This is a genomic window from Domibacillus indicus, from assembly GCF_000970685.1.
GTDB lineage: Bacteria > Bacillota > Bacilli > Bacillales > Domibacillaceae > Domibacillus > Domibacillus indicus.
Genome location: NZ_LAJB01000013.1, coordinates 1 through 50,952 on the forward strand (window position 1 = coordinate 1; position 50,952 = coordinate 50,952).

At 44.6% G+C, this 50,952-nt stretch carries 49 protein-coding genes and 1 riboswitch; of the genes, 31 read left to right on the forward strand and 18 right to left on the reverse strand.

Going from position 1 to position 50,952, the window contains the following annotated elements:
• Positions 1 to 10 precede the first annotated feature (10 nt).
• Positions 11 to 775: a YheC/YheD family protein gene (locus VP98_RS13895; protein WP_046176006.1), complete on the reverse strand. Its 765-nt coding sequence runs from the start codon at positions 773 to 775 to the stop codon at positions 11 to 13.
• 62 nt (positions 776 to 837) lie between these two features.
• The gene (locus VP98_RS13900) at positions 838 to 1,695 is read right to left on the reverse strand and encodes a YheC/YheD family protein (protein WP_046176007.1); all 858 of its coding nucleotides are present in this window, start codon (positions 1,693 to 1,695) and stop codon (positions 838 to 840) included.
• Positions 1,696 to 1,848: 153 nt separating this feature from the next.
• Here VP98_RS13900 and VP98_RS13905 point away from each other — a divergent pair, with 153 nt between their 5' ends.
• From VP98_RS13905 to VP98_RS13915, 3 genes are all read left to right on the forward strand, one after another.
• A complete protein-coding gene (locus tag VP98_RS13905; RefSeq protein WP_046176008.1) occupies positions 1,849 to 3,234 on the forward strand; it encodes a UDP-N-acetylmuramoyl-tripeptide--D-alanyl-D-alanine ligase in 1,386 nt (461 codons plus the stop codon).
• A gap of 148 nt (positions 3,235 to 3,382) precedes the next feature.
• Positions 3,383 to 4,288: a C40 family peptidase gene (locus tag VP98_RS13910; RefSeq protein WP_052712251.1), complete on the forward strand. Its 906-nt coding sequence runs from the start codon at positions 3,383 to 3,385 to the stop codon at positions 4,286 to 4,288.
• A gap of 156 nt (positions 4,289 to 4,444) precedes the next feature.
• Positions 4,445 to 5,668 (forward strand): ATP-grasp domain-containing protein, encoded by a 1,224-nt coding sequence (locus VP98_RS13915; protein WP_046176009.1) that lies wholly within the window; start codon positions 4,445 to 4,447, stop codon positions 5,666 to 5,668.
• 233 nt (positions 5,669 to 5,901) lie between these two features.
• On the opposite strand, the gene VP98_RS18600 is transcribed toward VP98_RS13915, so the two are convergent.
• Positions 5,902 to 8,073, reverse strand: a complete 2,172-nt coding sequence (locus VP98_RS18600; protein ID WP_082087939.1) for a YheC/YheD family protein — start codon at positions 8,071 to 8,073, stop codon at positions 5,902 to 5,904.
• Positions 8,074 to 8,248: 175 nt separating this feature from the next.
• On the opposite strand from VP98_RS18600, the gene VP98_RS13925 reads away from it, so the two are divergent.
• The 3 genes from VP98_RS13925 to VP98_RS13935 all read left to right on the forward strand — a co-directional run bounded on the left by VP98_RS13925 (position 8,249) and on the right by VP98_RS13935 (position 12,302).
• The gene (locus VP98_RS13925) at positions 8,249 to 8,677 is read left to right on the forward strand and encodes a CotY/CotZ family spore coat protein (RefSeq protein WP_046176010.1); all 429 of its coding nucleotides are present in this window, start codon (positions 8,249 to 8,251) and stop codon (positions 8,675 to 8,677) included.
• 189 nt (positions 8,678 to 8,866) lie between these two features.
• Positions 8,867 to 10,597: an ABC transporter ATP-binding protein gene (locus VP98_RS13930; RefSeq protein ID WP_046176011.1), complete on the forward strand. Its 1,731-nt coding sequence runs from the start codon at positions 8,867 to 8,869 to the stop codon at positions 10,595 to 10,597.
• On the forward strand, positions 10,578 to 12,302 hold the full coding sequence (locus VP98_RS13935) for an ABC transporter ATP-binding protein (RefSeq protein ID WP_046176012.1): 1,725 nt from the start codon (positions 10,578 to 10,580) through the stop codon (positions 12,300 to 12,302). The genes VP98_RS13930 and VP98_RS13935 overlap by 20 nt, the downstream gene beginning before the upstream one ends.
• 128 nt (positions 12,303 to 12,430) lie before the next feature.
• Here the strand turns inward: VP98_RS13935 and VP98_RS13940 are convergent, their stop codons facing one another.
• The 3 genes from VP98_RS13940 to VP98_RS13950 all read right to left on the reverse strand — a co-directional run bounded on the left by VP98_RS13940 (position 12,431) and on the right by VP98_RS13950 (position 14,855).
• Positions 12,431 to 12,847, reverse strand: a complete 417-nt coding sequence (locus VP98_RS13940; RefSeq protein ID WP_046176013.1) for a pyridoxamine 5'-phosphate oxidase family protein — start codon at positions 12,845 to 12,847, stop codon at positions 12,431 to 12,433.
• A 93-nt stretch (positions 12,848 to 12,940) separates the two neighbouring features.
• A complete protein-coding gene (locus VP98_RS13945) occupies positions 12,941 to 13,999 on the reverse strand; it encodes a 2,3-butanediol dehydrogenase (protein ID WP_046176014.1) in 1,059 nt (352 codons plus the stop codon).
• Positions 14,000 to 14,090: 91 nt separating this feature from the next.
• Positions 14,091 to 14,855, reverse strand: coding sequence for a TSUP family transporter (locus VP98_RS13950; protein WP_046176015.1), 765 nt, complete (start codon positions 14,853 to 14,855; stop codon positions 14,091 to 14,093).
• A gap of 103 nt (positions 14,856 to 14,958) precedes the next feature.
• Here VP98_RS13950 and VP98_RS13955 point away from each other — a divergent pair, with 103 nt between their 5' ends.
• From VP98_RS13955 to VP98_RS13975, 6 genes are all read left to right on the forward strand, one after another.
• On the forward strand, positions 14,959 to 15,732 hold the full coding sequence (locus VP98_RS13955; protein WP_046176050.1) for a TrmB family transcriptional regulator: 774 nt from the start codon (positions 14,959 to 14,961) through the stop codon (positions 15,730 to 15,732).
• Between the two features lie 17 nt (positions 15,733 to 15,749).
• Entirely contained in the window at positions 15,750 to 17,123 is a 1,374-nt protein-coding gene (rlmD, locus tag VP98_RS13960; protein ID WP_046176016.1) for a 23S rRNA (uracil(1939)-C(5))-methyltransferase RlmD, read from the forward strand.
• Between the two features lie 232 nt (positions 17,124 to 17,355).
• Positions 17,356 to 18,339, forward strand: a complete 984-nt coding sequence (locus VP98_RS13965; protein WP_046176051.1) for a tRNA dihydrouridine synthase — start codon at positions 17,356 to 17,358, stop codon at positions 18,337 to 18,339.
• A gap of 405 nt (positions 18,340 to 18,744) precedes the next feature.
• Positions 18,745 to 19,764 carry an STAS domain-containing protein gene (locus tag VP98_RS13970; protein WP_046176017.1) on the forward strand — a complete coding sequence of 340 codons (1,020 nt, stop codon included), beginning with the start codon at positions 18,745 to 18,747 and terminating at the stop codon, positions 19,762 to 19,764.
• 95 nt (positions 19,765 to 19,859) lie between these two features.
• Positions 19,860 to 20,015, forward strand: a complete 156-nt coding sequence (locus VP98_RS18960; RefSeq protein ID WP_156151399.1) for a hypothetical protein — start codon at positions 19,860 to 19,862, stop codon at positions 20,013 to 20,015.
• Positions 20,016 to 20,112: 97 nt separating this feature from the next.
• Positions 20,113 to 21,786 (forward strand): ribonuclease J, encoded by a 1,674-nt coding sequence (locus tag VP98_RS13975; RefSeq protein WP_046176018.1) that lies wholly within the window; start codon positions 20,113 to 20,115, stop codon positions 21,784 to 21,786.
• Positions 21,787 to 21,889: 103 nt separating this feature from the next.
• Here the strand turns inward: VP98_RS13975 and VP98_RS13980 are convergent, their stop codons facing one another.
• Positions 21,890 to 22,903 carry a C40 family peptidase gene (locus tag VP98_RS13980; protein WP_046176019.1) on the reverse strand — a complete coding sequence of 338 codons (1,014 nt, stop codon included), beginning with the start codon at positions 22,901 to 22,903 and terminating at the stop codon, positions 21,890 to 21,892.
• A gap of 248 nt (positions 22,904 to 23,151) precedes the next feature.
• Between VP98_RS13980 and VP98_RS13985 the strand changes: the two genes are divergently transcribed.
• The 3 genes from VP98_RS13985 to VP98_RS14000 all read left to right on the forward strand — a co-directional run bounded on the left by VP98_RS13985 (position 23,152) and on the right by VP98_RS14000 (position 25,212).
• Positions 23,152 to 23,550 (forward strand): hypothetical protein, encoded by a 399-nt coding sequence (locus tag VP98_RS13985; protein ID WP_046176020.1) that lies wholly within the window; start codon positions 23,152 to 23,154, stop codon positions 23,548 to 23,550.
• Positions 23,551 to 23,757: 207 nt separating this feature from the next.
• The gene (locus VP98_RS13995; protein WP_052712252.1) at positions 23,758 to 24,423 is read left to right on the forward strand and encodes a thermonuclease family protein; all 666 of its coding nucleotides are present in this window, start codon (positions 23,758 to 23,760) and stop codon (positions 24,421 to 24,423) included.
• 12 nt (positions 24,424 to 24,435) lie between these two features.
• Complete coding sequence (locus VP98_RS14000) at positions 24,436 to 25,212, forward strand: alpha/beta hydrolase (RefSeq protein WP_046176022.1); 777 nt, start codon at positions 24,436 to 24,438, stop codon at positions 25,210 to 25,212.
• A 36-nt stretch (positions 25,213 to 25,248) separates the two neighbouring features.
• Here the strand turns inward: VP98_RS14000 and VP98_RS14005 are convergent, their stop codons facing one another.
• Positions 25,249 to 25,629: a ferritin-like domain-containing protein gene (locus tag VP98_RS14005; RefSeq protein WP_046176023.1), complete on the reverse strand. Its 381-nt coding sequence runs from the start codon at positions 25,627 to 25,629 to the stop codon at positions 25,249 to 25,251.
• Positions 25,630 to 25,744: 115 nt separating this feature from the next.
• Between VP98_RS14005 and VP98_RS14010 the strand changes: the two genes are divergently transcribed.
• Positions 25,745 to 26,752, forward strand: a complete 1,008-nt coding sequence (locus VP98_RS14010; RefSeq protein ID WP_046176024.1) for a zinc-binding dehydrogenase — start codon at positions 25,745 to 25,747, stop codon at positions 26,750 to 26,752.
• Positions 26,753 to 26,802: 50 nt separating this feature from the next.
• Here VP98_RS14010 and VP98_RS14015 read toward each other — a convergent pair whose 3' ends face one another.
• Both VP98_RS14015 and VP98_RS14020 read right to left on the reverse strand, forming a co-directional pair.
• Positions 26,803 to 27,366 carry a DUF3267 domain-containing protein gene (locus tag VP98_RS14015; RefSeq protein ID WP_046176025.1) on the reverse strand — a complete coding sequence of 188 codons (564 nt, stop codon included), beginning with the start codon at positions 27,364 to 27,366 and terminating at the stop codon, positions 26,803 to 26,805.
• A 57-nt stretch (positions 27,367 to 27,423) separates the two neighbouring features.
• Positions 27,424 to 28,389 (reverse strand): DMT family transporter, encoded by a 966-nt coding sequence (locus VP98_RS14020; RefSeq protein WP_046176026.1) that lies wholly within the window; start codon positions 28,387 to 28,389, stop codon positions 27,424 to 27,426.
• A 130-nt stretch (positions 28,390 to 28,519) separates the two neighbouring features.
• On the opposite strand from VP98_RS14020, the gene VP98_RS14025 reads away from it, so the two are divergent.
• The 10 genes from VP98_RS14025 (at position 28,520) to VP98_RS14070 (ending at position 38,980) form a co-directional block, all read left to right on the forward strand.
• A complete protein-coding gene (locus tag VP98_RS14025) occupies positions 28,520 to 29,512 on the forward strand; it encodes a zinc-binding dehydrogenase (RefSeq protein WP_046176027.1) in 993 nt (330 codons plus the stop codon).
• Positions 29,513 to 29,558: 46 nt separating this feature from the next.
• A riboswitch (TPP riboswitch) is annotated at positions 29,559 to 29,664 on the forward strand.
• Positions 29,665 to 29,741: 77 nt separating this feature from the next.
• Positions 29,742 to 31,022, forward strand: a complete 1,281-nt coding sequence (locus VP98_RS14030; RefSeq protein ID WP_046176028.1) for an acetylornithine deacetylase — start codon at positions 29,742 to 29,744, stop codon at positions 31,020 to 31,022.
• A 4-nt stretch (positions 31,023 to 31,026) separates the two neighbouring features.
• A complete protein-coding gene (gene tenA / locus VP98_RS14035; RefSeq protein ID WP_046176029.1) occupies positions 31,027 to 31,701 on the forward strand; it encodes a thiaminase II in 675 nt (224 codons plus the stop codon).
• Positions 31,694 to 32,455: an ABC transporter ATP-binding protein gene (locus VP98_RS14040; protein WP_046176030.1), complete on the forward strand. Its 762-nt coding sequence runs from the start codon at positions 31,694 to 31,696 to the stop codon at positions 32,453 to 32,455. Before tenA ends, VP98_RS14040 begins: the two co-directional genes overlap by 8 nt.
• Positions 32,456 to 32,457: 2 nt before the next feature.
• The gene (locus VP98_RS14045) at positions 32,458 to 33,201 is read left to right on the forward strand and encodes an ABC transporter permease (RefSeq protein WP_046176053.1); all 744 of its coding nucleotides are present in this window, start codon (positions 32,458 to 32,460) and stop codon (positions 33,199 to 33,201) included.
• Positions 33,198 to 34,211 carry an ABC transporter substrate-binding protein gene (locus tag VP98_RS14050; protein WP_046176031.1) on the forward strand — a complete coding sequence of 338 codons (1,014 nt, stop codon included), beginning with the start codon at positions 33,198 to 33,200 and terminating at the stop codon, positions 34,209 to 34,211. Before VP98_RS14045 ends, VP98_RS14050 begins: the two co-directional genes overlap by 4 nt.
• Before the next feature lie 280 nt (positions 34,212 to 34,491).
• The gene (locus VP98_RS14055; protein WP_407919221.1) at positions 34,492 to 35,487 is read left to right on the forward strand and encodes an alpha/beta fold hydrolase; all 996 of its coding nucleotides are present in this window, start codon (positions 34,492 to 34,494) and stop codon (positions 35,485 to 35,487) included.
• 91 nt (positions 35,488 to 35,578) lie between these two features.
• Positions 35,579 to 36,472 carry an acyl-ACP desaturase gene (locus tag VP98_RS14060; protein WP_046176032.1) on the forward strand — a complete coding sequence of 298 codons (894 nt, stop codon included), beginning with the start codon at positions 35,579 to 35,581 and terminating at the stop codon, positions 36,470 to 36,472.
• 177 nt (positions 36,473 to 36,649) lie between these two features.
• Positions 36,650 to 37,579, forward strand: a complete 930-nt coding sequence (locus VP98_RS14065) for an AEC family transporter (RefSeq protein WP_046176033.1) — start codon at positions 36,650 to 36,652, stop codon at positions 37,577 to 37,579.
• Positions 37,580 to 37,648: 69 nt separating this feature from the next.
• Positions 37,649 to 38,980, forward strand: a complete 1,332-nt coding sequence (locus VP98_RS14070; protein ID WP_046176034.1) for a DUF2252 domain-containing protein — start codon at positions 37,649 to 37,651, stop codon at positions 38,978 to 38,980.
• Between the two features lie 199 nt (positions 38,981 to 39,179).
• On the opposite strand, the gene VP98_RS14080 is transcribed toward VP98_RS14070, so the two are convergent.
• The 4 genes from VP98_RS14080 to argJ form a co-directional block, all read right to left on the reverse strand.
• Positions 39,180 to 39,494, reverse strand: a complete 315-nt coding sequence (locus VP98_RS14080) for a DMT family transporter (RefSeq protein WP_046176036.1) — start codon at positions 39,492 to 39,494, stop codon at positions 39,180 to 39,182.
• Positions 39,491 to 39,826, reverse strand: a complete 336-nt coding sequence (locus VP98_RS14085) for a DMT family transporter (RefSeq protein WP_046176037.1) — start codon at positions 39,824 to 39,826, stop codon at positions 39,491 to 39,493. The genes VP98_RS14080 and VP98_RS14085 overlap by 4 nt, the downstream gene beginning before the upstream one ends.
• A gap of 8 nt (positions 39,827 to 39,834) precedes the next feature.
• Positions 39,835 to 40,356, reverse strand: a complete 522-nt coding sequence (locus VP98_RS14090) for a TetR/AcrR family transcriptional regulator (RefSeq protein WP_046176038.1) — start codon at positions 40,354 to 40,356, stop codon at positions 39,835 to 39,837.
• Between the two features lie 90 nt (positions 40,357 to 40,446).
• Positions 40,447 to 41,595: a bifunctional glutamate N-acetyltransferase/amino-acid acetyltransferase ArgJ gene (gene argJ, locus VP98_RS14095; RefSeq protein WP_046176039.1), complete on the reverse strand. Its 1,149-nt coding sequence runs from the start codon at positions 41,593 to 41,595 to the stop codon at positions 40,447 to 40,449.
• A gap of 168 nt (positions 41,596 to 41,763) precedes the next feature.
• Here argJ and VP98_RS14100 point away from each other — a divergent pair, with 168 nt between their 5' ends.
• Both VP98_RS14100 and VP98_RS14105 read left to right on the forward strand, forming a co-directional pair.
• Positions 41,764 to 42,222 carry an N-acetyltransferase gene (locus VP98_RS14100; protein WP_046176040.1) on the forward strand — a complete coding sequence of 153 codons (459 nt, stop codon included), beginning with the start codon at positions 41,764 to 41,766 and terminating at the stop codon, positions 42,220 to 42,222.
• A 123-nt stretch (positions 42,223 to 42,345) separates the two neighbouring features.
• The gene (locus tag VP98_RS14105) at positions 42,346 to 43,827 is read left to right on the forward strand and encodes an alpha-amylase (protein ID WP_046176041.1); all 1,482 of its coding nucleotides are present in this window, start codon (positions 42,346 to 42,348) and stop codon (positions 43,825 to 43,827) included.
• 62 nt (positions 43,828 to 43,889) lie between these two features.
• On the opposite strand, the gene VP98_RS14110 is transcribed toward VP98_RS14105, so the two are convergent.
• The 3 genes from VP98_RS14110 to VP98_RS14120 all read right to left on the reverse strand — a co-directional run bounded on the left by VP98_RS14110 (position 43,890) and on the right by VP98_RS14120 (position 47,526).
• Entirely contained in the window at positions 43,890 to 45,536 is a 1,647-nt protein-coding gene (locus VP98_RS14110; RefSeq protein WP_046176042.1) for a glutamine--tRNA ligase/YqeY domain fusion protein, read from the reverse strand.
• A 78-nt stretch (positions 45,537 to 45,614) separates the two neighbouring features.
• On the reverse strand, positions 45,615 to 47,045 hold the full coding sequence (gene putP, locus VP98_RS14115) for a sodium/proline symporter PutP (RefSeq protein ID WP_407919222.1): 1,431 nt from the start codon (positions 47,043 to 47,045) through the stop codon (positions 45,615 to 45,617).
• Positions 47,046 to 47,196: 151 nt separating this feature from the next.
• Positions 47,197 to 47,526, reverse strand: a complete 330-nt coding sequence (locus VP98_RS14120) for a DUF948 domain-containing protein (protein ID WP_046176044.1) — start codon at positions 47,524 to 47,526, stop codon at positions 47,197 to 47,199.
• A gap of 116 nt (positions 47,527 to 47,642) precedes the next feature.
• Between VP98_RS14120 and VP98_RS14125 the strand changes: the two genes are divergently transcribed.
• Positions 47,643 to 48,878, forward strand: coding sequence for a DUF2254 domain-containing protein (locus tag VP98_RS14125; RefSeq protein WP_052712253.1), 1,236 nt, complete (start codon positions 47,643 to 47,645; stop codon positions 48,876 to 48,878).
• Entirely contained in the window at positions 48,832 to 49,452 is a 621-nt protein-coding gene (locus VP98_RS14130) for a DNA-3-methyladenine glycosylase (protein WP_046176045.1), read from the forward strand. Before VP98_RS14125 ends, VP98_RS14130 begins: the two co-directional genes overlap by 47 nt.
• A gap of 26 nt (positions 49,453 to 49,478) precedes the next feature.
• On the opposite strand, the gene VP98_RS14135 is transcribed toward VP98_RS14130, so the two are convergent.
• Positions 49,479 to 49,679 carry a hypothetical protein gene (locus tag VP98_RS14135; protein ID WP_046176046.1) on the reverse strand — a complete coding sequence of 67 codons (201 nt, stop codon included), beginning with the start codon at positions 49,677 to 49,679 and terminating at the stop codon, positions 49,479 to 49,481.
• A 110-nt stretch (positions 49,680 to 49,789) separates the two neighbouring features.
• On the opposite strand from VP98_RS14135, the gene VP98_RS14140 reads away from it, so the two are divergent.
• Positions 49,790 to 50,935 (forward strand): DEAD/DEAH box helicase, encoded by a 1,146-nt coding sequence (locus VP98_RS14140; protein WP_046176047.1) that lies wholly within the window; start codon positions 49,790 to 49,792, stop codon positions 50,933 to 50,935.
• Positions 50,936 to 50,952: the final 17 nt, after the last annotated feature.

A 50,952-nucleotide genomic window follows, 5' to 3' on the forward strand; every position in this document is an offset into this window, starting at 1 on the left:
AGGCTTTGCTTTATAGGAATGAATCTTTCATTTTCTTTCGGTTTTCTATGATCCGCTTCCATACACGCGGGTCAGACTGCATAAAGCCTCCGATGCCCGGTGTAACATTTACTTCGAAAATAAAAGGCTTTAAGTGTTTATCCAGTCCAAGATCAACGCCGGCTTCCCGGGATGGATGCCGGGTCTTTACGATCCTGGCAGCTGCAATTGAAACCTCCTCCAGCTCGGCTATCAAGCCTTGCTGTCTTTCTTTTTCTATATGAAGATAATGGGATAGCAGCTGCTGGGCGGGCACGGCAAAAGCCCCGCGGCGTGTATTGGATATGCCGTTTTTTTCGCGGGCAATTGAACCGTAAATGCCTACTGCTGCTGTTTTGTCAATAAAGTGCTGAACATGGACCCGGATATTAACGGGCTCGCCGGAAACGGAAATACTGCCGATGCCCTCTTGAATAATATAGGGCCAGATACGCCCAAACCGTTCAAAAGGCTGAAGAAATTTATGAATTTCCGGCATATCCATTACATGGTCAATTTTTTTTCCTTGAAGTGTGTATCCTTTCAAAGAATAATGGCAGTCATCCCTTTTCTCCATTTTATATACGCCTCTTCCCTGCCCGGAGGTATCATGCTTAACAAACACAACCGGATGGCGGCTGGTGAAGTCGGAGAGCTTTTCTTTTGTGTAGGGAGCTGTTTCCGGAAGATGCTGCCGGACAAAGGGATCGCTTTGGAGAAGGTGGTATTGCGCAAGCTTTCCTAAAGCTTTGTTCACTTTTTCACTTCCTTTCATGCAGAGATTTTGAAGCTGGAAGCCTGCAGGCGTCAGCTGCAGAATTAACGTAAATGAAAAAATTTCAAAAAAGAAGAAAGAGTACGCGGCTGAAAAAAAGGTGATTCTTTTTTTGTTTCGCCGGCTGAAGCGGACGGATGCCTGGTCGATTCACCTATTTTTTTTCGGTTTTCGATAATTTGCTTCCACATCTGCTTGTCAATGCGTGCAAAATCTTCAATGCCTGGCGTAATATTCACTTCGAAAATATAAGGCTTCATATTTTCATCTAATCCAAGGTCAACACCGCATTCCCGGCACGGATAATGGCTGGCGATGATTTCAGCGGCGGCGGCTGAGACTTCCATCAGTTTATTCAATATAGCAGGCTGGTCTTCTTTTTTTACTTTGAGGAAAATAAAAAATAAGTTTCGCATTGGCATCGCGTAAGCTCCGCGGCAGATGTTTGTAATGCCGTTTTCCTCGTAGGCGATCGAACCATAAATGCCCCCTACAACCGGTTTGCCTTCTACATGCTGGACATGGACACGGATATTCACATGCTGCCCCCGTGCACTGATACTGTTGATGCCCTGCTGGACGATGTAAGGCTGCGTCCGGCCAAATCGTTCAAAAGGCTGCAGCAGCTTATGAATGCTGTGAATGTCGAGTGTCTGGTCTACTTCTTTGCCCTGAAGGGAATAGCCTTTTAGAGAGTACAAATCAGCGGAAGTTTTTGTGAGTTTATAAACGCCTCTTCCTTGTCCGGATGTATTATGTTTTATAAACACCACCGGATAGCGGCCTGCAAAGTCAATTAGACTTTCTTTTGTATAAGGAGCTGTATCAGGAAGATGTTTAGAAACAAGAGGGTGATTTTGAAGCAGAAGGTGCTGCTCAAGCTTTCCAAGATTGATTCTCATAGGGTTCACCTCCTTTTCTAGTTTACTGTTAGATTATGCTTTTTCAGCTTAATCGTGTGGGTTAACTGGCAAGCAGAACATAGAAGAGCTAGATTTTATGCACAAACAACCGCCCGCAGTGCTTCATATAATAAATGAGAAAGGAGGGGAACAATGGAACCAATTCTGTTAAGTGATATTCGTGCTGTACTAGAAGGAGAGCTAATTTCCGGTAAAGAAGATTGGTATGTGAAAAATGCCATCGTATACAATCGCCATGAATTGAACAAAACGCATACACTGATTTTTTTAAACAGAAAAGATTCTATTCACCGGGGCCATTTGGCGTCTGTGAAGCCCTGTACTGTTGTAACGGATAAACCGGTGGAGGAAGTGCGGCACCTGCTCGGCGAAACGGCAGTCATTCGTGTAAAAAGCGTTATTCAGTCTTATTGGACGTTTATCGACTATTACCGGTCGCTTTTTCATATTCCAGTTACAGCTGTTACCGGAACCTGCGGAAAAACAACAGTTAAAGAAATGATTAAGCATATATTAAGTGCTTCCTACAATGTACAGGCGTCAGAAAGCAGCAAAAACGAACCGAGAAGGTCTTTTCACTACCTGCTGGGGATTGACCGCCAGACCGATATGGCTGTGTTTGAAACGGGGCTTGGGAATATAGGGAATATTAAGCACCAATGTCTTATTTATCAGCCCACTATAGGCATTATCACAATGATAGGTGCTCATCATTTAGACGGCTGTAAAACATTGGAAGGGTATATTCAAGCGAAAGGGGAAATTATTGAAGGAATAAAAGAAGGCGGCACGCTTATTTTAAATGCCGATGATGAAAATACTAAAAAGCTGTCGTTAACTTCATTTAAGGGCTGTCTGATTTATTTTGGATTAACTCATCAGGCCGAATTTCAGGCAGCGGATATCTTCTATACAAAAAATGGCATGGCTTTTACTCTTAAGCACCATAAACAAAAGCATCCTGTTTTTATTCCAGGGTACGGAGAGCACCAGGTATACAATGCATTGGCGGCCATTGCTGCTGTTCATCAAATGGGAATGAGCATCACTGAAGCGTCAGAAAGATTGGCATCATTCCGAAATATGGAACGTCATCTTGAGGTGACAGGCGGAATAAACGGGAGTACCATCATTGACGATACATGGACGATCAATCCCGCTTCTGTAGAGGCAGCATTAAAAGTAGTAGATGAACTTGGAAAAAGCAAAAAAACCATTGTACTGCTGGGGGATATTAACCGTCTTGGCGATTACGAAAAGGAGTACCATCAAAAAGTAGGAAGCATGGTAGCCGAAAGAAAATACAACACACTGGTAACAATTGGGGAAAAAGCAAAGGAAATCAGCCGCCAGGCAAAAAAAGACGGATTTACAGGAGATATTTATCAATTTCAAACAGTAGAAGGTGTACTGGAAATGTTAAAAGAAAAAGTAGATAAACAGACACTGCTGCTTATTAAAGGGCCAATGAAAAGCCGTTCAATGATCGAATTGGCAAAGCAGTTAAAAGAGCTTTAGTGCCGGGCCTTTTGTTTCAATAAATAATAAAAAAAGAAAATAAATGAAATACATGGGAAACCCGGAAACAACTACTAAGGGTTTCCCATTCTTTTGGATGTTAGAATAGACATTGTTCATTGAAACAAAACATGTTCAGGAGGCACCAATGAAAAAACAAATTGTTACTACAGCTCTTGCATCGATAGTTGCTTTCTCAGGAATGACTGCCGCAGGCATTGACCAGCCGCAGGTACAAGCTGCTGCCGTTACTCAAAACAATCAGGCGGCTGTTGAAGCCAAAGCAAATCAATTGATCAGCACAGCAAAAGGATTAATGGGAAAAGCGACATACAGCACTGCCGTTTATAAAAAAACAGCACCTTATAAATTTTCATGCGCTACGTTCTTAAACTTTATTTTTGAAAAAGAAGGTGTCGATCTTGCCACATATAATGAAAATTATATGATGAAGCAGGGTACAGCCGTATCAAAAGCAAACTTGCAAAAAGGAGATCTTGTATTTTTCGACAGCAACCGAAACGACAGTGAACCTGCAGACCATGTTGGTATGTACATAGGGGATAACAAGATCATTCACATGGCTGATTCCAAACAAAACATTGTGATCTCGGATTTGGACAGCAAAGCGTATTACCGGGATAACTATTTAACGGCAAGACGCGTACTGCCTACATTAATGTCAGGCAGCCCGGCAACAAAAGGGGATAAAGTGGTTGCTTCTGCGTACAGCCTGATGAGCAGCTCGCAATCTTCTTCTTTAACAAATGCCGGCTTTGTGAATCGTGTGTTCCAGAATAACGGCATTCAGCTTGGAACAACTAGTTTAAAAGAACAAATGAAAAAAGGGACCTTTGTTTCAAAAAGCCAGCTGAAAAAAGGTGATATCGTCTTTTTTAATGGTACGCCAGGATCAAAAACTCCTTCTCTGGCAGCTGTTTATGCCGGTGACCATCGACTCGTTATGAAAACATCAGAAGGTGTTGTTTCCCGTGTTATATTCGTTGATTGGTACGAGCAGCACTATCTAACTGCAAGACGTGTAATCAAATAACGAAAACTGATGCCAATCATTTGAAAAGCAGCATTGTGCTGCTTTTTTTTTTGCTTTAAATAACGGAAGGCAGGTCGAATGACCATGCAAAATTCCAGTGATCTCATACCCTATATAGAAACCTGAATGCTGTTTAAAAATAGGGAGGCATGATTCGTGAAAACCATAGTGTTTATCGGGTTAAATAAATCAGGTTCCAGCAGAGAAGCGGTAAAAGCCGCTGAAAAACTGGGGTATTTCACAGTGGTTTTTACAAACAGAGAACGGCAGCTGGAACAGCGGGAGGAATACCCGGATGTGCATCAACTTGTTTTACTGGACATAGATGATATCGGTGTGTTAAAAACACATATCACTGCACTGCAACACAAAGGACATACGATTTCGGCCGTCACTAGTTTTGTTGACCAGTATGTTCATACAGCCTCGCAGCTTGCTGACGAATTTTATGATAACTGTTTATCAACCGATGCTATTTTTATTATGGAAAATAAGGAGGAAACAAGGGAGTTTCTTTCAAACGAGCCGTATACACCTGCTTTTTTGCTGGTAGACAAAAGCACCCCTGCTTCAGCCATTGCTTTCCCGGATAATCTAACATATCCGGTCATGGTAAAATGCCCTAAATCAACTGGCTCTAAAGATGTTATTTTTGCGGCAGATAAAGAAGAAGTAAGGAAAAGTACATCAAAATTAAAAGACAAGTACCCTGATGAAACGCTCATTATTGAGGAATATATTAGTGGCGAACAATATTTAGTAGAAGTGATTGTATACAAGGGGAAAATTATAACTGCTGCTATTATTGAGCAGGAAATTACAAGAGGGAAGCGGTTTATTGTAACAGGCTATGGCGTGCTGGCCGATGTTGCGCCGGAGATTGAAGAAAGCATTGGAGAAATTACTCAATCCATAGTTACTGCCCTGGATATCGAAAACGGTGCTTTTCATCTGGAATTAAGAAAGACGGAAAACGGGTGGAAGCTGATCGAAATTAACCCGAGAATTTCAGGCGGCGCCATGAATAAAATGATTGAAGCTGCATTCGGCTACAGTTTAGTAGAAGAGACGCTTAAGATGTTAACCGGGGAAGCTCCTTGTTTAGAAAAGAAAAAAAGCCGTTTTGTTTTTACACAGCATGTTATTGTCGGGCAAAAAGGAATATTGGAGAGAGTCACCGGGAAAAACAGGGCGTCAAAATCACCGGGAGTAGAAGAGGTATATGTAAAGCCAAGGAGGGGGACACTGCTTATTCCTCCATTATCAATGGGACACCGCTATGCGTACGTAATTGCAGCAGGGAATACTATGCAGGAGGCGAAGGAATTCGCCAAAACAGCAGCCCGGGAAATTCAATTTTATTTAAGAACAGAACAATAACAGCAAGCCCCCCTCTAGTGGCGGGCTTGTTGTTTTATGCTGCCGAAAAAGAGCCGTCAAGAAAATACTCCGTTTTTGAACTGAAATTGTTTTCTTCTTATGGGCTATAAATGAGCTGTTTTCTTCTGATTTCAACAGAATGAAAAACGACAAGCCCTCCTCAGGGGGCTTGTCGTTTTTAAAGAGTGCGGGGACAATAATTAAAAGATCATTTTGTTTTACATGGGAAGTTCCTATTTTACTCCGTAAGCCGTGTCTAAAAAAGCAACCGTGTCAAACATATTTGTTTTGCTTGCTCCTTTTACAAGAATGGTGTCCTTTTCTTGCAGAATTTCCCGCAGATAGTCATGCATTTCTTCTTTGTTCAAAAAGTGTTTAACGGCTTTCTCTGGAAAAGAAGCATTTATTGCCCCTGCTCCAATAGCGTCTGCTCTATAACCATACGTAATAATCAAATCGATATTTTGCCCGGCGAGGTATTCGCCGACTTTTTTGTACTGTGCATCCCGCAGATCGCCAAGCTCCCTCATCTGGCCCAGTATCGCAATTTTTCTGGCGGGTGCAATATTTTTCAAAACATCGATTGCCGCCATAACTGCCTGGGGATGAGAATGCACAGTGTCATCGATCAGTGTCATGTTATCCTTTAAATGATAAATAGTCATCCGGCGGGGCGGCTTCCGGAACAAAAGCCCGGATTTTATTTCAAGCGGCGAGAATCCTAAATAATCAGCAATCGCCACCGCATTTAATGCATTGTAGACATGATGCTCACCAAAAATCGGAATAAAGAATTGATGATTTTCCCCGCGAATAGTCATTTTAAAATTCATTCCGTTTGAAGTGTATGTTACATCATGCGCCTGGTAATCAGCGGGCCTGCGTATACCGGTAGTTATTATTTTTCCGCGAAACTGGCCGGTTTCCAGATAAGCGGAATTTTCGTCGTCCGCATTTAAAAAAAGGATGCCATCCTGCTTCATTCCGTGAATCAATTCCGACTTCGCATGGGCGATGCCGCGGATATCGCCATCAAAATTGCCGATATGTGCCATGCCGATATTTGTGACAACACTTATGTTTGGCTGAATAATTTCGCAGTGTTCGGTAATAACGCCGGGATACGCCATCCCATATTCAAGAACGACTGCTTCGTGAGCAGAGTCAATTTCCTCCGCATGCTTTTTCGTATGCTCGGTTGTATTCCAGTAATCTTTGGATTCAAACACATTCATTCTTGTTTTTAATATGGAGGACACAAATGCTTTTGTGGTTGTTTTGCCGGCACTCCCTGTTATCGCGATAATCGGAATTTTATTGATATCCAATTCTTTTTTCTTTCTTTGCTGAATTTCTTTTTTAATTTGATCCTGGTTTTTTGCCAGATAAAGGGCGTAGTGAATTGTATTTTTTACTACATCCATTTCCAAATAAAAAGCAGGCGGGCAGCCGGGACGCCAGTTTACTTCATAGATCCAGATCTTTTGATTCTGGTCGAAGCCAATATCAATTCCGAGTTCATCAATAACTTCCTGGTATTCACGCATTTGAAGTTCATCAAGATGGCGGGCCAGTGAAAGAGAAAAATGCTCAAGCCTCCGCTTAACGTTAAATGCCTCATCTTTGCTAAACTCCTGCTTTAAAAAAGGCTCTAAATAGTTTGTATAGCCGCCGTTGTTAATGTTAGTTACAATGGTTCCTTCAGGGGCGACACGCGGGTAAATCGCTGTAATAACCCATTTTCCTTCTCCGTTTTTTTGGACATGAAGCCGGAAATCATAAGCAAGGCCGGCTTTTGTCCGGCTGTTGATATAGGGCTGGATAATAAAAGTATTTTCCTTTAAAAGCGGATCAAAGAAAGAAGCCAGCTCCCCCTGGCTGTAATGAACGTCAGCCGAGTCTTTATTTACTACATAACGGCTGCCGTCCAGGTGGATAAAATAAATGCCCTGTCCTTTTCTTCCATCAATCGGTTTTACAATTACATGATGAAAAGCATTCATAAAGTGAAAAATGTCATTTGAATTTTTTACTGTTTTAGTTGGAATTAAATAGCCCGCAAATTCTTTTCCTTCTTTTAGTCTTTCATTTACATTCCACTTGTTCCCAATTGAATGAGTAGTAAAAGGAATCATCTCTTTCAGCTTTTGAACGACACTTTTTGCTTTTGCTAACTTTTCAGGACTGCCAGCGTTATAAATCACATCCGGAAACGGTACGGTCTGCTCTTTCCAGGTGCCGTTTTCATATACCTGCCCCTTGATGCGCTTCGTGACAAAGTTAACACAGCCAGGCGAGAAATAAACAAAGCCGGCGCCTTCTGCTTGAGCGACAATGGCATAAGCATAGGACTTGATCACGGTTGTCGGATCTTTTCTATGGTGAAGCATACCAATCAGCGTCAAGTGAATTCCCCTCTCCTTAAATAAAAACTCTCTCTTAGTAAATGCAACTCAAAGATGTTATGTGAAAAATCAAAGAAAAAGAACAGCTCAGTCCTAAAATGATCAAGTAGGCTTTTTCACCTCTTTCGGAACGCTGAAATATTCTATAAATAAAAGCAATGCAGGAGGGAAGGCTATGCAGCATCGTCACAGAAGCAGTTTAAAGTATTTCTTACATGCTTTAAAAGAGCAGCAGGACCAGCTGAAAGGGCTGAAAACGGATATTTGCAGCAGCCTTTTGGCAAAGCTTTTTAATGGAGATACCATCCCCATCATGATTAAGGTGGATGGAGAATATTATGAAGCTGCTGTCATGAAAGGCAGCCGTTTGCTTCGCACAAAATATTTCCGTATTGAAACAATTGATGAAGAAAACGATACTGTGACCCTTTTATTGCTGGAGCCTCTCGATATGGGCAATGGGTTCGCGGCTTCTTTTAACGAGCTTTATCGTTTAGAAAAAACCAGCATGTCTATCACATTGTATATAAACCGGATCAGTGCAGTTCAATGCCTCGATATCGAGCTTATGACCAAAAAGATGGTTATTGAGCCAAAATGGTGATTTTCTTTATCTAAGCTGAATGGGCTTTTTACACCGACCTTTACGATCATAAGTCATTTGTTCAGTGCTTAAGGCAGGCAGATTCCTGTATGTAAGCTGAACAGGCCGGGCGAGGCCGCTTCTTGAAACAGGCGATTTTTTTTAATGTTTGCTACACTGTTTATAACAAGAAGCGGAGGAAGGAATTATATGAGTCGTGTTTGGTCGCTGTTAATGCCATACCGGGCCAGAATGGCGTTTGCCTGGGGGCTGATGCTGCTGGAGCTTGCTGTAGAGCTGGCATTGCCGGTGTTAATGGCGAAAATGGTTGATGATGGCATTGTCGCAGGAGAAATGAAAGCTATTTTGTATTGGGGCAGTATTATGATTGGGCTGTCGCTGTTTTCTTTCACAGCTGGCATTACCAATTCGTTTATTGCCGCCCGGATCGGCCAGGATTATGGATTTGATATTCGAAAAGAGCTGATTGAAAAAGTACAGTCTTTTTCATTTGGCCAGTACGGCCATTTCGATACATCCACGCTGATCACCCGGATGACCAACGATGTAACCCAGCTTCAGAATGCGGTTTTTATGAGCCTGCGGATTATGCTGCGTGCTCCTCTTATGATTATTTTTGGTACGGCTATGGCGCTGTTTGTCCACTTTAAGCTGTCGCTTGTTTTGCTTGTGACGGTACCGGTTATGACTTTTTTTATGCTGTTTATGATGAGAAAAGGGGCAGGCATGTTCAGCCTCGTCCAGCTGAAGCTCGATAAAGTAAACAGTGTTATGCGTGAAAACCTGGCTGGTATCCGCTTGATTAAAGCGTTCGTGCGAAGCGGCCGTGAAATATCACGCTTTGGCCATGCGGGAAAAGATCTTATGAACCAGACGATCCAGGTTATTCGCACATTTGAAAGCATTGTCCCCATTTTGCTGCTTGTTATGAACGGCGGCCTTATTTTTATTTTGTGGTTCGGTTTTGTTGAAATGCAAAACGGAACAGCTACAACAGGCGAAATTGTAGCCATTATTAATTATGCAGCACGCATTATTATTTCCCTGTCCATTTTTACCTTTATCACACTTGCTTTTGCGCGCGGAAAAGCGTCTGCTGCCCGGATTGATGAAGTATTAACGGTTGAACCGGAAGAGCTGAAGGCCGTAACAGAAGAATATCCAGCAGACGGTGACATTCTCTTTAATGATGTCACCTTTACATACCCGGGCGGAAAGGCGCCGGTGCTCCAGTCACTGTCGATGAAGGTGAAGCGCGGCAGTATGGCGGCGATTTTAGGGGAGACGGGCTCCGGCAAGTCGGCCTTGCTTTCTCTTATTCCGCGCTTGTATGAGCCGGACAGCGGATCGATTGCAATCGGCGGGCGTGATATAAGCAGAATGGATGTCCGAAGGCTGCGCCATAAAATCGGCTTCGTGCCGCAGGAGTCGCATTTGTTTACAGGCTCCATTACGGACAATATCCGCTGGGGGAAAAAAGACGCCACAGAGGAAGAAATTACAGAAGCAGCAAAAAAAGCGCAAATTCATGAAACCATTGCTGCGCTGCCGGATGGGTACGACACAATAATCGGGCAGAAAGGTGTAACGTTATCAGGAGGACAGAAACAGCGGTTATCCATCGCACGGGCTCTTATCCGAAAGCCGGATATCCTGCTGCTTGACGACAGCACAAGTGCTCTTGATGTAAAAACGGAAGGAAGGCTTATAGAAGCCATTACATCCGAGGAATGCACCATTTTTATCGTGACCCAAAAAATTTCAACCGCAGAACAGGCAGATTGCATTTTTATGATTGAGGAAGGGAAAGCAGCTGTTTCCGGAACACATCGTGAGCTGGCACGCAAACATGATTTGTATAAACGGCTGATGGAGTCTCAGGGCAGAAAGGGCGGGGCATATGAAGCATCCGGGCAGTAATCCAGGCGGCAAAAAGCCGAAAATCAATAATTTGTCCGTTACCTTAAAACGGATTGGCCGTTATTTATTTAAGCGAAAGAGCAAACTGCTTTTAACCATGATGATGGTAGCGCTCAGCTCTGCCCTTGCACTGGCAGGTCCGTTTTTAATCGGAGTGGCAATTGATGATTATATTGCATCCGGCGATGAGCGGGGTTTGAGCTGGCTGCTGGCAGGCCTTGCGCTTGTATACATTGGATATTCACTTGTTTCTTTTTTGCAAAACTACTGGATGGCAGAGGTTGCCCAAAAAACGGTGTATGAATTGCGGGATGACCTGTTCCGGCATTTTCATAAGCTGCCGGTTTCATTTTTTGATAAGCGCCGCCACGGTGAATTGATGAGCCGGGTGACAAATGATATTGATAATATCAGCAGCACACTGAACAGTTCTATTATCCAGGTAGCTTCGGGATTATTAACCCTTCTTGGCTCCATTGCAGTCATGCTTTATTTAAGCCCGGTCCTGACACTGATCACGCTGCTGATTATTCCTCTTATGTTCGGCGGTATGAAATGGATTACCAATCGGACAGGTCCAAGGTTCAAAGAGCAGCAGCGTCATCTTGGTGATTTAAATGGCTTCATTGAAGAAGCCATTTCAAGCCGCCATATCGTCAAAATGTTTTCGCGTGAGGACGAAATGATCGGTGAGTTTATGGAAAAAAATGACCGGCTCCGGGAAGCCGGCTATTTGGCCCAGGCATATTCAGGTTTTATTCCAAAATTAATGAACCTGCTCAATAACACAGGCTTCGCCGTTATTGCGCTGGCCGGCGGGATTCTGGCATTGAATGGACAGGCGTCAGTCGGCACCATTGTCATCTTTACAGAGTACGCCCGCCAGTTTACCCGGCCGCTGAATGATCTTGCCAACCAGTACAATACGATGCTGTCAGCTGTCGCAGGGGCAGAACGTGTTTTTGATATTATGGACACAAGGGAAGCGGTCGACAGAAAAGAGAGCAGGCAGCATCAATTGTCCGGCCATGTTGTGTTTAACAATGTTGCATTTTCTTATGAAGAAGGGAAGCCGACTCTTTCCAACGTGTCATTTCAAGCGGAGGCTGGTGAAACAATTGCGCTAATCGGACCGACCGGATCAGGCAAAACAACAATTATGAATTTGCTCGCCCGGTTTTACGAGCCGGCCGGCGGAGCCATTTTATTTGACGGCGTAGACAGCCGGGAAATAGCCGGTTCCGCGCTGCGCCGCCAGATGGGCTTTGTTCTTCAGGATACCGTTTTGTTTGAAGATACAGTGATGGAAAATATCCGCTACGGCCGGCTTGATGCGACAGACGATGAAGTGATTGAAGCAGCGAGAAAAGCAAATGCCCACACGTTTATTATGCGGATGCCGGATGGATATGCATCAAAGCTGAGCCAGGATGGATCGGGCATCAGCCAGGGGCAGAGGCAGCTTCTTTCCATTGCACGAGCCATTTTAGCTGATCCGGTGATATTGATTTTAGACGAGGCAACAAGCAGCATCGACACGATTACGGAGCTTCATATTCAAGAAGCGCTTGGCCGGCTGATGGAAGGGCGGACCAGTTTCGTTATTGCTCACCGTCTGAATACAATCCAGCATGCCGACCAGGTGATCCGCCTGAGAAATGGTGCCATTGAAGCCATTGGCACCTATGAGAATGTAGTCGAATAGCCGGCTGTGAGCGGCCATAAATCAATTTGAATAAAGCAGCCGCCAGCAAACATATCAGAAAGAGAGAAGTGTGCTGTCAAAACAGATCAAAAAAAGCATCACAGATGGCTCTGTGATGCTTTTTTGTATTACAGCTCAAGTGTTTGCGGCGGCTGTCCTTTTTTGTTCATTAAACGGATTTGTTCGGGATCGATTTTTAAAATAAGCAATTTTGGATCTTCCGGCCCGTCAAACCATGGTTCTAAATGTTCATTCCAAACTTTTTCTTTCATACCTTCATCATCTGATTCGGTCACTTTTCCTTCGATTTCCACATACGTATCCCCGATACCTTCACCTTCATAGCCAAGCAAAATATGCGTATACGGATTTTGCTCTATATCCTCCGTTTTATGGGTGTCTTTGCTTGTTGCGGTATAAAGGGTTAAGTTATCGTTGAAAAAGGTCATATAGCGTGAACGCGGCTTGTTATCATGAATCGTCGCCATCGTCCCGACATAGTTTTCTTTTAAAATAGATAAAATCTGCTCTTTTACTGAACTCATTTTATAATCACTCCTTATACTATGTACTATTCCACTTGTTCCCTTTTTTAAACAAAAAAGAACACCCGCTTAGAGTGTTCCTTTGTCAAAATCTTATTCCGGCTGTGATTTAACTAAAATTTTCACCTGGCTTTTTTCTTTCATTAGCGCTTCAAATCCCTCTGATACAACATCATCAAGATGAATTCGTTTTGTCACCAGTTTTTCCGCCTGAAAATAGCCCTGCTGCATCAGCTTCATTACAGCGGGAAAAATATCACGGTAAGCGATAATGCCTTTAACCGTCCGCTCTTGCAAAACAATATTATTTGGCTGCACAGATGCTTCTGATTCCCAGATAGAAACAATAATCGTTTCACCTTCAAATGAAGTGGAATCAATCGCCTGCGGAAGAACGGCTGGAACACCGGTTACTTCAAACGATACATCAACCCCTCCGCCTGATAGCTCTCGAAGGCGTTCTACAGCCTGCTCTTCTTTTGGGTTGATTACTTCCCGTGCGCCAAGCTCTTTCGCTTTAGCGGCTCGTTCGGGTGACAGTTCGACAGCGTAGATTTCCGATGCGCCAGCTGCCCGAAGAGCTTCGATAACAAGCAGCCCGATCGGTCCTGCTCCAAACACCGCTGCTTTGTCGCCTGGTTTCAGCTTGCTCAAACGGACTGCATGCAGCGCTACTGCGGCTGGTTCTACGAGTGCTCCCTGCTCATAAGACAGGCCCTCGGGCATTTTATGTACCATATGTTCATCAACCATTGTATATTCAGAAAAGCCGCCGCCTCCGCCGGACAATCCGTGGAAGCCGAGGTGCTCACATAAATTGTATTTTCCTTTTTTACAAGCTGGACATTCGCCGCAGGAAAGAATGGGCTCTACCACAACGGGATCACCTGGCTGCACTTTGGTTACGCCTTCGCCCACTTCCGTCACCTGGCCGGAAAATTCATGGCCCATTACAATAGGGGCTTTGTCCTGGCTGACATAGTGAGGTTCTTGGACGGGCACAAAAATCGGTCCTGCCGCATATTCATGCAAATCACTTCCGCAGATGCCGGTCCATTCCACTTTGATTTTTATTTTACCAGGTGCAATGACCGGTTCATCAATCGTTTCCACCCGAATGTCTTTTGCTTCATACCATCGTGCAGCTTTCATCATAAAAACCTCCCGAAATAGTAATCGCTTACGCTATTATTTTATCATGTTAAACAGGGGAGGTCTAAAATTAACTGAATATTTGTATTAATCAAAAGTGTGATTGATAGAAGTCATAAATGTTTTTTCCGATTAATGATACAGTCACCACGATAAAAAGAAGGCGCACATAAGACGTTCCTTTCAGAATCGCAAATTTTGACCCCGCCAGTGCCCCGAGAATCATCGCCCCGCCCATTGCCAGGCCATACGGAATATAAACCATATCCATCATTAAAAAAAGAATAAGGGCAGCAAGGTTGCTGCTGAAGTTTAACAGCTTGGCATTGCCGGCGGATTGAATAAAATCAAAGCCAAGCAGCAAAAATGCAAATAAAATAAAAGAACCTGTACCGGCACCAAGAAAACCGTCATAAAAGCCGATCCCAAAGATAGCTGCTGCAAACAGAAGGGCTTTTGCGGGTGTCGGCTTTTTATAAGTGGATGTGCTGCCCCAGTTTTTCTTAAAGACCGTGTAAATCGCAACAGTAATCAGCAAAACGAGAATTAATGGCTTTAACACATCGGGTGAAACATATCGGACAGTCAGAGCGCCAAACAGCGAACCAATAAATGTAAGCGGGAACAATCTGCCTGTCAGCCGAAAATCAACTTTGCCGGCCCGAATAAAAGCAATGGTGCTTGTCAGCGCTCCCATGGTGCTTGCCAGTTTATTTGTAGCAACCGCAGCAGCGGGCGGGATTCCTGCAGCCAGCAGGGCCGGAATGGAAATCAGGCCGCCTCCTCCCACAACCGCATCAATAAAAGCAGCTAAAAATCCAAAGAAAAACAGTGTAAGAAGAATGGTTCCATCCAAGTTTCATGCTCCTTCTCTATTTAGTTACTATTGAAATAGTAACTAATATTTTTCAGATTGTAAACGTGTTATGATAAAAGGAAGACGCAGTGTGGAGGAAAAAATGGACGAACTTATCCGAAAAATGCAGTCAGTCGGCTTTAATCAGTATGAATCCAAAGCTTACATTACACTGGTTAAGCTTGGAACATCGACCGCTTATCAAATCAGTAAGGAATCCGGCATTCCGAGAGCACGTGTATATGACGTGCTCAAAAGCCTGTCCGCACAGGGAATGGTGATTCAAGAAGCAATAAACAACAGCATTATGTATTCACCGCTCCCTGTGGATGTTTTTTTATCGTCGATTCAATCCAGATGGGAGAAAACCTATACTTCGATCCACGAGTCACTAAAGAAGCTTGAAGCTGTGCAGCCGGAGCCGGATAACCGGGTTGCTTCTGTTCAAGGGCAGGAATCAATTCTTGCTTTTTGTGAAACACTGTTGAAAAGAGCTGAACGAAAAGTCATTGTTTCTTTGTGGAGCGATATGTATAAAATGCTTGAGCCGGTCTTGAAAGAAACGGCCCATCGTTGTAAGATGAAGGGTATTGTTTTTCAGGTGAATAATCCGGTTGCAGGGCTTGATCAGCACCGGCAGACAAGCTTTGTGGAAGGGATCGGACAGAATAAGTGGTTTATTTTGTCAATTGACAGCAGGGAAATGCTGTATGGCCCTTCTGTTGAACAGCGGGATACCGCATTTTACACAGACAATCCCGTGCATATTTATTTGCTGGAAAACTACGTATGGCACGATATATTAGTCAACCGCCTTGTGACGGAAAAAGAAATGGAAAAGTGGATTTCCGCCGAGCGGGATGAATTTTTTAAATAAGAGAAGGAGATGTAATTGTGGCAAAGATTCAAGCTCCGATTAAAAAAGGCGAAGCGGTTCACGTATCGGTCGCTGATTTAACGCACGAAGGAAAAGGGGTAGCAAAAATTGACGGATATCCGTTATTTATAGAAGGCATGCTGCCGGGTGAAACAGGAGAAGTGGAAGTAACAAAGCTGAACAAAGGTTATGGCTTTGCGAAGCTTCTCCGGCTTGAGCAGAAATCGCCGGAGCGGGTGAGCCCATCCTGCTCCGTATATGAAGAATGCGGAGGGTGCCAGCTCCAGCATCTATCGTATGCAGGACAGATGGAAATGAAATACAATCAGGTCCGTAATGTAATGGACCGGATTGCCAAGCTGCCGGACGTGCCGGTTCACTCGGTGCTCGGCATGGAGGAGCCCTGGCGTTACCGGAATAAAGCACAGGTGCCGGTCGGGCTGTCGGGCGGCCGTCTTGTCGCCGGTTTTTACAAAAAACGTTCTCATGAGATTATTGATATGACGGAATGTTTAATTCAGCATGAAGAAAGCGATGTAATGATTCAAAAAGTAAAAGATGTCTGTGCAGCAAACGGCGTTATGTCCTATGATGAACAGAGCCATAAAGGTGTGCTGCGCCATGTAATGGCGCGCATTGGCTATCAAACGGGCGAGAAGATGGCAGTGCTTATTACACGCACAAATGAGCTGCCAAATGAGCAGGCCATCATTGCCGGGATACGCAGAGAAGTGCCGGGCATTACATCTATCGTTCAAAACGTGAACCCTGACAAAACAAATGTGATTTTCGGCAGCAAAACACGGACACTGTTTGGGGAAGACGTTATTTACGATACAATCGGCAGCGTGAAATTCGCGATCTCTGCCCGCTCTTTTTATCAGGTAAATCCGGTCCAGACGGAGGTGCTTTACAACAAGGCTCTTGAGTATGCAGGTTTAACCGGAGAAGAAACGGTGATCGACGCTTATTGCGGCATCGGCACCATTTCACTGTTTTTAGCGCAAAAAGCAAAGCAGGTTTATGGGGTTGAAATCGTGCCTCAGGCAATTGAAGACGCCCGGAAAAACGCCGAATTAAACGGCATCACAAACGCTTATTTTGAAGCGGGAAAAGCAGAAGAAGTCATTCCTGCCTGGTACAAGCAGGGGATCCGCCCGGATGTTATTGTCGTTGACCCGCCGCGCAAAGGCTGCGATGAAGCGCTTTTGGAAACGATCTTAAAAATGAAGCCGAAGCGGGTTGTTTACGTGTCCTGTAATCCCGGCACACTGGCACGGGATTTGCGTGTGCTTGAAGACGGGGGCTACCGGACACGTGAAGTGCAGCCTGTGGATATGTTTCCGCAAACGGTGCATGTCGAGGCGGTAGCAGTGTTAGAGCTGAGATAAGTTTAACGAAAATAAACACCTCCCAGTATAAACATTTTCTAATGAGATCTGGATTTCGGTAAAATAAACATTTCCGATTTCTGGGTCTTTTTCGTGAGCATCCCTGTCTTTACTCGATTTCGTTTGATAAAAAGTGCTTAAGCATGCTATAAGTGTAAAAGAAGCAGCATTTTTGCTTTTTAAGTTTAGGATAAAGGTTTGGCCCGGTATCCATAATGAAAGGATTTTTAATATGATAGATAATTTTTGGCGTGATTTGCCGCGCCCTTTTTTTGTACTGGCACCAATGGAAGATGTGACGGATGTTGTTTTTCGCCATGTAGTGAGTGAAGCAGCCAGACCCGATGTATTCTTTACAGAGTTTACAAACTCGGAGAGCTATTGTCACCCAGAGGGGAGCCACAGCGTGCGTGGCCGTTTAACTTTTACAGAAGATGAACAACCAATGGTCGCTCATATATGGGGAGATAAGGCTGAAAACTTCCGGCAAATGAGTATTGGTATGGCGAAACTGGGCTTTCGGGGATTGGATATTAATATGGGCTGTCCTGTGCCCAATGTGACACAGAATGGGAAGGGAAGCGGCCTTATCCGCCGTCCCGAAGTTGCGGCAGATTTAATACAAGCAGCAAAAGCAGGAGGATTGCCCGTAAGTGTGAAGACAAGGCTTGGTTTCACGGATGTAGACGAATGGCATGATTGGCTGACACACATATTGAAACAAGATATTGCTAATCTTTCCATTCATCTGCGTACAAGAAAGGAAATGAGCAAGGTAGATGCTCATTGGGAATTGATTCCGGAGATTAAAAAGCTTCGTGACGAGGTGGCACCAGATACACTTTTGACGATCAATGGGGATATTCCTGACCGTCAAACTGGCTTAAAGCTCGCCCATCAATATGGTGTTGATGGGGTTATGATTGGGCGTGGTATTTTTAATAATCCATTTGCTTTTGAAAAAGAGCCGAAAGATCACAGCAGCAAGGAATTGCTCGATCTCTTGAGACTGCATCTTGATCTCCATGATAAATATTCAAAATTAGAGCTCCGTTCGTTTAAGGCTCTCCACCGCTTTTTTAAGATATATGTCAAAGGGTTTCGAGGGGCAGGTGAATTAAGAAATCAATTAATGAGCACAGAGTCAACAGATGAAGTGCGTGCATTGCTCGATAACTTTGAGAGAAAGAATCTTATTGGGGCAGAAGAACAGTAAAGGTAAGGCAAAAATGAAGCAGGACGTTAAACTGGCGTGAAAGTGGCATGGACCCGGACTATTCCGCCAATATTCGCTTTTATGAATTTACAAACTATCATAATTCTTTATTCTGCTGCGTCTAACTAACATAAACATCCCTGAATAACTTTTTCTAACCAGGCCTGGATTTCGGTAAAATAAACATTTCCGATTTCCGGGTCTTTTTATACGAAGCCCCGTTTCTGCTTTTTTAAAAAATTTCAACAGGAAATACTGCTGTTTTTGAAGAAAATGGGCAGAATACTAAAAAAGTAAAGAGAAAAAGACTGTATCCGGATTCAATATTAGACATATTTTTTTACAAAAACTATAATGAACCTATTGTGTATAAAAAGTAATAATAAAAAGGGAGGCAAAAATAGATTGGATAAAAATCCCGAAATTAATATAGGCGGGCTTGATTTTGAATGGAGCCTGGAAAGCGGCCAATTTTTATTTGAAGGAGAAGATGCCGTTCTTTTCTGGATTTCGTCTGCAATGAAAACATTTTTTGATACAATTGAAGAAATATCAGGAGAAGAAGCATCAAATCTTGTTTTTGAAACAACCGGTTTCCGCCAGGGCCTGACGGTAGGACAATATTTTGAGAAAATAAAAGATGTCAGCATAGCGGAAGCAGCAGAGTTAATTACCAATACATATGCCTCAGCGGGCTGGGGCCGGACGACTATTAAAAACCTGGATTTTGAAGCGAAAACACTGACGGCTTATATTAAAGACAGCTGGGAATATAAAATTAACCTTGCGCAGGAGAAGGAACAGGGCGGCAATTATCTTCCCGCCCATTACGCGGGAATTTTTACAGGGCTGTTTGGCACAAACATATGGTATAAAGTCACCCAGCATCAATTGGAAGGACATGAGTGCAGCATTATCGAGTATTTTCCATCGGATGTGACTATTTCAAATAATATCCATGAATTGGCAAGAAAAAAGGAAGCGGAAGAAATTCTTCGTTTAGAGACACTTGTGGACGAAAAAACAAGAGAACTAAAAGAGCTTGTGAAACAAATTTCTTCTCCGATTATTCCTGTTCTTGAAGGAATCGCGGTCGTTCCGCTGCTCGGAAAATATGACGAAGAACGTTCAGAAGAGCTGGTTGTAAAAACACTGAATAATCTTCCCGCCCACAAGGCAAACTACCTGGTGCTTGATTTAACGGGACTTGATAAAGATATAAGCGAGCATACAGTCAGCCTGATTGAAAAAATCGGCTCCGCTGCTGCCTTGATCGGAACGAAAACCATTCTTGTTGGCATCTCTGCTGAGCTGAGTATGATTATATCGAAATCAAACATTGATTTATCTGTATTTGATTGTTTTCAAACGCTTCAGCATGGAATTTATTTTGCTTTAGGGCAGCATGGGCGCAAAATTATTTGAAGATAAACGTAACCAGAAGATTCTTTTAAATAAAGCATGAGACTGCAGGCAAAGCCTGCAGTCTTTTCATAGTGCTGAAAAAGAGAGCCGTCAAAATGAGCTGTTTTCTTCTAAAAGCAGAAGCCGGGGCTGCGGGCGGCCATTGTGTTCTTAAAAAAGCGGGCATGAAAAAGCATGTTTGGTCTTTTCTTTCTCATTTAGAAAAGAAAAACAACCGGATTTTATTGGCTGTTCTTCCGCGCTTTTTTTAAACGGTATAAAAACAATATGAACGACTTGAAAGGTAAAGCATAAAAGAAACGGGAACGGGCACAATTTGAATAATGATTTAGTTTGGGGAGGAAGGTCATGTTGAATACTTCAAGTACATTATCGATATTTGCTTTAGGCGGATTGAACGAAGTCGGAAAAAATATGTACGCCGTGCAATATGCAGACGATATTATCATTATTGACTCCGGTTCCAAGTTTCCGGACGAAAGTTTATTAGGCATTGATTTAATTATTCCGGATATTACATATTTGCGTGAAAATGAAGAAAAGATCCGGGCTTTAATTGTTACCCATGGACATGAAGATCATATTGGCGGTATTCCTTACTTGTTAAAGCAGTTAAATGTTCCGATTTATGCAACACGGATGACATTAGGATTAATCGAAATAAAACTGAAGGAGCATGGGCTTTTAAGGGAAACACAGCTTACGCCAATTGACTCTGAATCGGTTCTTGAACTTGGCACCATGCAGCTGTCGTTTTTCAAAACCAATCACAGCATTCCCGACTGCCTTGGAGTGGCTTTTCATACACCGGAAGGTACCGTGGTTCACACCGGTGACTTTAAATTCGATTTAACGCCTGTCAATGATCAGTACCCCGATATTCACAAAATGGCCGAACTCGGTAAAAATGGTGTCCTGGCTTTGTTGTCAGAAAGCACAAACGCGGAACGCCCCGGCTTTACCCCATCGGAAAAGCTTGTCGGCACCCATCTTCAGGAAGCCTTTAACAAAGCGGAAGGCAGGGTGTTTGTGTCTACCTTCGCTTCGAACGTCCACCGCGTTCAGCAGGTGGTTGACGCGGCGGCCAAAACAAACCGAAAGATTGTACTGCTGGGGCGGAGCATGGTGAATGTTGTGTCAGTGGCCATGGAACTTGGCTATTTAACAATCTCCGAGGATATGCTTATTGATGCAACCGAAATAAATGACTGGGCTCCGGAAAAAATAGCTGTTCTTTGTACAGGAAGCCAGGGCGAGCCGATGGCAGCCTTGTCCCGTTTATCGGCCGGGAAATACCGGCAGATCGAAATTTACCCGGGCGACACCGTCATTTTATCATCATCACCCATACCGGGAAATGAACGCAATGTTGCCCGGATCATTGATAACTTATTTCTGCTGGGCGCTAAAGTAATTTACGGATCGGGCGCCTCGACAGGCATGCATGTATCCGGCCACGCCTATCAGGAAGAATTAAAATTAATGCTGACGCTGATGAAGCCAAAATACTTTATACCGATTCACGGTGAATATAGAATGCTGCACCAGCACCGTCTGCTCGCTCAATCCGTTGGTGTAAAAGAAGAAAATATTTATGTGATGAGAAACGGAGAAGTACTGGATATCAGCGAATCAGAAGCACGGCAAACCCGAAATCTCCCGGCGGGGAATATTTTTGTCGATGGACTTGGGATTGGAGATGTCGGAGATATTGTTCTCCGTGACCGAAAACAGCTTTCAGAGGATGGCATGCTTATTATCGTCATTACCCTGAGCAAATCTGAAAACAAAATTATTTCGGGGCCTGATACTATTTCCCGCGGTTTTGTTTATGCGCGCCAGTCTGAAATGCTTTTAAATGATGTGAATGACATTGTCACGTCAGCATTTAACAGGCTTCAGCAGTCAAATGTAACGCAATGGAAAGTCATGAAGCAAACGGTTAAAGAATCGGTCGGAAAATTTTTATATGCCCAGACAAAAAGACGCCCTATGATTGTCCCGATTATCATTGAGGTGTAATTATAAAAAAGCAATCCCGCACTTATGGACCGGGATTGCTTTTTAATGTACTCAAAGCATGTTTTTGTAAAATGGGCGGCAGAAGCAGAATTTCTATTGGAAATCAATCAATATAGCGTCTCGCCCCGGCATATTCTTGTTTATAGGGAGCTGTATCCATCGGTATAATTTCAACTTTTTTCCCGGCTTTGGGCGAGTGGATCATTTTGCCGTTTCCGGCATACATGGCAACGTGGTGAACACGGCCTTTTCCATTATTATAAGCAAAAAATAACAAATCACCCGGCTTCAGTGCTGACTTTGTCACAGCTTTTCCTGCTTTCGCCTGCTCGGATGCATCCCGTGGAATTTGGATTCCGTGGTACCGGTAAACAGATGAGGTAAAGCCTGAACAATCGTAGCCGTAGGCAGACACCCCTGACCATAAGTACGGAAGGCCTAAAAACTGCTTTCCGGTTGTCAGCAAGGCCGTTCCGGCCGGTTTAGGAATAACCGTGCCCGAACCAAGGATGCGGATATCATTTTTTTTCAGCCATTTGGTGCCATTTGACGGTGTCACCACCTGCACCCAGCTTGCTTCTGATTTGATAATGGGCAGCTCTGTGTTAAAGCTCAATTCCATAAAAGCTGTTTTTTTGTCGTGATACAAAACAGCGGTCTTTGATTTGATGCTTGCCGTCTGGCAGGCCTCGTATGCGGCGGCCCGTGACGTTATTTGCGCCTTCGGGAGCCAGCCCGGATATCCTTTGCTGTTTTTAGCAGTGGTTTGGTCTTTGACCGCTACCTGTGCCCAGCTGCCGCTTGTTTTTAAAATGGTAACTTCCTGTCCGTACAGCGCCTGAGTTTCGGCTTTTCCTGTAAGCCAGAGACGGTCTTTGACAGCAGACATTTTAGCTGTCCATGCTTTCATGTTGACAGGAGTGGAAAGAACATATTGGTCCATTTGCCGTTTTGCGCCTGGTTCTTTCCACAAAGTAGCAACAGAAACATTAATATATGTTTTCTTAACAGCTGTCTTTGCAGAACAATCGGAAGAAGCTGCATTTGAATAGGAAGGGACGAGTGAAAGTGCCAGTACGAAAAACATGATTGCGATCATCACCTTTTTAAAGGCCATATCTATTGGAGCTCCTCTATCTATATGGTAATTTCTTTCATGAATATACCATGATTTGAAAGTATTGTTAATAGATTATTTTACTAAATAGAATAGAGAGAGAATCCAACAGCTTGAAACAGCCGTTTTTACTGTTTTCTTTCATTTTTTTGTTAACAGTGTATGTAAGGGAGCGGGTGACATTGAATGGAAATTGACGGATATAAGACTGCATCATGTATAATAAAAAAAGAAAAGGAGGCGTTTGTATGGGCAGAAAATTACCAGTAAAAGAACAGGTGCTTCTCGCGTATTATGTACAGTACTATTTGAATAACAAGCCGGAAGTGATGTATGAGCTGCATGAACGGATGAGTGAAAACATGGAACCCGCTGTTTATGAAATTGCCATGAATGATTTATTTGATCACGAGCTGATCAACGGCCTGGAAAAAATCCGCCGTTACGATGAAACAGGTGGAAGAGTTATTAAGCCGATGATTACGAACAAAGGAATTCTTTATATTAATAGTGTATTGAATATTCAACCTTACGCAAGTGATGGGGATAAGCTTCAATATGTGAAAAACAGCCTGGCTACAAGCGGCCTGGAGCTGTCTGTTCCGGTGATTGCCGAATACGTCAACGAGGCAGCTGAACAAAGATAAAACCTCTGAAAACAGAAGGATGAGAGTGAAGACAAAGTTAGAAATCAGGCTAATCGAAAACGCCTGTCTTTTAAGGGACGCACCCGATGAAAACAGATCTGGCCTTCTGAGGCCATGGGCAATCGAAGCCGGCAGCCTGAAACCTCTTAAAATAAAGAGGTTTTTTCTATTGATACTTTGGATAAGAACAGAAAAGAGGACGTAAATGTGAAAAACTGGCTAAACATCATTTTAGCTGGAGGTGTGGCTGTTTTATTATCAGCCTGCACATTAGAAGATGTAAATGATGTTCTTGAAGTAACAGAAGAAGTTTTGACAGCAATTGAAAAAGAAGAACAGAATAATAGAAATGCCGATAATTCCCGGGATATGGGAGGCGAAGCAGGGAATCTATTAAAGACGAAAGGCGAGATGAACCCCATTCCGGCAGACCTTGTCCGCCCGGTTGACGGTGATACGGCGGTATTTTCGTTTGATGCGGATTTTGACGGTGAAAAAGATGAGTTCAGCGCTCGTTTTTTGCTGATTGATACCCCGGAAACACGCCACCCTCAGCTTGGCAGGCAGCCATTGGGAGAAGAAGCAAAGAAGCGGACAGAGAAGCTGCTGCAAAGCGGAAGCATAACCATTGAATTTGATATCGGCCAGCGGCTTGATAAGTATGACCGGATTCTCGTATATGTGTATGTAGATGGGGAAAGTGTCCAGGAAAAGCTTTTAGAGGAAGGACTGGCCCGGGTTGCTTATGTGTATCCGCCAAACACGCGCTATCTGGATGAATTTGAGGAAAAGCAGCAAACAGCCAAAAAGAAAGAAAGAGGAATCTGGTCCATAGACGGCTATGTGACGGATCGGGGATTTAATTCAAATTAAGGAGTGGGAAGCATGATTCAATTATGGGAAAACGAAGCGCCATTTCAATTAGAAGGGGAAGAAGTACCCTATATGACAGCTTATCCGGCTGGAACGAAACAGGGGCCGGCCGTTCTGGTCTTTCCTGGCGGCGGTTACCAGAGACGGGCGGATCATGAAGGAGAACCTGTTGCAAAATGGCTGAACAGTCTTGGTGTTCATGCTTTTGTGGTTCATTATCGGGTGGCGCCGTATAAACACCCCGTGCCGCTTTTAGATGCATCCCGGGCAATCCGTTTGGTCCGGCACCGGGCTGGACAGTGGAATATAGATGAGAAGAGAGTCGGTGTGCTCGGCTTTTCGGCAGGGGGGCATCTTGCCTCAACACTTGCGACAAAATATGATGATGGCATCAGTGATGCATCCGATCCGGTTGAACAGCAACCCTCCCGCCCGGATTTGCTTATTTTGGGCTATCCGGTTATTACGTTTGGCGAGTACCGTCATGAGGGGTCAATGGAAAACCTGCTTGGTGCCGGATCATCGGGGGAACAGCGGTTATTTTTGTCGAATGAACGGCATATTACAAAGAATACTCCGTCGGCCTTTCTCTGGCATACAGCGGATGATGAGCCGGTACCGGTGGAGAACAGCCTCTTGTTTGCCAATGCTTTAAGCAAGGCAGGCGTCCCGTTCGATATGCATATTTTTGAACACGGACGGCATGGACTTGGACTTGCAGGTGACCATCCTGAAGCTTCTTTATGGACCGCCGCCTGTGAAAAGTGGCTTCGGAAAAGAGGTTTTTAATGTATCCTCTGCCCCGGCGGCAGGAGACAGGCGCGTTTAAAGAAAGGATAAAAACCAGACAGCATGCCGCTGTTCGTCCGCCGATGCCCGGCTGAACGTCTTTTTCACATAGGGAAGGTGGGAAGAGTCGGCAATTTCCCGGTAGAATTCAGATGTCTCCTGTTCATCCTGGAAAGCAAAAACAATGCCCTGTTTAAATGCTTTCGGGCAAGATTTATTCATTTTTGGGGAAGGGGCTGAGCTGGTCAGGGCATAATAAAGAGCAGCGAACTCTTCATAATGGCGCAGCTCCTCGTCACGTATAGCTAAAATCCGCTTTTTTTGAGATGGGACCGGCGCGAGGTTTGCCAGCTGCTCGTAACAATTAACAGCAGTATATTCTCCGTTTATAGCTTTGGCCAGCTGCTCAATCAGCATGTCAGCAACACGTCCTTTTTACAGAATGGTGATGCCATATCGTATGCACGGGAGCGTTTTTTTGTTAATTTGGACGGGTAAAAGGAGGAGAAGTGAAAGACAAAGGGGGAGAAAAATGAAAGCTATTTTGCTGAAAGAAACAGGCGGGCCGGCTGCTGCGGCTTACATAGAAGTAGAGAAGCCGCAGCCGGAAAACTGTGAAATTGTTGTTAAGCTGAAAAATGCAGCTTTAAACCGGCGGGATGTATTTGTTACATATGGCATGTATCCGGGCATGAAGCTGCCATCCATTTTAGGGGCAGATGGTGCGGGGATCGTTGAATCAGTAGGAGATGATGTGGAAAGCTTGCAGGCAGGTGACGAAGTAGTCATTAACCCCGGTCTTCACTGGGGAGATGACATTCGGTTTAACAGCCCTGACTTTCACATTCTCGGCATGCCGGCTGATGGTACATATGCGGAGTATGTAAAAATATCATGTGAAAATGTGTATAAAAAGCCGGCCTATTTAACATGGCCAGAAGCAGCTGCTATTCCGCTTTCCGCGTTGACTGCTTACCGTGCATTGATTACACGGGGAGAGTTAAGGAAAGGAGATACAGTATTTATCCCGGGCATTGGAGGCGGAGTGTCCCTGTTTGCCCTGCAAATCGCCGTGGCAAAAGGAGCCCGCGTATTTATTTCATCAGGCAGTGACGAAAAAATTGAAAGGGCAAAAAAAATGGGTGCAGCCGGCGGTATAAATTACCGGACAAAAGGCTGGGCCAAAGCAGTGAAAAATGAAATGGGCGGCGCTGATATTATTATTGACAGCGTTGGAGGAGAAACATTTAAAGACTTGATCAAGCTTGGGAAGCCAGGCGGGCGGATTGTAAACTTTGGAGCCACAACAGGACCGGTGCCGGAGCTTGTGCTGCCCCATGTTTTTTTCAAGCATCTTGATATACGCGGTACAACAATGGGCAGTCCGCAGGAATTCGCTGAGATGCTGACATTTTTTGAACATCATGAAATCAGGCCGGTTATTGACAGGCATTTTCCGCTTAAAGAAGCTGCTTCGGCACTTAAATATATGGAAGAGGGCGATTCATTCGGAAAGATTGTCCTCGACATCGAAGAATAGCTTTGTTCACCCCTGCAAAAGGACGCAAACAACAAAAAGGCGGACAGCTTCTAATAAGGACTGTCCACTTTTTTGTTGAATACATATAAAACGGGCTCGTGAAGATGGTCTAATACGAATGAGCCTTTTTTAGCGCGGCGCAGCTGCCGGTACATGGAAAAGTCGCCGGCCGCCCCGCCAATTAAAAAAGCCGAAGTAACAATCAAAACAGTACTGTTCAGCCAGATTCCTGCTATAAACGGGAGCATGCCGGTTACCCAAAAAGGCAGGAGCAATGCTTTTTTCATTGCCGAAACAGGCAGCACCTTTTTTGTTCCGGCATAAGCAACCCCGAGTTCCCGATTGATTCCGTAAACAAGATCGTTTTTTTTGCATTTACCCCAGATCATAAAGCCGATTAAATGAAAAGCCTCATGTAAAACAATCAGCAGAATATACAATACCGCCCATAAAAGAATTCCCCGTATAGAAAAAGAGAAGCTGCTTTCCTCATGAACAAGGACGGCAGCAAAAATACCAATTACAACAAAAACGAACGTAAGCAAAATCGCATAAATATGGATTCTTTTTATATTTAACGTAATAACCTGGTCCGGGTTATGCGGAGGATACATAGAATCCGTCCTTCCATTGCAATTTTTATTCGGCTATTTCCAGAAGTGTATGTTTCTTCAGGCCGTTCCTGCTGCATGCTCGCGTTTTGAGCGTTCTTTTACTTTTTTCGTATACCAGCTGTGCAGGATCATTCCGATGATAATCAGCACGATGCCGCCAGATGCAGCTGGTCCTGGAAATGCCGCCTGGAAAAGAAGAACTTCACCAATAACCGTAAACAAAACCTGTGCGGACTGGGTCGCTTCCACAGAAGCAAGCAGGCCGGGATTGTGGCGGGAGCGGTCCGTTGCAATAAAAAAGAGTGTGGTTGCAATGACGCCGGATGATAAGCCGACAATAAAGGTCTGCAAAAGCTGGCTTGAAGATGGAGGGCCGGCTGTTGCCCAGCCAAATGCGCTGACTAAAATCCAAAACGGCAGGCTGGCAAGAATCATGCCCAGAATACGTGAGAACGTATCAAGGCGGCCGCCGCAAAGCTCCATCATTTTCCGGTTGCCAAGCGGGTAAGCAAATGCCGCAATTAATACCGGAAGCACGCCTGTCACAAATCCGGACCACGTTAAGCCGTTTGATTTTTCAAATTGCAGCAGCGCAACGCCGGCTAAAATGATACAGGAAATCGCCAGTGCGCCGAGCGGAATTTTGTGGCGAATGACATGTCCGTTTATTTTTTCTGTAAACAGGGGTGTTAGAAGAACGCCGGCAACAATCGTCAGCTGCCATGTGCCGCCGACAAGCCAGCCTGGTCCGGAGGCCGCGGCATATGTAATCGGGGCATAAAACAGGACGAAGCCGAAAAAGCTCCAGACGACCCATGCAGCAGGGTGGCGTTTCATCTCTTCAAACAGTGGACGCAGCCTGCCGCGCATGGCGACAATCAAAACAAAAAACGGCAGCATAAAGAAAAACCGGAGAGAAGCACTCCACATCCAGCTTCCGCCTGACAGCTCCATCGAACGGTTTAAAATAAACGTTACGGCAAAAAACACAGAAGCTAAAATGCCAATAGCTATTTCTTTCATAGAAGCACCTCTTTCCTGGTGCCTGTCCGCCTTTTTATTTACTTGCTGTTAATGACAGGCGGTGAAAGACAGGCACCGCGTTATGTATGTTAAAATCATACCATATTGACAAATATAAGGGGGAATTTCATTGAAGGCAATTGTACACGAAGGAGCTGCAGGACTTGATGGTGTATCCTGCCGCGATATGCCGGAAGCAGTGCCAAAGCAGGGAGAGATACGGGTCCGGCTAAAGGCAGCCGGATTGAATCATCGTGATTTGTTTGTCCTGCATCGCCATAAGGAAGCCGAGCCGCCGCTTATTATCGGCTCGGACGGCGCAGGAATTGTCGACGCAGTCGGCGAAGGAGTCACGTCCGTCACCAAAGGCGATAAGGTAATCATCAATCCAGGGATAGGCTGGCCGGAAAACAGCGAGGCGCCGCCTGCCGGGTTTGAAATTGTGGGTCTGCCGTTTCACGGCACGTTTGCTGAATCGATTGTGATTTCCGCGGAAAATGCCGTACCGAAACCGGCCCATTTATCATGGGAAGAGGCAGGTGTTTTATCACTTGCGGCTCTGACAGCTTACCGTGCCCTGTTTACGAAAGGAAATATAAAAGCGGGTATGACCGTGTTAATCCCGGGTATTGGCGGCGGAGTGGCCACCTTTTTGCTTCAGTTTGCCAAAGCAGCCGGCGCAGCAGTATACGTTACCTCCCGTTCAGAGCAAAAGCGGCGGGAAGCGCTAAAGCTTGGCGCGGATAAGGCGCTTGACTCTGCTGCTGACTGGGCAGAAGCGCTTGGTGGAGAAAAAGTCGATCTTGTGATTGAATCAGTGGGTGCAGCCACATTTAACCAGTCACTGGAGCAGCTGAAAAAAGGTGGCACTATTGTCACATTTGGCTCTTCAACCGGAGATGAAGTAACGATTAATCTGCGTAATTTCTTTTATGGACAGTTCCATATGCATGGCTCAACATTAGGAAGCGGCGAGGAGCTGAAGGACGCCCTTCAATTTATCGAGAAGCACGAGCTTCGTCCTGTCGTGGACCAAACATATAAGTTGAATCAGTTTAAAGAAGCATTTACAAGAATTGAAAACGCCGAGCAAATTGGAAAAATTGCCTTTGCTATTGAATGAATTGCTTTAGTGTGATAAAACTAGTAACAAGATCAAATTAAATAGGAATCACCGCTGGGGGTGCCCATAACAGGGCTGAGAGAGGCGAGCTGCCTTAACCCTTATAACTTGAACCGGTTCGGACCGGCGTAAGGAAGAGGTGTTTTGACGTGTTTTGCTTATTTGTCATCACAGCCGTTTCTTCCTTGTGGAGAAATGGCTTTTTTATGTTTAAGAGAGGAGTGGAGGAATGGCTGAAATCGCACAAATACATAAACAAATCGATGAGCGGAAAGAGGAACTGGTTGATCTTTTAAAAACATTAATCTCGTTTAAAACACCGGCTCCGCCAGCCCGTAACACAGAAGATGCCCAGCAGTTTACAGCTGATTTTTTGGGTGAAAGAGGCTTTGCGGTTGAAAAGTGGGACGTATATCAGGGCGATCCAAATGTTGTTGGCACATTAAAAGGAACCGAGGCGGACAGCTATAAAAGCCTGATCATTAACGGCCATATCGATGTGGCGGAAGTGAATGCAGATGAGAAATGGGATACTGATCCATTTACACCGTTTGTCAAAGAGAATGCGGTTGTCGGGCGCGGTGCAGCCGATATGAAAGGAGGGCTGGCCGGTGCGCTGTTTGCCATTCAGCTTTTCCATGAAGCGGGGATTCAGCTGCCCGGTGATTTGATTTTTCAGTCGGTTATTGGTGAAGAAGTAGGCGAAGCGGGGACGCTGCAATGCTGTAAAAAAGGGTACAAGGCTGACTTTGCGCTTGTCGTTGACACAAGCGGCCTGCATATTCAAGGCCAGGGCGGCGTGATTACCGGGTGGATTACATTAAAAAGTGACAAAACATTCCATGATGCCACGCGCCGGCAGATGATTCATGCGGGCGGCGGGCTGATGGGGGCAAGCGCGATTGAAAAAATGGCAAAAATCATCCAGGGCCTTCAGGAGCTTGAACGGCATTGGGCAGTTATGAAAAGCTATCCGGGCTTTCCTCCGGGGACAACAACGATCAATCCCGCGGTAATCGAAGGCGGCCGGCATGCTGCTTTTATCGCGGATGAGTGCCGGCTCTGGATTACGGTTCACTTTTATCCGAATGAAACGTACGAGAGTGTGGCAAAGGAAGTCGAAGAATTTATCAGAAACATAGCAAAAGGCGATTTGTGGATGCAGGAAAATCCACCGCAGTTTGAATGGGGCGGCACCTCTATGATTGAAGACCGGGGAGAAATCTTCCCGTCATTTGAAGTGGACCCGGCTCATTCGGCTGTTCAAGCGTTAATGGAGGCGCACCATCATGTCGTAAAGGAAAAGCCCGTGGTGGATGTGTCTCCGTCGGTAACAGACGGCGGCTGGCTGGCTGATGCCGGCATTCCAGCAGCTATTTACGGGCCGGGCCAGCTTCGTCATGCCCATGCGGTCAATGAGCGGCTTGATATCGAAGAGCTTGTTCGCTATACAAAAGTGATGGCATCGTTTATTTATAATTGGGCGCATACAAAGAAAGGGGCAGAATAATAAAATGAAGTTTAGTGAACAGCTGCGTGAAAAATGCCTGCCAATCTGGCAGCAAAATCACCATCACCCATTTGTCAGGGGAATGGCTGACGGGTCTCTGAATCCGGAGAAATTCCGTTTTTATATGGTTCAGGATTATTTGTACCTTATCCAGTACGCAAAAGTATTTGCCCTTGGCGCTGTAAAAGCGGATGATCTTGAGACGATGAGTAAATTCGCGGCGCTTTTGGACGGCACATTAAATGAAGAAATGGCGCTGCACCGGCAGTATGCAGCGCGCTTTGGCATTACCGAAGAAGAGCTGGAGCAGGCGAAACCGTCACCCATTACACTTGCTTACACTCACTATATGCTGCATGCAGCACAAAACGGAACCATTGCCGATGTTGTGGCAGCCGTTCTTCCCTGTGCCTGGAGTTACTGGGAAATCGGCAAAGAACTGAGCCAGCTTCCAGGCGCTGCCGAACACGAGCTGTACGGTGAATGGGTCAGCATGTATGCTTCAGAAGAATTCGGACAGCTGGCCCAGTGGTGCATTGATTTAATGGATGAGCATGCTGAAGGCAAATCAGATAGAGAGCGCGCAAAGCTGGAAGAGATTTTTTTAACTACAACCCGGTTTGAGTACATGTTTTGGGAAATGGCTTATAACGGAGAAATGTGGCCGGGTGATGCGTAAGCCGGTGCTTGAATTTCAAGATGTGTCCTTTTCATACGAAGGAAAAAAACCAATCCTCAATCGCTTTCATTTAACTGTTTATGACCGGGAATTTATTTCAATCATCGGGGCAAGCGGATCGGGAAAAAGCACGCTTTTCCGCTTGGTTACGGGTCTGGAAAAAGAGGAGCACGGCCAGATCAGGCTGAACGGTGAACAGCTCGAAAACCGCCATGGCGAGACCGGCTATATGCCGCAGCGGGATTTGTTAATGCCCTGGCGGACGGTGCTTGAGAATGCAGCCGTTCCGCTTGAGCTGGCGGGAGCGGGGAAGAAAGAAGCGGCAAGCCGGGTACTGCCGCTTTTGAAGGAATTCGGTCTTGACGGTTCAGAATACAAGTATCCATCCGAGCTGTCCGGCGGCATGAGGCAAAGAGTCTCATTCCTGCGGTCCATCCTAACAGGCTCAAATATTTTGCTGCTGGATGAGCCATTTAGCGCGCTTGATGCCATTACAAGGCTGTCTATGCAGGAATGGCTGCTTGCCCAGTGGGAGAAGCGTGAAAAAACCATCTTGTTTATCACACACGATGTGGATGAGGCGCTTTTTTTATCTGACCGTATTTTTGTGTTTCAAGATACGCCGGTACATACGCTTCAAGAAGTAAAAGTGCCGCTCAGCCGCCCCAGAACACTGCGGGATTTAAGTGATCCGGCTGTAATGGAGTTAAAGAATAAACTGATCGGCCAGCTGCGGGGCGGGGTGGAAAAGTAATGATCAGAAAATATGGGCCAGCTGCGTTAGTTGTTGCTTTCCTGTTTGGAGTATGGGAGCTGGCAGCACGGCTGAAAAATCTGCCGTTTATTTTCCCGCCTCCATCAGGAGTAGCGGTTCGGTTATGGGAACTGAGAGAAACGCTCCTGCTTGACCACCTGCCATCTACCCTGGCAATTATTTTAATCGGCCTGGCGATCTCCATCGTGCTGGGTGTGGCGCTTGCCGTCTGGATGGCGGTTAGTGAAACGGCGGAGCGGGCCTTTTATCCGCTTGTTATTTCGTCACAGATGATACCGACCATCGCACTGGCGCCCATTTTTATTATGTTTTTCGGCTATGGTATTTGGAGCAAGGTTATCGTTACAGTACTTATTACGTTTTTTCCCATTACCGTCAATACATTTGACGGACTGAAATCAAGCAGCAAGGAGCTGCGGGAATTAATCCTGACAATGGGAGGCACGAAAAAAGACATTTTTTTAAAGGTGCAGGTACCGTCGGCGAAGCCGCATTTTTATTCGGGCTTAAAGGTAGCTGTGACGCTCAGTGTCATCGGTGCGGCAATTGGGGAATGGCTCGGGGCACAGGCCGGGCTGGGCTACTTCAGCCGCCGGATGATGAACCAGTTTGACGGCGCCGCCGTTTTTGCACCAATTGTTCTGCTGTCGGTTGTGGGCATCGTATTATTTTTAGTTGTAAAAGGGCTTGAAAAGCGGTCACTGAATTGGAGGAATAAAAAATGAAAAAATGGACAGCGGGTATTCTGGCAGCGATGCTGCTTGCAGGCTGCGGATCAAACGCACAGCAGGAAGAAGGAAAAGAAGAAACAGCGGGAGGGAGCAAGGAGCTGCAGGATGTCAGCATTATGCTTGACTGGTACCCGAATGCGGTACACAGCTTTTTATATGTTGCGGAGGAAAAAGGATATTTTGAAGACGAAGGCATTGATCTTGATATCCAGTTTCCGGCAAATGCGACTGACCCGATTGCCATGGCGGCATCTGACCAGGTAACACTTGCAATTACCTACCAGCCGGATGTTATTGTGGCGCGGACAGAGCAAAATGTCGGCGTAAAATCAGTCGGCGCAATTGTGCGTGAGCCGTTAAACCGGGTTGTATCACTTGTGGAAAGCAAGATCCAGTCACCAAAAGACCTCGAAGGAAAAACAGTCGGCTATACAGGCATTCCGCTCAATGAATCGATCGTGAAAACAATGGTGGAGCAGGATGGAGGAGATCCATCCAAAGTTGATCTGATTGATGTGGGCTTTGAATTGAACTCAACCTTGATCAACAAAAAAGCCGATGCTGTTGTCGGCGCATATATTAACCACGAAGTGCCCCTCTTAGAATTTGAAGGGTACAAAACAGCCAATTTTGATTTAACTGAATACGGCGTACCGTCATTTTATGAACTGATTGCCGTAACAAGCGATAAAACATGGGACGAAAACCCGGAATTAATTCAGGCCTTCTGGCGTGCTGCTGAAAAAGGATTTGATGATATGAAAGCAAGTCCAGATGAAGCACTGGATATTTTAATGGAAAACCAGGAAAAAGAAAACTTTCCGCTTGAAGAAGAAGTTGAAAAAGAAAGCATGAGTATTTTGCTGCCGTTAATGGAATCAGAGCAGGGCTTCGGTTACCAGGAAGAAGACACATGGAAAAAAACAGCTGACTGGATGAAAGAAACCGGCTTAATCCAGAAAGAGCCAAACGTTGATGAGCTGTTTGTAAACATGGCTGAATAAAAGGTTTTAGCTGTGTGATTAATCGTGCGGTTTAAGGCTGGCGACAAACTGTATTGGTTTAGCTGTATAATAAATGAAATTGTCTACAAGCTAAGACTGGCGGCTTTGCCGCCAGTTCTTTTATGTTATTAAAATAAAAGGCTGTCTATATTTTCTCCAGGTTAAATCTAGCTTATTGTGGCTTTTTGGTATAGGCCGGATGACAGTGCTCTTCTAACTATTAAAAGAAGGCCGCCAGGCGAAGCGGGCTGTCATAAGGAAAGTTTGTACAGGAAATCTTTTGGAGTTTAGCATATTTTGGGTTCTCGGCAGTATTAGGAGAAGAAAAAAACGGGAATGGATAGGAGGAGAAGCCAAAAAGTTTACAAAAGAACTGCTGGCAAGCAGGGATAAGGAAGTGGATGATTTGAATAATGAACATCAGCCAGCCGGGCTTATAGAGGTAAATGGACTGGAGCTGTATACAGAAGTATGGGGACCTGAAGATGGAGAGCTTCTTTTTTTATTGCATGGATTTCCCGAGTTTTCTTTTGGATGGAAGAAGCAGGCTCAAATGCTTGCTGATCAAGGATACCGCGTTGCAGTGCCAAATTTGCGGGGGTATTATAACAGCAGCAAGCCCGAAAAAATCAACGGATACACACTGGAAGAAATAGCAAAGGATCTTATTGCACTAGTTCACTTTTTTCATAGAGAGCAGGCAATAATGATTGGACATGACTGGGGAGGGATTGCTGGCTGGTTTTTAGCATCTTCTTATCCGGATTATGTTAAAAAACTGATTATTTTAAATGTCCCTCATCCAGCTGTTTTTGCCAGGGTGGCGCCGTTTTATCCTCCGCAGTGGCTGAGAAGTTCCTATATTCTTTTTTTTCAATTGCCTATTTTGCCTGAGATACTCCTAAAACAAAATCATTACCGGTTATTAAAGAAAATGATGAAAACTACCGCCCGCCCTGGAACATTTCCGCCAGAAATTCTGGATGCCTACCAGAAGGCCTGGGAAAAAGAAGGTGCCCTGACAGGAATGCTGAATTGGTACAGAGCAATACGCCGCCAGCCGTTTTTTACTGTTCCGGCTCCGGATCCAGCCGTTCCAGTCCGCATGATCTGGGGGCGGAATGATGCCGCTTTATCACTTAAATTAGCAAAAGAAAGCATGAAGAGCTGCGGGAATGGAGAGCTTGTTTTAATTGATGAAGCTACACACTGGCTCCATCATGAATACCCGGACATAGTGAATTACTGGCTTGTCCGGTTTATCGAAAAAGAATAATAATTTAAAAAAGACGGAAAATTCAAGCGCTAAGAACGATTTTCGTGTAAAATGCAGCTAGAAGAGGCTTGCTTCAAAGGAGGAGACAACAGTGTTAACGAATGATCTTGATTTTCGTCTGGAACCAAGACTGAGAGAATTATATGAGGAACATAAAAAACGTTCTGCTAAAATAGACTGGGGCTACCATGAATTTTTGCCGTGGGATAAAGCGCAGGATTTCCGCCGTGTACCATGGGACCCATCGCAGGTTACCCTGCCGCCAAGTATTGTAACAGCAATTGAAACCGCTCTTTTAACAGAGGTGAACCTGCCCTGGTTTACGTCACACCTTGCACAGACCTTTAAAGGTTCACTAACGATTATCCAGGATTTTGTCCATACATGGACGGCAGAAGAGGACCAGCACTCTAATTTACTGGAAACATACTTGCTTATTACACGCAGTGTTGACCCGAAGCGGCTTCACGAGCTTCATAAAATGACGGTTGAGAACGGCTGGGAGCCGGACTTCCATACACCATTTGAAACGATGGTCTATACATCGCTGCAGGAGCTTGCGACAATGGTGTTTTATAACAATGTGGCCAAAGAAGCAAACAAGCATGATCCGGACCTTGGCAAATTGCTAAGACGCCTTGCTAAAGACGAAACACTTCATTATGCCTTTTACAGGGATGTTATTAAATTCCATCTGCAACTGGAGCCCAATTACTGCTACCATCTCGGATATGTGATTAAAAACTTCCAGATGCCGGGAGCAGTGATGCCTGATTTCGATGACAGAATGTCGATCATTGCAAAAGAAGCCAACTATGGGCCGCTTGAATATTTCGACCAGGTGCTTGACGTTATTATTAAGTACTGGGACATTGAAAATTTGCGTCCGATTGCTCCGGAAGCGGAAAAAGCGCGGCTTGATCTTTTGAAATACCATGCCCGGATGAAGCGTGTTAAAGAGCGGTTTATGCGTTCAGGCAAGTAGTTTTTTCGTGAACAATATGAATAAAAAGAATTAAATGACAACAACCTGTTTCTTGATGGGATGCTGTGTTACGCTAACTGCATCCCCTGATGTGAACGGAAGTGTCTCACATCCCCGGGAAAACGAAGCGCCGCGCTTCGTTTTCTTTTTTTTATAGCAAATGGAGGCGTTTTCAAGGTGTCAGTCTTCACGAGTGTAATGATTCAAATTATTTTACCGATGTTTTTGTTAATTGCGGCCGGGGCTTTTTTACACCGAAAATACGATTTGCATATGCCGACGTTATCAAAGCTTACGATTAATTTCTTTTTGCCTCTGGTTTGTTTCATTAACATATATGAAACGGAATTATCAGGCAGGACAGCGGGAATTGTTTTAATTTATCTGCTGCTGTTTAACGGCCTGTTAATTGCAGCGTCAAAAATGATTTCCAGGCTGGCTGGATTCGACAAAAAACTGTCATCGAGTTTTCAAAACAGCGGTGTTCTAAGCAATTCCGGAAATTATGGTTTGCCGGTAAGCGGGCTTGTATTCGCAGCAAATCCCCTCGGCTTATCAGTTCAAATTATTATTTCAATCTTTCAAAATCTGCTCACCTATACGTGGGGGTTTTACAATTCTGTCTCTGCTTCTGCCGAAGGGGAAAAAGTGCTGAAAAAAATAATAAAGCTTCCTGTGCTTCATGCGCTTGTGCTGGCCGTTTTATTGAAAGCAGCTGGAATAGAGCTTCCCCGTTTTTTATGGCTGCCAATCGAAAATGCTTCAAATGCTTTTTTGGCAGTGGCTCTGATTACTCTCGGCGCCCAGTGTGCCTATATGAAAATTACTTCTCTTTCCAGGCCGCTTGTACTGGCCGTGCTGACAAGGCTGTTTCTTTCGCCTGTAATCGGTTTGGCAGTGATTGTGCTTCTGGATGTGCATGGCACTCTGGCGCAGGCAATGTTTATTGCGAGCGCGTTTCCAACCTCGCGAAACAGTGCGCTTCTGGCGCTTGAATATGATAATTATCCCGAGTTTGCCTCGCAGGCGGTAATTGTTACAACTGTGCTCAGCAGCATTACCGTTGCTTTGGTTATTTATTGTGCAAAAATCTGGTTCCCTTTGTAAGCGCCGTTTTTTTCAAACCGCGCTCTTTTTTGTTGTGGTAAAATGGAAAAGACGAGGGAGGGGATATGGATGATTGAAAATTGGATGGCGGAGGTGCAGAAAACGCGCCGTGCGCTTCGCTGCAGCATGCTGGAAACGGTGCTCGATGAATTTGACTCGCGGATTACCGGCCTGAGTCATGATAAACGAAAACATAAGTATCGTCAAATGGCGGAAAATCCGTTTCGGTTTTTCCGGGGCAGTGCTTATTTATTTTATTATGATGTAACGAAAATCCCTTTTTCATTTCATACACCGGACGATAAGCCTACATGGATTCAAGGTGATATGCATGTGGAAAACTTTGGGGCGTTTCAAAACAGCGAAGGGGATATTGTATATGACGCCAATGATTTTGATGAAGGGTATATGGGCTCATACGTATACGATCTGCTTCGTATGACAGTCAGTATTGCCCTTTATTGTGAACAATATGGATTCAGCGGCGCAGAGGACCGGATGCGTGAATTTTTAAGAGCATACTATAAGCAGCTGAAAAAGTTTGTGAGAGGCAAAGAGGACCCTGTTACTCTGTTTTATACTGAAAACAATACAAAGGGGCCTCTCCGTAAAGTGCTGAAAAAGCTTGAAAAACGTGATTCAACACGGCTGCTGGAAAAATGGACGGCCACCGAAGACGGCGCGCGGGCCTTTGGCCTTTCAGAAGAACTCATAGCTGTTACCTTGAAGGAACAGGAAAAAATTAAAGCCGTCTGGCAGGATTACATAAACAGCCTGGATGAAACAGACCGGAAAAAGAGCGAATTTTATGAAATAAAGCATATTGTACGCAAAAACGGTTCCGGCACGGCTTCAATTGGTCTCGACCGCTACTATATTTTAATAGAAGGAAAACAGGAATGTGCAGAGCAGCTTGACGACTTAATTTTAGAAATGAAAGAAGTCCGTGCACCGGTTCCTGCTTACTTTATGCCGTATAATGAAGAATTTTGGCTGAAATACAGCCATCAGGGAGAGCGTGTTGTCACGACCCAGAAAGCAATGCATCACCATGATGATCCATTTTTAGGATTTGTCACAATAGACAACCGTCATTTTTATGTGCGGGAACGTTCTCCTTATAAAAAGCGTGTGAAGCCGGAAGACATTGAAAATGAAAAAGAGTTTGATAAGGTTCTGGAGGTTTTCGGCAGCGTCGCAGCGAAAATACATGCCCGTGCTGATGTTGACATTGAGCATTCACTGCTGGATTACCACAGTGAAGAAGCCATTTTAAGTGCGATCGGCGAAGAATACGAGGCTTTTGAAACTCAGCTTATTTTTATGTCGATGGCGTATAAAGAACGCGTAAAGCAGGATTATGTCCTGTTCTGCGGCTGGCTGAATGAAAAGTTCATTTAAAAAAACTGCCGTATCCGACAGTTTCTGGCTGTTGACAAACGCTTGCTTTCGGCGTCACTTGCCGGCTGTGAATGCTCATGACCTCCAAAAGGTCACTCCGCTTCCCAGCCGGCGGCGTTTCTTGAAAGACAAACGTTTTCAATCAGCCAGCGTTCTAACTTTGTCTACATTTTCAAAACTGCCGTACCCGGCAGTTTTTTTATGAAACAAGCTTTAAGCCAACAACAGCTGCAATAATTAAGCAAATAAAGAAAATTCGCTTTGCGTCACGCGGTTCTTTATACACAATCATGCCGACGAGCGCACTGCCGACAGTGCCGATGCCTGTCCAAACACTGTAGGCGGTGCCCACAGGCAATGACATCATGGCAATAGATAAAAAAAGAAAGCTAAGCCCAAAGCCGCCGATCAATATTGCCCAGGAACGAATATTTTTTTGTTCGCTGACCATATTCATGCCCGCCACTCCTACGACTTCCAAAAGCCCCGCTGCAATTAATAAAACCCACGTCATGAGGCTGCCACGTCTTTTTCAGCAGTTACTGATTTTAATCCAATAATGCCGACGAGAAGAACAGCAACAAGAATCACCTTAACCCAGCTGAATGGCTCGCCAAACACCGCCATATCGAGCAAAACGGTTCCAGCCGTACCGAGTCCGACAAAGGATGCGTAAACAGTTGCAGCAGGCAGATGGCTGGAACAGTAAATCAACAGGCCGAAGCTGAGCGCAATCGACAATACGGTCAGGAGCCACTCAAAGAGCGAATCGGCATGCTTTAATCCTGCTGCCCACCCGACTTCAAAAAATCCCGCAATCAGCACAAGTAACCATTTTGTATTCATTCATTTTTCTATCCTTTCATAAAGCTTTGTTTATAAATACGCCAGGCCACTTCAAGCCGTTTTTCCGAACGTTCACGAGTTCCGTAGCATAATTCCACAAGCAGGCTGTCCACTATAATTGTGTACATAACCGCAGCGTCTTCAAGGTTTTCAGCAGGCTTTAAAAGCAGCTTTACTTTTCTTTCAAGTGCATGAAGATAAGCCTCATACTGCCTTAAAATACGTTCTTTTAAAAAATCCGGCGGGAAAAATGAGCTTGCTAAAAAACAGCGGAACAGCGGATCCTCGCTATAAAGAAAAAGATAAGATTCCAGCAGGTTATATAAATGGCCTGCTTGCTCGACGCGATTCATCTCTTCATTGAACGCATCCTGAAAGACACACTCAAATAACTGCTCCTTGCTTTTATAATGTGCGTAAATAGACGGCTTTTTTATGCCAACCTTTTCACTTATTTGAGCAAGAGACGTACCGGCATATCCATATTCCGCAAAAAGCGAAGCAGCGGCTTGTTTAATCGTTTCTTTCATCTTTATCCCTTCCTAACGGTCGTTAGTTAATATAGTACCATTGAGTCACTTATAAAGCAAAAATCCCGCCTGAAAAAGGCAGGATCAGCATTATGTTGTATACTCACCGTTAATTTTTACGTAATCATACGATAAATCACAGCCCCAGACGGTGGCCGAGCCTTCTCCATGACCGAGCGAAATATTAATAAGCACTTCATCTGTTTTTAAATAGTCTTCCAATTCTGCCCGTTTGTCTTCGGCAGGCATGCCATCCTTGAAAACATGCACGTCCGCGAAAGAAACCGAGACAGCCGAGGTATCTACCGGATCTTCTGAATTTCCGATCGTTGACATAATGCGTCCCCAGTTGGGATCTTCTCCAAAGATTGCGGTTTTAACAAGCGGTGAATTAATGATAGATTTTCCGATTTTTTTAGCGATTTTGTCCGTTTCAGCACCGGATACCCGTACTTCAACGAGCTTTGTCGCCCCTTCTCCATCGCGGGCAATTTCCTTTGCCAGCTCAATGCAAAGATCCGTCAGCACAAGCTGGAATTCGTCCAGGTCTACCTCGCCTGCCAGGCCATTTGCTAAAATAGCCACTGTATCACTTGTGCTTGTATCCCCATCAACCGATACACTGTTAAACGAAACGTCAACTGCCCTTTTCAGCATTTCTTGCAAATCAGCTGGCTCGATTTTTGCATCCGTTAAAATATAGCTGAGCATGGTGGCCATATTCGGCTCAATCATTCCCGAGCCTTTAGCCATCGCAGCAACCGTTGCGTTCCCAAGCTTGCGCGTGCGAAATTTTGGATAAGTATCCGTTGTCATAATTGCTTTTGCTGACTGTTCAAGTCCATCTGCTCTTAACCGGGCTTTCAGGCCGGGAACGGCAGAAACAATTTTTTCAATCGGAAGCGGCACGCCGATAACGCCGGTCGAGGAAGGAAGAACATCAGCCGCATCAATACCGAGTTCAGCGGCAACTGCTTCTGTCATTGTCCGGGCATCTTCAAGCCCTTTATCGCCAGTGGCAACATTGGCATTTTTACTGTTAACCGCAACCGCCTGCAGGTAGCCGTCTGCTGCATGCTTCTTTCCAATGACAATCGGTGCTCCGCAAAATTGGTTTTTTGTAAACATTGCTGCAGCAGAAGCACGAACGTCTGAATAAATAATAGTAAAGTCAAGTGTATCATCTTTTATTCCTGCATTGATTGAGCAGGATGTAAATCCTTTTGGAAAATAAGTCAAAGAAAATCCTCCTAGTGTTTATTTCGATGCTTTTATTATACAACGAGTGACTGGCAGGGTGAAGAGTATTTGAATAATTATTCAAATTAAATGAATAAGACATATTGACATCTAAAAGAAAACAAGTAAGATAAAAGGATGAGATATAAGCAGAAAGGGTGAGAAATCATGATCGAAGTATGTAAAGCGGTACTGGCTGACGTAGAGCAAGTATTTGAGCTCGTGAATCATTATGCAAATGAGGGGCTGATGCTGCCCCGAACAAAAGATTCACTCGTTTTAAACTTGCAGTCTATTTTTGTCGCTAAAGAAAAGGGAGAAATTCTTGGCGTGGCCAGCCTGGCGATACTTGGTCATGATCTTGCTGAAATTCGTTCGCTCGGTGTGAAAGAAACGGCAAAAGGCCGCGGTGTTGGAAGAATGCTCGTTGAGCGTGTAGTAGAAGAAACAAAGCTAATCGGCATTCCAAAGCTTATTTCGCTTACGTACCAGGTTGAATTTTTTGAAAAATGCGGCTTTGAAGTAATTCAAAAAACAGAAATGCCGCAAAAGGTTTGGACAGACTGCATTCACTGTCCGAAGTTTCCAAGCTGTGATGAAATCGCTATGGCAATTCAAACAGCATAATAAAAATCGGCTGTCTTCATTATGCAGCCGATTTTTATTTTTTATCAACCTGATGATTTCTGTCGAAAGTGGGTATAAAGAGTTTATACAGTTTTTCACAAATAGAAGACAGGAGAGATGAAAATGGAGCGAAATCGTACAATGATGCAGTTTTTCGAGTGGAATTTGCCTGCCGATCACAAGCACTGGAGAAGGCTGGAGGAGCGGGCGAAGGAATTAAAGAAGGCAGGCATCGGTTCCGTCTGGGTTCCGCCGGTTACCAAAGGGCAGTCAGCGGAAGACACTGGTTACGGTGTGTACGATTTATTCGATCTCGGTGAATTTAATCAAAAAGGAACAATACCAACCAAATACGGAACGAAAAAAGAATTGGAAAATGCGATAAAAGCATGCCACGAAGCAGGGGTTCATGTTTATGTGGATGTGGTTATGAATCATAAAGCGGGAGCGGATGAAACGGAAACGTTTGCGGTTGTGGAAGTAGATCAGAACAATCGAAAAAAAGTTATTTCAAAAAAACCATTCGATATTGAAGGATGGACGAAGTTTACGTTTCCGGGGCGAAAAGGTAAATACTCTGATTTTATATGGACATTCGATCATTTTAACGGCACGGATTTTGATGCCAGGGAAGACCGGACAGGAATTTTCCGGATTGAAGGCGAGCATAAAAACTGGAATGAAAATGTAGACGATGAATTTGGGAATTACGATTATCTAATGTTTGCCAATATTGACTATCGCCATCCGGCAGTACGTGAAGAAGTGATCAATTGGGGGAAATGGCTGGCAGACACTCTTAACTGTGACGGATACCGCCTAGATGCTATCAAGCATATCGATCACAAATTTATTGACGAGTTTACAGAACAAGTAAAAGAAGAACGCGGCGATGATTTCTTTTTCGTTGGAGAACTCTGGGTTTCAGAAATCGAGTCCTATGCCAGTATGATTGAAGAAACAGACGGGCGTATTCATTTATTTGATGTGCCGCTTAAATACAATTTATACAGTGCATCGCAAGAAGGAGCGGCATACGATTTATGTAAAATTTTTGAGGGAACAGTCGTTGAGAGCTTCCCGCAAAACGCAGTTACCTTTGTAGACAATCACGATACGCAGCCGGGCGAATCGCTTGAATCTTTTTTGGCTGATTGGTTTAAGCAAAGTGCTTATGCGCTGATCCTGCTTCGCCGGGACGGATATCCATGTGTATTTTACGGCGACTACTACGGAATTGGCGGTGAGCATCCCGTAGAAGCGAAAAAAGAAGCAATTGATCCGCTCCTCTACAGCCGTCTTCATAAAGCGTACGGAAAGCAGGATGACTACTTTGACCATCCGAACACTATCGGCTGGGTGCGCCACGGTTTAAAAGCTATCGAGCGCTCGGGCTGTGCGGTGGTGATTAATAACAGTGAGGAAGGCGGAGAGAAACGGATGTTTGTTGGGGCGGCACGTGCCGGCGAACACTGGGTAGATCTGCTGAATAACCGTCAGGAGATCATTACCATTGAAGAAGACGGCTTTGCAACGTTCCCGGTAAATCCGGGAAGTGTATCGGTATGGGCCCTGCCGGAACAGGATGTAAAGCCAAAAGAATAACGGGAGTGAACGCTGACGCCACAAAAAAGCAGCTCTCCTGCAAAAGGAGGCTGCTTTTTTGATTATAAACGGAACGAGCTTTTTAATGAAACAACACGGTTAAAGACCGGCTTGCCAGGCGTTGAATACTTTGGATCAACATTAAAATAGCCGTGGCGGAAAAACTGGAATTTTTCCTGTGCCTTAACTTCTTGTAAGTTCGGCTCGATAAATCCATTTAGTACTTCAAGTGACTGCTTATTTACATAATCAAGGAATGTTTTTTCCTCCGCTTCTTCTTCGTTGTCCAGAATCAGCGGTTCATATAAACGGAACTCGGCTGGGACCGCATGCGATGCATCGACCCAGTGAATGGTGCCTTTCACTTTTCGTTCGTTAAAGTCCGAGCCGCTTTTTGTGCGTGGATCATATGTGCAATGGATCTCCACTACATTTCCATTCTCATCCTTGATAAAGTTTTCGCATTTTACAAAATAAGCATGCTTTAAGCGGACTTCATTGCCAGGGAAAAGGCGGAAATATTTCTTTGGCGGCTCTTCCATAAAGTCTTCCTGTTCAATGTAAATTTCACGGGAAAACGGAATTTTGCGCGTGCCCATTTCCGGATTTTCCGGATTGATTTCTGCATCAAGCCACTCGACCTGGCCTTCTGGATAGTTTGTAATCACAAGCTTTAATGGACGAAGAACTCCCATTGTACGCGGTGCTTTCAGCTTTAAATCTTCACGGACAAAGTGATCGAGCATCGCTGAATCTACAACACCTGATCCTTTAGAAACCCCGGTTTCTTTTACAAATTCGCGAATCGCTTCAGGTGTAAACCCGCGGCGGCGCATACCGGAAATAGTCGGAAGACGTGGATCATCCCAGCCATCTACATGCTGCTCATCAACCAGCTGCTTTAGCTTTCGTTTACTCATCACAGTATTGGTAAGATTTAAACGGCCAAATTCGATTTGCTGCGGCTGCGCCTCCATTTCACATTCACGGACAACCCATTCATAAAGCGGACGGTGGTCCTCAAATTCTGTTGTGCACAGAGAGTGCGTGACGCCTTCAATCGCATCTTCAAGCGGGTGGGCAAAGTCGTACATTGGATAAATGCACCATGCATCACCTGTATTATGATGAGAAGCGTGGGAAACACGATACAAAACCGGATCGCGTAAATTTAAGTTCGGTGAGGCCATGTCGATTTTCGCACGAAGAACTTTTGTGCCATCTGCAAATTCGCCATTTTTCATTCGCTCAAATAAATCAAGATTTTCCTCAGCCGGGCGGGTCCGATAAGGGCTTTCTTTACCAGGCTCTGTCAGCGTTCCGCGGTATTCACGAATTTCATCTGCCGACAAATCATCCACGTAAGCAAGGCCTTTTTTGATAAGCAAAACGGCCCGTGCGTACATTTCGTCAAAATAATTAGATGCATAGTGAAGAGCGTCCCACTCGTATCCGAGCCAGGAAACATCCTCTTTAATGGAATCAACATATTCCTGATCTTCCTTTAAAGGGTTTGTATCGTCAAAACGCAAATTTGTTTTGCCTCCAAAATCATCGGCAAGCCCGAAGTTGATGACAATTGATTTTGCGTGTCCAATATGAAGATAACCATTTGGCTCAGGCGGGAAGCGGGTAATAACATGATCCCGCTTGCCTGTTTCCAGATCCTGTTTAATAATCGTTCGAATAAAATTGGATGATTGTTCCAAGGTGATACCAGCCTTTCTCTGTTAAGGTCATGTATGTTTATTATATTTCACTGACCGCGTGAAAGAAAGGGCTGGACACTATTCTTTCATTTTCGCGGCAAATTCATCGAACCTTTCCGTTGTTATGCCTTCGGTTTTCGTCAGCAGGCTGACAACGACGATGGCAGCAAGAGAAAGAGCAAAGCCTGGAATTAATTCATATAAAAGATCGGCCAGAGCCGGGATTTTTGACCAGACAATAACAGTCACGGCACCAATAATCATTCCAGCCAGTGCCCCCCATTTGGTCATGCGTTTCCAGTAAAGACTCAGCAAAATCGCCGGTCCAAAGGCAGCGCCAAATCCTGCCCATGCATAGCTGACAAGCTCCAAAATAGTTTCATTTTTCTCCCACGCAAGCGCCAGCCCGATTATGGAAATGATCAGCACCGATAAACGGCCGAGAAAAACAAGTTCTTTGTCAGAAGCATTGCGGCGGAAAAAGGTTTTATATAAATCTTCAGTAAGCGAGCTTGATGTAACCAGAAGCTGTGATGAAATGGTGCTCATGACAGCAGCCAAGATTGCAGAAAGAATAAAGCCGGTAATAATAGGATGGAACAGCACATCACCTAGAGCAATAAAAACGGTCTCCGGATCTTCCAATGTTGAACCGTTCATTGAATAGTAAGCAATGCCGAGAAAACCGGTGAACATTGCGCCAATTGTAGAGAAAATCATCCAGCTCATGCCGATCCGGCGCGCTGTTTTCACATCTTTTCTAGACGTGATCGCCATGAAACGGACGATGATATGCGGCTGACCGAAGTAGCCGAGTCCCCATGCGAACAATGACACAATGCCAAGCAGGCTTTGTCCTTCAAAAATATTGAGCATTTTTGGATCAATTGACCGCACTTCTGAAACTGCCGTATTGAGGCCGCCGATTTCTATTAAAACGACAATAGGCACTAAAATCAGCGCGGTAATCATAATAATCCCCTGTACAAAATCAGTCCAGCTGACAGCAAGAAATCCGCCAAATAATGTGTAAGCAACCACAATTCCTGTAACGACAAATAATCCAGTCCGATACTCTAATCCGAATGTTGTATTAAATAATACACCGCCGGAAACCATACCGGAAGATACATAAAACGTAAAGAACACGAGAATAACAATACCAGACACAAGACGCAGCATTTTTGATCGGTCGTCAAAACGGTTTTCTAAAAAGCCTGGAATGGTAATCGAGTCATTCGCTATCTCTGTATATGTGCGCAGTCTTGGCGCTACATACAGCCAGTTCGCCCATGCACCGAGTGTTAAACCAAACACAATCCAGCTCGAGCTAATCCCGGTTAAATACATGGCACCGGGCAAGCCCATTAAAAGCCAGCTGCTCATGTCTGACGCGCCGGCGGAAAGAGCCGTTACAGCCGGTCCTAACCCACGGCCTCCAAGCATGTAGTCTGTTAAATTGGAGGTTTTTTTATACGCGAACCATCCAATAAACAGCATGCCGGCCATGTAAATCACAATCGAAATCAACAATAAATAATCCATCACGACATCCTCTCTGTTTTTTGCGTAACGGTACCCATTATAACGAACTTAAAGAAAATGTAAAAAAAAATAAGCCCTTCAGCGGAAGGCTGAAAGGCTTTTCATTGTTACTATGTCAGGCTTTTGCCATTTTTTTATTTTTTCCTGGATCAACAGCTGTTTTCGCTAAAAACTTTGCATTTTGCGGAAGCTGTTTTGTTTCATTTACGGTTAATGTAACAGCTTGTTTTGCATGGTCAACATCTGCCATAATATGCTCCTTGTGAACATTTAATTCATCGGTTTCTCCTTTGATTTTATCCGTTTCTTTTTGAATGCGCTGCTGCACTGCTTTTAAGTGATCAATTTTTGGCTTCATTGATTTAAATGCTTTGACAGCTGAGATCGCAAGAAAAATCAATGCAGCGACAAAAACTGCAAGGCTGAGCCAGCCAATCCATTCCATAACATAACCTCCTGAAAATTAGTGCTTTTTTCTACTGTACCCTGAATGCGCGGAAAAGTAACAGAAAATGTTTTGGAAAACGGTGAAAACGGAAAAAAGAAAGGAGAGGTGATCGTATGCTGAAAGAGCGAACCAGGCTGGCATTGTCCAGGCACATATGGATTGTCCCGGGTATATACAGCATTGTGGCGCTGTTGCTGGCAAGCATTGTTATTTGGATAGATATTTCTCATTATGAAACAGTAAAAAAAGTTGTGCCGGACCGGCTGCTGACAAGCACATCGTTAACTGAAACGATTCTTGGCTCGATTGCCGGATCGCTGCTGACTATGACATCGATTACCTTCTCCACATTAATGGTAGTGTTGACCACTTATTCAGGACAATTTTCACCGCGTATTTTACAGAATTTTATCCATGATAAAGTAACATTACGGGTTCTCGGTGTTTTCATGGGCGGCTTTGTTTATTCTATGTTTTCTCTGCTTTTTATTCGCGAAGTCAATAACGATGATCCCGTTATTTCGGCAGCGGTTGGAGTGTGTATTGCCCTTATTTGTCTGGTCTTTTTTGCTCATTTTCTGCAGCATGTAGCTAACTCCATTCAAGTCACAAAGCTAATTGACAGGCTGGCTGATGAAGCGATGGAACTGATCGGGAAATTAGAGCAGGTTGGAGACCGGATAGATATTCGTCCCAATTTGACGGATAAAAAACCAGAACGGCTCATTTCTGGAAAAAGGGGGTATATACAATTGTATGAAGTCGAAAAGCTTCTAGCGTTTGCTGAAAAGCATCAGTGTGTGGTTGAGTTAACAAAGCCAATTGGTGCATTTGTCGTAAAAGATACCCCTATTGCTCAATTGTACTCCACGCAGCCAATTGAAAGTGATATCCGTGAGTATATAAAAACAGGAGAAGAAAGAATTCCTGTTCAGGATCTGGAATTTGCCATTCAAAAACTTTCAGAAATTACACTTCGGGCACTTGCACCGGGCGCCAATGATCCCAATACAGCTATTGACGGCATTCGGCATATTGGTATGGCTCTTGCTGAAGCAAGCCGGCTGGACGGAAAATACATTGTCTGTGAACAGAAGGTTATTATACCGCAGCGTCCGTTTGAAGAGATTTTATATGAAACATTTTATGAAATCTGCTACTCGGGACGGGATCGTGTTTCTGTACTTTTAGCTGTTTTTGATGCGCTGGAAATGATTTCACACGGGAACAACCCGGCTATCCAAGAAAAAGCCCGCCATTTTGGTGATTATGTGCGGGCGAAAGTAGAGGAGGATATTTTAAATGAGACAGACCGGCGAAAAATTACTGAACGGTTCGAGCAGCTATAAGCCGGTTGGCGAGGCGTTTTTTAAATTGCCAACACTCACACTGGCACGAAATCTGCTCGGATGTCTTTTAATTAAGGAAACAGAGGAAGGCACCGCTTCAGGCTATATTGTCGAAACGGAAGCGTACAGAGGGCCGCTGGACCAGGCAGCACACAGCTACAACAACAGGCGGACGAAGCGTACGGAAATCATGTTCGCAGAAGCAGGGCATGTATATACGTATTTAATGCATACGCACTGCCTTGTCAATGTGGTCAGCGGGGAAATAGGGGAACCAGAAGCCGTCCTGATAAGAGCGGTTGAACCGCACGATGGAATTGAGCTGATGACAGAGCGCCGCGGCGGCACAGCAATGAAAAACTTAACAAGCGGTCCTGGAAAATTAACAAAAGCACTCGGTATTCATATGACTGATTACGGGAGACGATTTGATAAGCCGCCTATTTATATAGCGCCGGGATTCGCGCCTGAGAAAATTATGACCGGTCCTAGAATCGGGATTCCAAACAGCGGGGAAGCCAAACACTATCCATGGCGTTTCTGGGTCGCGGGAAATCCATATGTATCAAGATAAAAGCAGCGGCTTCTCGGCCGCTGCTTTTAGTCTGGATATTTTTCTTCACTTGAGGAAGAATTCTTTGTATCATGTTTATTTTTTTCTTCACGCTGTTCCATTTTTAAATCTTCGAGTGGAACAGTATCTACATTTTGCTCTTCTTCAAACTTATCGTATATGCTTTCTTTGTCTGTATTCAAGTTTTCTGGATTGTCCATTTTGCCCCGGTCAAGCTTTTTATCCATTGAGATTCCTCCTAAGAAATCATTTTTTGTCCTTTAACCTTATTTTGTCATTGTTAAACATCTGAAAAAAATGGATAATAGACAAAAATGAAAAAGAAGAAGGAGCTTTTATGTCAACACAACCAGCTTTTTTATCATCATTGCAGCCGTTTCTACAAGAATCATGGGAGAAAGCGGGCTTTAAGCAGGCGATGCCGGTTCAGGAAAAAACCATTCCTTTATTATTGGACGGGCGTGACGTGATCGCGGAGTCGCCGACAGGAACAGGCAAAACCCTGGCATATGTTTTGCCGATGCTTCAAAAAATCGACCCGAAACGCAATCAAGTACAGGCTGTTGTCATGGCATCCTCACGTGAGCTGATTATGCAGATACAGGAAGAAATCCGCACATTCGGCAATGGTGTAATTACCTCTGCCGGTATGATCGGCGGTGCCAATATTAAACGCCAGACGGACCGCTTGAAAAAGCCGCCGCATATTATTTGCGGTACGCCCGGGCGGCTGCTTGAGCTTATACAGATGAAAAAATTGAAAATGCATGAAGTGAAATTCATTGTACTCGACGAGGGAGATGAGTTATTTACAACCGCTCTTTTCGAGCCGGTCCAGTCCATTATTAAAGCAACCCAAAAAGACCGGCAGCTTGCCCTGTTTTCTGCGACGCTTCCGTCTGCTGCAGAGCAAAAAGCAAAGGAGCTTATGAACGATCCAGAAGTTATTCAAATTAAAAAAGAAAGCCTGCCGCAGGAAGGAATAGTGCGCCACCTTTATTTCACATGCACCTGGAAAGAAAAGCAGCAAATGATTGAAAAAGTAATGCGTGCATTTGAGCCGGAGCGGATGCTGGCATTTGTAAAAGACATCACCGATGTAAATGTCATGTCGGAAAAGCTGTTATTCAAAGGCATGAAAAACGGCGTACTGCACAGTGAACTCCGCAAAGAAGAGCGGGTAAAGGCTATTCGTGACTTCCGAAGCGGAAAAGCACCGCTTTTGTTTGCGACAGACGTGGCAGCGCGCGGGCTTGATGTAAAAGGATTAACTCATGTTCTTCATTTTGAAGCCCCGCATAATGTACGGGAGTATACACACCGTTCAGGAAGAACAGGGCGTGCCGGAGAAGATGGAACGGTTATTACATTAATTACAAGCGAGTTTCAGGAAAAAGAATTAAAAAGAATTGCCCGGCAGGCCGGGGTAGAACTGGAGAAATATGAGTTTTTCAAAGGAAAAGCCTTCCCGGCGAAAAAATAAAAAACAAAGGCTGCTCT

What these genes read in the sequence shown, in the direction of transcription:
- VP98_RS13900 (WP_046176007.1), bottom strand. Translation starts at nt 1,695, where the DNA reads ATGAGAATCAATCTTGGAAAGCTTGAGCAGCACCTTCTGCTTCAAAAT.
- VP98_RS13905 (WP_046176008.1), top strand. Translation starts at nt 1,849, where the DNA reads ATGGAACCAATTCTGTTAAGTGATATTCGTGCTGTACTAGAAGGAGAG.
- VP98_RS13910 (WP_052712251.1), top strand. Translation starts at nt 3,383, where the DNA reads ATGAAAAAACAAATTGTTACTACAGCTCTTGCATCGATAGTTGCTTTC.
- VP98_RS13925 (WP_046176010.1), top strand. Translation starts at nt 8,249, where the DNA reads ATGCAGCATCGTCACAGAAGCAGTTTAAAGTATTTCTTACATGCTTTA.
- VP98_RS13930 (WP_046176011.1), top strand. Translation starts at nt 8,867, where the DNA reads ATGAGTCGTGTTTGGTCGCTGTTAATGCCATACCGGGCCAGAATGGCG.
- VP98_RS13935 (WP_046176012.1), top strand. Translation starts at nt 10,578, where the DNA reads ATGAAGCATCCGGGCAGTAATCCAGGCGGCAAAAAGCCGAAAATCAAT.
- VP98_RS13940 (WP_046176013.1), bottom strand. Translation starts at nt 12,847, where the DNA reads ATGAGTTCAGTAAAAGAGCAGATTTTATCTATTTTAAAAGAAAACTAT.
- VP98_RS13945 (WP_046176014.1), bottom strand. Translation starts at nt 13,999, where the DNA reads ATGAAAGCTGCACGATGGTATGAAGCAAAAGACATTCGGGTGGAAACG.
- VP98_RS13955 (WP_046176050.1), top strand. Translation starts at nt 14,959, where the DNA reads ATGGACGAACTTATCCGAAAAATGCAGTCAGTCGGCTTTAATCAGTAT.
- VP98_RS13965 (WP_046176051.1), top strand. Translation starts at nt 17,356, where the DNA reads ATGATAGATAATTTTTGGCGTGATTTGCCGCGCCCTTTTTTTGTACTG.
- VP98_RS18960 (WP_156151399.1), top strand. Translation starts at nt 19,860, where the DNA reads ATGAGCTGTTTTCTTCTAAAAGCAGAAGCCGGGGCTGCGGGCGGCCAT.
- VP98_RS13975 (WP_046176018.1), top strand. Translation starts at nt 20,113, where the DNA reads ATGTTGAATACTTCAAGTACATTATCGATATTTGCTTTAGGCGGATTG.
- VP98_RS13980 (WP_046176019.1), bottom strand. Translation starts at nt 22,903, where the DNA reads ATGGCCTTTAAAAAGGTGATGATCGCAATCATGTTTTTCGTACTGGCA.
- VP98_RS13985 (WP_046176020.1), top strand. Translation starts at nt 23,152, where the DNA reads ATGGGCAGAAAATTACCAGTAAAAGAACAGGTGCTTCTCGCGTATTAT.
- VP98_RS14000 (WP_046176022.1), top strand. Translation starts at nt 24,436, where the DNA reads ATGATTCAATTATGGGAAAACGAAGCGCCATTTCAATTAGAAGGGGAA.
- VP98_RS14005 (WP_046176023.1), bottom strand. Translation starts at nt 25,629, where the DNA reads ATGCTGATTGAGCAGCTGGCCAAAGCTATAAACGGAGAATATACTGCT.
- VP98_RS14010 (WP_046176024.1), top strand. Translation starts at nt 25,745, where the DNA reads ATGAAAGCTATTTTGCTGAAAGAAACAGGCGGGCCGGCTGCTGCGGCT.
- VP98_RS14015 (WP_046176025.1), bottom strand. Translation starts at nt 27,366, where the DNA reads ATGTATCCTCCGCATAACCCGGACCAGGTTATTACGTTAAATATAAAA.
- VP98_RS14020 (WP_046176026.1), bottom strand. Translation starts at nt 28,389, where the DNA reads ATGAAAGAAATAGCTATTGGCATTTTAGCTTCTGTGTTTTTTGCCGTA.
- VP98_RS14030 (WP_046176028.1), top strand. Translation starts at nt 29,742, where the DNA reads ATGGCTGAAATCGCACAAATACATAAACAAATCGATGAGCGGAAAGAG.
- tenA (WP_046176029.1), top strand. Translation starts at nt 31,027, where the DNA reads ATGAAGTTTAGTGAACAGCTGCGTGAAAAATGCCTGCCAATCTGGCAG.
- VP98_RS14040 (WP_046176030.1), top strand. Translation starts at nt 31,694, where the DNA reads ATGCGTAAGCCGGTGCTTGAATTTCAAGATGTGTCCTTTTCATACGAA.
- VP98_RS14050 (WP_046176031.1), top strand. Translation starts at nt 33,198, where the DNA reads ATGAAAAAATGGACAGCGGGTATTCTGGCAGCGATGCTGCTTGCAGGC.
- VP98_RS14070 (WP_046176034.1), top strand. Translation starts at nt 37,649, where the DNA reads ATGATTGAAAATTGGATGGCGGAGGTGCAGAAAACGCGCCGTGCGCTT.
- VP98_RS14080 (WP_046176036.1), bottom strand. Translation starts at nt 39,494, where the DNA reads ATGACGTGGGTTTTATTAATTGCAGCGGGGCTTTTGGAAGTCGTAGGA.
- VP98_RS14085 (WP_046176037.1), bottom strand. Translation starts at nt 39,826, where the DNA reads ATGAATACAAAATGGTTACTTGTGCTGATTGCGGGATTTTTTGAAGTC.
- VP98_RS14090 (WP_046176038.1), bottom strand. Translation starts at nt 40,356, where the DNA reads ATGAAAGAAACGATTAAACAAGCCGCTGCTTCGCTTTTTGCGGAATAT.
- VP98_RS14100 (WP_046176040.1), top strand. Translation starts at nt 41,764, where the DNA reads ATGATCGAAGTATGTAAAGCGGTACTGGCTGACGTAGAGCAAGTATTT.
- VP98_RS14105 (WP_046176041.1), top strand. Translation starts at nt 42,346, where the DNA reads ATGGAGCGAAATCGTACAATGATGCAGTTTTTCGAGTGGAATTTGCCT.
- putP (WP_407919222.1), bottom strand. Translation starts at nt 47,045, where the DNA reads ATGGCCGGCATGCTGTTTATTGGATGGTTCGCGTATAAAAAAACCTCC.
- VP98_RS14120 (WP_046176044.1), bottom strand. Translation starts at nt 47,526, where the DNA reads ATGGAATGGATTGGCTGGCTCAGCCTTGCAGTTTTTGTCGCTGCATTG.
- VP98_RS14125 (WP_052712253.1), top strand. Translation starts at nt 47,643, where the DNA reads ATGCTGAAAGAGCGAACCAGGCTGGCATTGTCCAGGCACATATGGATT.
- VP98_RS14130 (WP_046176045.1), top strand. Translation starts at nt 48,832, where the DNA reads ATGAGACAGACCGGCGAAAAATTACTGAACGGTTCGAGCAGCTATAAG.
- VP98_RS14135 (WP_046176046.1), bottom strand. Translation starts at nt 49,679, where the DNA reads ATGGATAAAAAGCTTGACCGGGGCAAAATGGACAATCCAGAAAACTTG.
- VP98_RS14140 (WP_046176047.1), top strand. Translation starts at nt 49,790, where the DNA reads ATGTCAACACAACCAGCTTTTTTATCATCATTGCAGCCGTTTCTACAA.